Source organism: Kitasatospora sp. NPDC032121 (assembly GCF_055580145.1).
In genome coordinates, this window is sequence record NZ_JBVILX010000011.1 from 146,969 (window position 1) to 203,020 (window position 56,052).

General features: G+C 72.7%; 51 protein-coding genes, 2 tRNA genes and 1 pseudogene (1 of these 54 running past the window's edge). 27 read left to right on the plus strand and 27 right to left on the minus strand.

Annotation, left to right across the window (positions count from 1 at the left end):
- Positions 1-381: 381 nt before the first annotated feature.
- From ACZ5OX_RS25685 to ACZ5OX_RS25695, 3 genes are read right to left on the minus strand one after another with little or no spacing between them, the layout of a single operon-like run.
- A complete protein-coding gene (locus ACZ5OX_RS25685) occupies positions 382-567 on the minus strand; it encodes a DUF397 domain-containing protein (RefSeq protein ID WP_465633290.1) in 186 nt (61 codons plus the stop codon).
- A gap of 24 nt (positions 568-591) precedes the next feature.
- Positions 592-777 carry a DUF397 domain-containing protein gene (locus tag ACZ5OX_RS25690; protein WP_465633292.1) on the minus strand — a complete coding sequence of 62 codons (186 nt, stop codon included), beginning with the start codon at positions 775-777 and terminating at the stop codon, positions 592-594.
- Positions 778-788: 11 nt separating this feature from the next.
- Positions 789-1,634 carry a helix-turn-helix domain-containing protein gene (locus ACZ5OX_RS25695; protein ID WP_465633294.1) on the minus strand — a complete coding sequence of 282 codons (846 nt, stop codon included), beginning with the start codon at positions 1,632-1,634 and terminating at the stop codon, positions 789-791.
- 227 nt (positions 1,635-1,861) lie between these two features.
- Between ACZ5OX_RS25695 and ACZ5OX_RS25700 the strand changes: the two genes are divergently transcribed.
- Both ACZ5OX_RS25700 and ACZ5OX_RS25705 read left to right on the plus strand, forming a co-directional pair.
- On the plus strand, positions 1,862-2,230 hold the full coding sequence (locus ACZ5OX_RS25700) for an ATP-binding protein (protein ID WP_449789695.1): 369 nt from the start codon (positions 1,862-1,864) through the stop codon (positions 2,228-2,230).
- Positions 2,227-2,496 (plus strand): hypothetical protein, encoded by a 270-nt coding sequence (locus ACZ5OX_RS25705; protein ID WP_465633296.1) that lies wholly within the window; start codon positions 2,227-2,229, stop codon positions 2,494-2,496. The genes ACZ5OX_RS25700 and ACZ5OX_RS25705 overlap by 4 nt, the downstream gene beginning before the upstream one ends.
- 96 nt (positions 2,497-2,592) lie before the next feature.
- Here the strand turns inward: ACZ5OX_RS25705 and ACZ5OX_RS25710 are convergent, their stop codons facing one another.
- A complete protein-coding gene (locus ACZ5OX_RS25710) occupies positions 2,593-3,720 on the minus strand; it encodes a tryptophan dimethylallyltransferase family protein (protein WP_465633298.1) in 1,128 nt (375 codons plus the stop codon).
- Entirely contained in the window at positions 3,717-3,839 is a 123-nt protein-coding gene (locus ACZ5OX_RS25715) for a hypothetical protein (RefSeq protein WP_465633300.1), read from the minus strand. The genes ACZ5OX_RS25710 and ACZ5OX_RS25715 overlap by 4 nt, the downstream gene beginning before the upstream one ends.
- 128 nt (positions 3,840-3,967) lie before the next feature.
- Between ACZ5OX_RS25715 and ACZ5OX_RS25720 the strand changes: the two genes are divergently transcribed.
- The 3 genes from ACZ5OX_RS25720 to ACZ5OX_RS25730 all read left to right on the plus strand — a co-directional run bounded on the left by ACZ5OX_RS25720 (position 3,968) and on the right by ACZ5OX_RS25730 (position 6,395).
- On the plus strand, positions 3,968-4,789 hold the full coding sequence (locus ACZ5OX_RS25720) for a class II aldolase/adducin family protein (RefSeq protein WP_465633301.1): 822 nt from the start codon (positions 3,968-3,970) through the stop codon (positions 4,787-4,789).
- A gap of 62 nt (positions 4,790-4,851) precedes the next feature.
- Positions 4,852-5,886, plus strand: coding sequence for a 2-dehydropantoate 2-reductase (locus ACZ5OX_RS25725; protein WP_465633303.1), 1,035 nt, complete (start codon positions 4,852-4,854; stop codon positions 5,884-5,886).
- 173 nt (positions 5,887-6,059) lie between these two features.
- On the plus strand, positions 6,060-6,395 hold the full coding sequence (locus tag ACZ5OX_RS25730; protein WP_449789689.1) for an NIPSNAP family protein: 336 nt from the start codon (positions 6,060-6,062) through the stop codon (positions 6,393-6,395).
- A gap of 112 nt (positions 6,396-6,507) precedes the next feature.
- Here ACZ5OX_RS25730 and ACZ5OX_RS25735 read toward each other — a convergent pair whose 3' ends face one another.
- The gene (locus ACZ5OX_RS25735; protein ID WP_449789688.1) at positions 6,508-6,966 is read right to left on the minus strand and encodes a MarR family winged helix-turn-helix transcriptional regulator; all 459 of its coding nucleotides are present in this window, start codon (positions 6,964-6,966) and stop codon (positions 6,508-6,510) included.
- Between the two features lie 188 nt (positions 6,967-7,154).
- On the opposite strand from ACZ5OX_RS25735, the gene ACZ5OX_RS25740 reads away from it, so the two are divergent.
- Together ACZ5OX_RS25740 and ACZ5OX_RS25745 are read left to right on the plus strand one after the other, a co-directional pair.
- The gene (locus ACZ5OX_RS25740) at positions 7,155-8,690 is read left to right on the plus strand and encodes an MFS transporter (protein WP_465633446.1); all 1,536 of its coding nucleotides are present in this window, start codon (positions 7,155-7,157) and stop codon (positions 8,688-8,690) included.
- A 329-nt stretch (positions 8,691-9,019) separates the two neighbouring features.
- Positions 9,020-9,604 carry a hypothetical protein gene (locus tag ACZ5OX_RS25745; RefSeq protein WP_449789687.1) on the plus strand — a complete coding sequence of 195 codons (585 nt, stop codon included), beginning with the start codon at positions 9,020-9,022 and terminating at the stop codon, positions 9,602-9,604.
- An 808-nt stretch (positions 9,605-10,412) separates the two neighbouring features.
- Here ACZ5OX_RS25745 and ACZ5OX_RS25750 read toward each other — a convergent pair.
- Positions 10,413-11,180, minus strand: a complete 768-nt coding sequence (locus ACZ5OX_RS25750; RefSeq protein WP_465633305.1) for a CDP-alcohol phosphatidyltransferase family protein — start codon at positions 11,178-11,180, stop codon at positions 10,413-10,415.
- 409 nt (positions 11,181-11,589) lie between these two features.
- Between ACZ5OX_RS25750 and ACZ5OX_RS25755 the strand changes: the two genes are divergently transcribed.
- Together ACZ5OX_RS25755 and ACZ5OX_RS25760 are read left to right on the plus strand one after the other, a co-directional pair.
- Complete coding sequence (locus ACZ5OX_RS25755; RefSeq protein ID WP_465633307.1) at positions 11,590-12,165, plus strand: NUDIX hydrolase; 576 nt, start codon at positions 11,590-11,592, stop codon at positions 12,163-12,165.
- Positions 12,166-12,232: 67 nt separating this feature from the next.
- A complete protein-coding gene (locus ACZ5OX_RS25760) occupies positions 12,233-12,916 on the plus strand; it encodes an HAD family hydrolase (RefSeq protein WP_465633309.1) in 684 nt (227 codons plus the stop codon).
- Between the two features lie 7 nt (positions 12,917-12,923).
- Here the strand turns inward: ACZ5OX_RS25760 and ACZ5OX_RS25765 are convergent, their stop codons facing one another.
- The gene (locus tag ACZ5OX_RS25765; protein ID WP_465633311.1) at positions 12,924-13,655 is read right to left on the minus strand and encodes a YidC/Oxa1 family membrane protein insertase; all 732 of its coding nucleotides are present in this window, start codon (positions 13,653-13,655) and stop codon (positions 12,924-12,926) included.
- Between the two features lie 134 nt (positions 13,656-13,789).
- Positions 13,790-14,095, minus strand: a complete 306-nt coding sequence (locus tag ACZ5OX_RS25770) for a DUF6412 domain-containing protein (RefSeq protein ID WP_465633313.1) — start codon at positions 14,093-14,095, stop codon at positions 13,790-13,792.
- 228 nt (positions 14,096-14,323) lie between these two features.
- Between ACZ5OX_RS25770 and ACZ5OX_RS25775 the strand changes: the two genes are divergently transcribed.
- Both ACZ5OX_RS25775 and ACZ5OX_RS25780 read left to right on the plus strand, forming a co-directional pair.
- The gene (locus ACZ5OX_RS25775) at positions 14,324-14,608 is read left to right on the plus strand and encodes a type II toxin-antitoxin system Phd/YefM family antitoxin (RefSeq protein WP_063349249.1); all 285 of its coding nucleotides are present in this window, start codon (positions 14,324-14,326) and stop codon (positions 14,606-14,608) included.
- Between the two features lie 34 nt (positions 14,609-14,642).
- Positions 14,643-15,023, plus strand: coding sequence for a type II toxin-antitoxin system VapC family toxin (locus ACZ5OX_RS25780; RefSeq protein WP_107086361.1), 381 nt, complete (start codon positions 14,643-14,645; stop codon positions 15,021-15,023).
- Here ACZ5OX_RS25780 and ACZ5OX_RS25785 read toward each other — a convergent pair.
- Positions 15,010-15,528: a hypothetical protein gene (locus ACZ5OX_RS25785; protein WP_465633315.1), complete on the minus strand. Its 519-nt coding sequence runs from the start codon at positions 15,526-15,528 to the stop codon at positions 15,010-15,012. The genes ACZ5OX_RS25780 and ACZ5OX_RS25785 overlap by 14 nt on opposite strands.
- Before the next feature lie 62 nt (positions 15,529-15,590).
- On the minus strand, positions 15,591-16,667 hold the full coding sequence (locus ACZ5OX_RS25790; RefSeq protein ID WP_465633317.1) for a Gfo/Idh/MocA family oxidoreductase: 1,077 nt from the start codon (positions 16,665-16,667) through the stop codon (positions 15,591-15,593).
- Positions 16,668-16,872: 205 nt separating this feature from the next.
- Here ACZ5OX_RS25790 and ACZ5OX_RS25795 point away from each other — a divergent pair, with 205 nt between their 5' ends.
- From ACZ5OX_RS25795 to ACZ5OX_RS25805, 3 genes are all read left to right on the plus strand, one after another.
- A complete protein-coding gene (locus ACZ5OX_RS25795; protein WP_465633319.1) occupies positions 16,873-17,652 on the plus strand; it encodes an HAD-IIA family hydrolase in 780 nt (259 codons plus the stop codon).
- A 228-nt stretch (positions 17,653-17,880) separates the two neighbouring features.
- Positions 17,881-18,609 carry a uracil-DNA glycosylase gene (locus tag ACZ5OX_RS25800; protein ID WP_465633321.1) on the plus strand — a complete coding sequence of 243 codons (729 nt, stop codon included), beginning with the start codon at positions 17,881-17,883 and terminating at the stop codon, positions 18,607-18,609.
- 226 nt (positions 18,610-18,835) lie between these two features.
- Positions 18,836-19,900 (plus strand): glycoside hydrolase family 6 protein, encoded by a 1,065-nt coding sequence (locus ACZ5OX_RS25805; protein ID WP_465633323.1) that lies wholly within the window; start codon positions 18,836-18,838, stop codon positions 19,898-19,900.
- 106 nt (positions 19,901-20,006) lie between these two features.
- Here ACZ5OX_RS25805 and glxA read toward each other — a convergent pair whose 3' ends face one another.
- The 4 genes from glxA to ACZ5OX_RS25825 all read right to left on the minus strand — a co-directional run bounded on the left by glxA (position 20,007) and on the right by ACZ5OX_RS25825 (position 26,179).
- The gene (glxA, locus tag ACZ5OX_RS25810) at positions 20,007-21,938 is read right to left on the minus strand and encodes a radical copper oxidase GlxA (protein WP_465633325.1); all 1,932 of its coding nucleotides are present in this window, start codon (positions 21,936-21,938) and stop codon (positions 20,007-20,009) included.
- Positions 21,939-21,962: 24 nt separating this feature from the next.
- A complete protein-coding gene (locus ACZ5OX_RS25815; protein ID WP_465633327.1) occupies positions 21,963-24,185 on the minus strand; it encodes a glycosyltransferase family 2 protein in 2,223 nt (740 codons plus the stop codon).
- 538 nt (positions 24,186-24,723) lie between these two features.
- The gene (locus ACZ5OX_RS25820; protein ID WP_449789672.1) at positions 24,724-25,413 is read right to left on the minus strand and encodes a 3-oxoacid CoA-transferase subunit B; all 690 of its coding nucleotides are present in this window, start codon (positions 25,411-25,413) and stop codon (positions 24,724-24,726) included.
- 4 nt (positions 25,414-25,417) lie between these two features.
- Positions 25,418-26,179 (minus strand): CoA transferase subunit A, encoded by a 762-nt coding sequence (locus ACZ5OX_RS25825; protein WP_392881183.1) that lies wholly within the window; start codon positions 26,177-26,179, stop codon positions 25,418-25,420.
- Positions 26,180-26,691: 512 nt separating this feature from the next.
- Between ACZ5OX_RS25825 and ACZ5OX_RS25830 the strand changes: the two genes are divergently transcribed.
- The 6 genes from ACZ5OX_RS25830 (at position 26,692) to ACZ5OX_RS25855 (ending at position 32,767) form a co-directional block, all read left to right on the plus strand.
- Positions 26,692-27,963, plus strand: coding sequence for a substrate-binding domain-containing protein (locus ACZ5OX_RS25830; protein WP_465633329.1), 1,272 nt, complete (start codon positions 26,692-26,694; stop codon positions 27,961-27,963).
- Between the two features lie 71 nt (positions 27,964-28,034).
- Positions 28,035-28,802: an ABC transporter ATP-binding protein gene (locus ACZ5OX_RS25835; protein ID WP_465633331.1), complete on the plus strand. Its 768-nt coding sequence runs from the start codon at positions 28,035-28,037 to the stop codon at positions 28,800-28,802.
- Positions 28,803-28,903: 101 nt separating this feature from the next.
- Complete coding sequence (locus tag ACZ5OX_RS25840) at positions 28,904-29,662, plus strand: ABC transporter ATP-binding protein (RefSeq protein ID WP_465633333.1); 759 nt, start codon at positions 28,904-28,906, stop codon at positions 29,660-29,662.
- Positions 29,662-30,528: a branched-chain amino acid ABC transporter permease gene (locus ACZ5OX_RS25845; RefSeq protein ID WP_402407295.1), complete on the plus strand. Its 867-nt coding sequence runs from the start codon at positions 29,662-29,664 to the stop codon at positions 30,526-30,528. Before ACZ5OX_RS25840 ends, ACZ5OX_RS25845 begins: the two co-directional genes overlap by 1 nt.
- A 236-nt stretch (positions 30,529-30,764) precedes the next feature.
- Positions 30,765-31,865 carry a branched-chain amino acid ABC transporter permease gene (locus ACZ5OX_RS25850; RefSeq protein WP_465633448.1) on the plus strand — a complete coding sequence of 367 codons (1,101 nt, stop codon included), beginning with the start codon at positions 30,765-30,767 and terminating at the stop codon, positions 31,863-31,865.
- Positions 31,862-32,767 (plus strand): alpha/beta fold hydrolase, encoded by a 906-nt coding sequence (locus ACZ5OX_RS25855; RefSeq protein ID WP_465633335.1) that lies wholly within the window; start codon positions 31,862-31,864, stop codon positions 32,765-32,767. Before ACZ5OX_RS25850 ends, ACZ5OX_RS25855 begins: the two co-directional genes overlap by 4 nt.
- A 138-nt stretch (positions 32,768-32,905) precedes the next feature.
- On the opposite strand, the gene ACZ5OX_RS25860 is transcribed toward ACZ5OX_RS25855, so the two are convergent.
- Complete coding sequence (locus tag ACZ5OX_RS25860) at positions 32,906-34,192, minus strand: polysaccharide deacetylase family protein (RefSeq protein ID WP_449789667.1); 1,287 nt, start codon at positions 34,190-34,192, stop codon at positions 32,906-32,908.
- 488 nt (positions 34,193-34,680) lie between these two features.
- Positions 34,681-35,268 (minus strand): DedA family protein, encoded by a 588-nt coding sequence (locus ACZ5OX_RS25865; RefSeq protein ID WP_465633450.1) that lies wholly within the window; start codon positions 35,266-35,268, stop codon positions 34,681-34,683.
- Positions 35,269-35,910: 642 nt separating this feature from the next.
- Between ACZ5OX_RS25865 and ACZ5OX_RS25870 the strand changes: the two genes are divergently transcribed.
- Positions 35,911-37,002: an LLM class flavin-dependent oxidoreductase gene (locus ACZ5OX_RS25870; RefSeq protein ID WP_465633338.1), complete on the plus strand. Its 1,092-nt coding sequence runs from the start codon at positions 35,911-35,913 to the stop codon at positions 37,000-37,002.
- A gap of 163 nt (positions 37,003-37,165) precedes the next feature.
- On the opposite strand, the gene ACZ5OX_RS25875 is transcribed toward ACZ5OX_RS25870, so the two are convergent.
- Both ACZ5OX_RS25875 and ACZ5OX_RS25880 read right to left on the minus strand, forming a co-directional pair.
- Positions 37,166-39,253, minus strand: coding sequence for a putative bifunctional diguanylate cyclase/phosphodiesterase (locus ACZ5OX_RS25875; RefSeq protein WP_465633340.1), 2,088 nt, complete (start codon positions 39,251-39,253; stop codon positions 37,166-37,168).
- Positions 39,254-39,769: 516 nt separating this feature from the next.
- Positions 39,770-40,195 carry an OsmC family protein gene (locus ACZ5OX_RS25880; protein ID WP_449789664.1) on the minus strand — a complete coding sequence of 142 codons (426 nt, stop codon included), beginning with the start codon at positions 40,193-40,195 and terminating at the stop codon, positions 39,770-39,772.
- Between the two features lie 326 nt (positions 40,196-40,521).
- Between ACZ5OX_RS25880 and ACZ5OX_RS25885 the strand changes: the two genes are divergently transcribed.
- Positions 40,522-40,857, plus strand: a complete 336-nt coding sequence (locus tag ACZ5OX_RS25885) for a chorismate mutase (RefSeq protein ID WP_465633341.1) — start codon at positions 40,522-40,524, stop codon at positions 40,855-40,857.
- 125 nt (positions 40,858-40,982) lie between these two features.
- Positions 40,983-41,771, plus strand: coding sequence for a signal peptidase I (gene lepB, locus ACZ5OX_RS25890; protein WP_465633343.1), 789 nt, complete (start codon positions 40,983-40,985; stop codon positions 41,769-41,771).
- Here the strand turns inward: lepB and ACZ5OX_RS25895 are convergent.
- The 3 genes from ACZ5OX_RS25895 to ACZ5OX_RS25905 all read right to left on the minus strand — a co-directional run bounded on the left by ACZ5OX_RS25895 (position 41,734) and on the right by ACZ5OX_RS25905 (position 45,752).
- Positions 41,734-42,819, minus strand: coding sequence for an EamA family transporter (locus tag ACZ5OX_RS25895; protein ID WP_465633345.1), 1,086 nt, complete (start codon positions 42,817-42,819; stop codon positions 41,734-41,736). The genes lepB and ACZ5OX_RS25895 overlap by 38 nt on opposite strands.
- Positions 42,820-43,033: 214 nt before the next feature.
- Complete coding sequence (locus tag ACZ5OX_RS25900) at positions 43,034-45,454, minus strand: transglycosylase domain-containing protein (protein ID WP_465633347.1); 2,421 nt, start codon at positions 45,452-45,454, stop codon at positions 43,034-43,036.
- A gap of 224 nt (positions 45,455-45,678) precedes the next feature.
- Positions 45,679-45,752: transfer RNA gene (locus ACZ5OX_RS25905), tRNA-Lys, on the minus strand.
- A gap of 122 nt (positions 45,753-45,874) precedes the next feature.
- Here ACZ5OX_RS25905 and ACZ5OX_RS25910 point away from each other — a divergent pair.
- Both ACZ5OX_RS25910 and ACZ5OX_RS25915 read left to right on the plus strand, forming a co-directional pair.
- Positions 45,875-46,585 (plus strand): annotated as a pseudogene (locus ACZ5OX_RS25910) (DUF998 domain-containing protein); the annotation flags it as partial.
- Positions 46,586-46,734: 149 nt separating this feature from the next.
- Positions 46,735-47,619, plus strand: a complete 885-nt coding sequence (locus tag ACZ5OX_RS25915; RefSeq protein WP_465633349.1) for an alpha/beta fold hydrolase — start codon at positions 46,735-46,737, stop codon at positions 47,617-47,619.
- A 136-nt stretch (positions 47,620-47,755) separates the two neighbouring features.
- On the opposite strand, the gene ACZ5OX_RS25920 is transcribed toward ACZ5OX_RS25915, so the two are convergent.
- The 4 genes from ACZ5OX_RS25920 to ACZ5OX_RS25935 all read right to left on the minus strand — a co-directional run bounded on the left by ACZ5OX_RS25920 (position 47,756) and on the right by ACZ5OX_RS25935 (position 52,005).
- Positions 47,756-47,829: transfer RNA gene (locus ACZ5OX_RS25920), tRNA-Lys, on the minus strand.
- Positions 47,830-47,889: 60 nt separating this feature from the next.
- Positions 47,890-49,971, minus strand: a complete 2,082-nt coding sequence (locus tag ACZ5OX_RS25925) for an ABC transporter ATP-binding protein (protein WP_465633351.1) — start codon at positions 49,969-49,971, stop codon at positions 47,890-47,892.
- Positions 49,968-51,008 (minus strand): ABC transporter permease, encoded by a 1,041-nt coding sequence (locus tag ACZ5OX_RS25930; RefSeq protein WP_465633353.1) that lies wholly within the window; start codon positions 51,006-51,008, stop codon positions 49,968-49,970. Before ACZ5OX_RS25930 ends, ACZ5OX_RS25925 begins: the two co-directional genes overlap by 4 nt.
- A 16-nt stretch (positions 51,009-51,024) precedes the next feature.
- Positions 51,025-52,005 (minus strand): ABC transporter permease, encoded by a 981-nt coding sequence (locus tag ACZ5OX_RS25935; RefSeq protein ID WP_449808803.1) that lies wholly within the window; start codon positions 52,003-52,005, stop codon positions 51,025-51,027.
- Between the two features lie 332 nt (positions 52,006-52,337).
- On the opposite strand from ACZ5OX_RS25935, the gene ACZ5OX_RS25940 reads away from it, so the two are divergent.
- Both ACZ5OX_RS25940 and ACZ5OX_RS25945 read left to right on the plus strand, forming a co-directional pair.
- Entirely contained in the window at positions 52,338-54,044 is a 1,707-nt protein-coding gene (locus ACZ5OX_RS25940) for an ABC transporter family substrate-binding protein (protein WP_465633355.1), read from the plus strand.
- Between the two features lie 497 nt (positions 54,045-54,541).
- Positions 54,542-55,783: a low temperature requirement protein A gene (locus ACZ5OX_RS25945; protein ID WP_465633357.1), complete on the plus strand. Its 1,242-nt coding sequence runs from the start codon at positions 54,542-54,544 to the stop codon at positions 55,781-55,783.
- Here ACZ5OX_RS25945 and ACZ5OX_RS25950 read toward each other — a convergent pair.
- Positions 55,780-56,052, minus strand: the final stretch of a protein-coding gene (locus ACZ5OX_RS25950; RefSeq protein ID WP_465633359.1) for a LysR family transcriptional regulator. 705 nt of this gene lie beyond the right edge of the window; the window shows 273 of its 978 coding nt (coding positions 706-978); its start codon lies beyond the right edge, outside the window; it ends in the stop codon at positions 55,780-55,782. The two genes, ACZ5OX_RS25945 and ACZ5OX_RS25950, sit on opposite strands and share 4 nt — an antisense overlap.

Genomic DNA, 56,052 nt, shown 5'->3' on the forward strand with positions numbered 1-56,052 from the left:
GTGCTCTGGTAGCACCGCTGACGCCTGACGAGAGATCATCTCTTTCGCGACGTCAGGAACATTAGCAGGTCAGCGCCCGTGTGCCGAATCGGGGGATCAGTCAGCGAACTCGCCGGCGCGGATGGCGGCCACGAGGTCCCGCCACTCGCTGTACGGGCTGGTGACCGGCCGCCGGCCTCGGAGCGAACGCGGAAGGGGTCCGGCACCTGGGTAGGTGCCGGACCCCTTCCGACTGTGGAGCGCCAGGCCCGGGTTGCACGGACTCTTCCTACTGAAAGTAGGACGTGCTCTGGTAGCACCGCTGACGCCTGACGAGAGATCATCTCTTTCGCGACGTCAGGAACATTAGCAGGTCAGCGCCCGTGTGCCGAATCGGGGGAGTCAGGCGTCGAACTCGCCGGCGCGGATGGCGGCCACGAGGTCGCGCCACTCGCTGACATCGAGTTGGGCGATGGCCTCGGGTCGGAGGCTGCTGCGGACGTAGACGGCGTCGGAGGCGATGGCCACCTCCGGGCAGTTATTCGCATTGGCACACGCCGCGGGGCGTGTCCAGGCGAGGTTCTTCATTGAAGGGCCTCCGTTGACCAGGTGCTACAGGTCGAACTCGCCGGCGCGGATGGCGGCAGCGAGGTCGCGCCACTCGTCAGGGGTGAGTTGGGCGATGGCGTCGGGCAGCAGACTGCTGCGAACGAAGACGGCGTCGGGAGTGACCGCCACCTCAGGGCAGTTGTTCCCATCTCCGCATGCGGTAGGCCTTTGCCAGGCGAGCTCATCCATGCCGATTCCTCTCACAGGGTCTTCGCTACGCGGGAGATGAGGTCACGCGACTCGTCGGGGCCGAGCGCCCGCTCTCTCATCGCCGCAATGACGTCCTGATAGTTCTTGAGCTGGTTCACATCGGTCAGGAAGGCCGGTGTGCCGATGGAGTCGAGCTGCACGGTGTCCAAGCGGGAGACCGGACCTCGGGCGTACATGACTGCCTGACCTGCTCCCTTGAAGCCGCCGGCCCGGAACTCCACCACGCGTAGAGTCACGTTGGGGAGTTCTGACAGCGTCAGCAGATGGTCGAGCTGGGCGCGGGCCACGGCTGCCCCGCCGAACATCATCCGGAGCGCGGCCTCGTGGACGATCGCCTCGTAGGGCATGGGGTTGTTGCGAGTGAGGAGCTGTGCTCGGCGCATGCGGTTCTCCACCCGCGCTTCGATGTTCAGCGGCCTCAATGGTGGATAGACCTCGCGGAATATCTCCCGAGCTGTGTCTTCGGTCTGCATCAAGCCAGGCACGTGACAGATCTGATAGGTCGCGAGGCCGTGTGCGTGATGTTCGACCTCTGAGATGTCAAGCAGGCCGGTGGAGACGAGTCCGCGGTGGTCCTCCCACCAGCCTCTGGACTTGTCTCCCGCCATCGCTGCAAGAGCGTCGACGTATGCGGAGTCGCCTTCCTCGTACTCGGATGCAAGGGCGATCACCCGAGCGGGGGTGACGGCGTACATCCCCTGTTCGATGAGCGTGATCTTCGTGCGATTCAACCCAAGGACGGCGGCGGCCTCAGCGGTCGTCTTGCCGGCAGCATCGCGCATCTTCCGTAGCTCAATGCCGATCCGCTGCTTGCGGGCGCTCGGGGTATGGGGCATGGGATCAAGCATCTAACGCAGCGGTGGTGCGAGTCCAGCCACTCTTTTTGGGGACATGTTCCTAACCGTATGGCACATGTCCCTAGTCTGTCCTACAGTCTGTGATGCACCGATCACCGAACGGATCGTCAGTAACGCCGCTCGTGCACCGCAGAACACCCATGTCCAGTGGGTTCGTTCACGGCGACGCATCCGCCGGTCTCACCCATCCCCCTCCGGGAGACGCTGTGCGCAACCTCAACTCCCCCTCCCTCACCCTCTCCCGCGACGCCCTCCGCGACGGGATGGCCAGCGCCGGCTGGCCGCCCTCCCTCATCGCGGATGCCGAACTCGCGATGGTCGAACTCATCGTCAACGCCTGGCGCCACGGCGAGACGACCTCCCCGGTCATCCTGATCCACCACCGCGCCAACACCCTCCGCGTCGCGGTCTCCGACCGCAGTCCGCTCCCCCCGGAGAAGGGCCCCCTCTCGCTCCTCTCCGAGACCGGTCGGGGCCTCCAGCTCGTCGCCGGCCTCACCCACCGCTGGGGCGTCGACCCCCAACACCTCGGCAAAACCGTCTGGTTCGAGCTCCACCAGGACGGTGCTCTGTGAGCGCCCACCACCCCATCCACCCCGCCGACCCGGCGCTCCTCCACCTCACCTCGCGCCAGGTGACCGAGCTCATCGTCGAACTCCGTACCGAGGGTCGGGAATTCGGCCTCCTCTGGCCCTCGGCGACCCCGGGCGGAACCAACCTCCACGGCCGTCCGCTGGTCGACATCGGCAACGTCCCGGCCAGCACTCTGATCAACCTCCTCGCGCTCATCCGCGAGTTCAGGCGCAACCGCGACGTCCACCACGGGGCGGAGGCTACGTAGAGCCAGCGCCTATGCCCGGGCCTGCGACCTCGGAAGGCCCCGGTCCCGGAAGGGCGCTTGCATGGAATTCGGGCGATCCGGACCCCGACGGCGTGCTCAGTTCACCGACCTGGCATAGGTGTTGAACCGCAGGTACAGCCCGATGTGCGCGGGAGCACCCGGCGCGATGGTGCGGTAGCTGCACAGCTCCTGCACACCGGTGTCGCCTTCCTCGATCCCGGCCGTCAGCCGCCTCAGCACCTCGGCGTGCGGGCGCGGGTCGACCCCCTCGATCCGCATCAGCTCCGCGATCCGCGCGGCCGCCTCGGCATCGCTCCGGGCGTTCCCCGGCAGCCGCAGGTAGACGTTGGCCTCCTCGGGCCCCGTCGCACCCTCGCGGAACGCCAGGCAGGTCATCGGCTCGTTGTCCACCGTGCCACCGTCTCGCCCGTAGATCACGGCACGCGCCCGCGCCGCCCGCGCCGAGTCGTGGCGGTGGGACAGTGCGGCGACCGTGTCCAACTCGTCCATCGCCATCGGGAGATGGCGGAAGTAGACCTTCACCCGGGAGGCGCTTCCGCCGTCCAGATCAAGCGCGAAGAACTCCACCTCGTGCCCGCGCAGCGCGAGTTCCTCGCACCGCCGACCCACCGGCTCCCAGGCCTTCTCCAGGCCCAGTCGGTGCATGGCCTCGGCCATGACCTCGTGCGTCCGGTCCAGGCCGTGCGCCTGGGGGTTGAGGTAGACCTTGTAGTGCGGCCGCTCGCCGGGCTGCCAGGCCAGGGAGTGCCAGATGGTGGGCCGGTTGTGGTCGGGAGCGGCCGTGACGAACAGGTCCTCGACGTCGAGGTACCGCTCGATGCTCACCCCCGGCCGTTCGGCGAGCCGGAGCGTCAACTCCCGTCCCGCTTCTTGATATCCGAGTGGCGTGCGATCGCTGCTCAGCGACTCGAACAGGATGCGGACCTCCGGCTTCCCCGCCTTCCAGCTGACGGAGAGCTCGGCGGGGAAGCCGTCGGACGACACGAAGGACGGAGGATCGCACCTGGTCCCGATGGCGCGGGCGCCCCAAGGGCTGAGCACGTCCCGCAGCTCCCGCAGGACGCGCGCCGTCTCCAACTCGCCTGTGCCCAGGCCTCGGCAGACGGCTGTCCACTTCTCTTCCAGGAACTGCCCGAACGTCTTCTCCGGGTCCCGGAAGGGAGCCGGGGCGGTTGACGCGTCGCGAAGCAGCGGGCTGGTCACTGGCCCGACTGGTTGGGCTCGTTCCACTGGCCGGCGACGGTGGTGACCGAGGTGCCGCCGAGCAGGGCCGTACCGGCGGCGATCCCAACTGCCAGCGCTGCCAATGCCCTACGCATCATTGCCCCTCTCCATGATCGGTGATCAGATTGATCATAGGCACGAGATCATTGCCAAAGGTATGTATCTTTCGAACATGTCTTTGGCTTGATCCACCCCCTGCCCCACCGTCGCAGCCCCGGGAGACGCCATGTCCGCACCGCAGCAGCCCGCCGACCCGTACGCGGCGACCGGCGTCGTGGGCCCGGCCCCGGAAGGGGTGACCCTGCCGCTGCCGCCGGTCTTCGACACCGTCGAGGAGGAGCGCCAGTACCGGAAGGAGCAACTGGCGGCTGGCTTCCGCCTGTTCGGCCGGTTCGGCTTCTCGGAGGGTGTCGCCGGGCACATCACCGTCCGTGACCCGGAGAACCCGAACTGGTTCTGGGTGAACCCGTTCGGCATGAGCTTCAACCAGATCAAGGCCTCCGACCTGGTCCTGGTCGACCACGACGGAGCCCTGCTGCGCGGCACCCGGCCCGTGAACCGGGCCGCGTTCGCGATCCACTCCCAGGTGCACGCGGCCCGCCCGGACGCCGTCGCCGCCGCGCACTCCCACTCGCTGTACGGCAAGGCCTTCTCCAGCCTCGGCATCCCGCTCGACCCGATCACCCAGGACGCCTGCGCCTTCTTCGAGGACCACGGGCTGTACAGCGACTACCGGGGCGTGGTGACCGAGACCGAGGAGGGCAAGCGGGTCGCCGCCGCGCTGGCCGACCACAAGGCCGTGATCCTGCAGAACCACGGCCTGCTGACGGTCGGCGGGACGGTGGCCGAGGCGGTCTGGTGGTTCATCACCATGGAGCGCTCCTGCCAGGCGCAGCTGCTCGCGATGGCGGCCGGCACGCCGAAGCTGATCGACCGGGAGACCGCGCTGAAGACCCGCGACCAGCTCGGGAGTCCGCTGGCCGGCTGGTTCCAGGCCCGCCCGCTGTGGGACCAGATCACCCTCTCCGACCCCGACCTGTTCGACTGACCGGCCCGGCCCCACGCCCCCGTTCCTCCTCCTCGTCCTCGCCCTCGTTCTGGAGCCGCACCGTGCCTACCACCCCCGCCCAGCGCAGGCTCCGGATCGCCGTGTTCGGCGCCGGGTCTATCGGCTGCCACCTCGGCGGCATGCTCGCCTCGACCGCCGAGGTCACCCTGGTCGGCCGCCCCGCCGCGATGGCGGCGATCGACGCGGACGGGCTGACCCTCACCGGCCCGGGCGAGGCCCGCCGCGAGGTACGGGCGCTGACCGCCGCCACCGGCCCGGAGGCCGTGGCCGGCGCCGACTACGTCCTGGTCACGGTGAAGTCCGCCGACACCGGGACCGCCGCCCGGGAACTCGCCCCGCACCTGGGCCCCGACACGGTGGTGGTCAGCTTCCAGAACGGGCTGCGCAACACCGAGGTGCTCGCGGCCGCGCTGCCGTCCCACCGGGTGCTGGCCGGCATGGTCCCGTACAACGTGGTGCGGACCGGCCCCGCCGCCTTCCACCAGGGCAGCGGCGGGTCGTTGATGCTGGCGGGAGAGGAGGGCGCGGACGCCCTCGCCGACGCGGCCAGGGAGAGCGGCCTGCTGCTGGAGCTGCGGTCGGACATGCCGGCCGTCCAGGCGGCGAAGCTGCTGATGAACCTGAACAACGCCGTCAACGCGCTCTCCGGGCTGCCACTGCGCGAGCAGGTCGGGCAGCTGGCGTACCGGCGGTGCGTGGCGCGCTGCCAGCTGGAGGCGCTGGCGGTGTTCCGGGCCGCCGGAGTGGAGCCGGCCCAGCTCGGCCCGGTGCCGCCGGACGCGATGCCGCAGGTGCTCGAACTGTCGGACGCGCAGTTCCACGAGCTGGCCGGGGCCAGCCTGCAGATCGACGCCACCGCCCGCTCCTCGATGTGGGAGGACCTCCAGCGCGGACGCCCCACCGAGATCGACTCGCTCCAGGGCGAGATCGTCGCCCTCGCCGAGCGTCACGGCCTCACCGCCCCGGCCAACGCCCGTCTGATCGCCCTCGTCCGCGAGGCCGAGGCGGCCGGCCCCGGCGCGGCGCCCGGCTGGGCCGGCCCCGCCCTGCTCGCCGAAGTCGCCCCGGTCGGCTGACGGTCGGGCCCCGGTGATCGCGCCGCCGTCGACGGTGCGTCCGGCTCGAGTGCAGGATTCGGTCAGGGCCGACTCCCGCGCGCGGCTCCGCGCTCCCGCGTAGGCTTCCGCCCGCCCCGGCCGGGGGACGGTCCTCCGGTGTCACGGGGCGTCAACCACTCGGAGGGGAAACCGTGATACTCGAGATCCGCACCTACCGCCTCAAGCCGGGCACGCGTGCCGACTTCGTCCGGGTGATGGGCGAGGAGGCCGTCCCGCTGCTGCGGGCGGCCGGCATCCGGGTCGTCGACCACGGGGCGTCGCTCGTGGACGAGGACGGGCACGAGGAGGCGTACCTGATCCGGGCGTTCGACTCGATCGAGCAGCACCGCGCGCAGGAGGACGCCTTCTACGGCAGCGAGGTCTGGCGACAGGGCCCGCGGGAGGCGATCGTCTCCCGCATCGAGAGCCTGCACTCGATCGTGGTCGAGGCCGCCGACGACGCGGTCGAGGTCTTCAAGCGCTCCTGAACCGCCCCTGACCGACCCTGGCCGCCCCTGACTGCCCCTGACCGCTCCCGCTCCACCCGTCCGGCTTCACCGTCCGAGCCCCCGGTGGGCCTCGGGCCCGAAGCCGGCACCCTCAACCCCGGGGCCAGGGGCGGCCGTCGATCCGTTCGATGCCGGTGTTGAAACGGCGCAGGTACGCCGCGAAGGTGGCGATGTCCTCCTCCGGCCAGTCCGCCATCACCAGGTCGAGCGCCCGGACGTGCGCCTCGCGCTCGTCGTCCAGCCGGCGCCGGCCCTCCTCGGTCAGGCGGAACTTGCGGGCGATGCCGCCGTCCGGATCCGGGATGCGGTCGAGGAGCCCGGCGGCGGTGAGCGCCGCGGTCTGGCGGTTGAGCGTGGAGACGTCCAGCCCGAAGGCGTCGCTGAGCTGCCCGATCGACATGGGCCCCTGGGCCGCGACGCGGCTGAGCAGGATGTAGGCGCTGCGTTCGAGCTGGCTGCCCTCGGGGCGGCGGTCGTCGACCTGGTTGAGGTCGCGGTGCCGGGCGAACACCAGGAACTCGAGGGCTACCTCGTGCGTGGGGCCGGCCATGTCGAAGTCCCTTCATCACCGCGTTGACCTGCGGGTTCTTCGTCGATCACGTCCAGTATGCCAGAGATGTGCGCATCCCACACGCTGTGCACAGCGCACATCATGTGTAGCCTGAGCAATCTGTGCTATCTGCACATGGTGTGCGAACTGCACACGCCTGCGCCCCCGAATGCCCGAGGAGGCCCGTCATCAACGGCCCCGCCCCCACCGCCCGTACCGGTCCGATCGTGGCGACGCTCGCCTTCACCGGCACCGTCGCCGCGATCATGCAGACCCTGGTCACCCCGCTGATCAGCGAACTCCCGCAACTCCTGCACACCACCGCGTCCAACGCCTCCTGGGTCATCACCGCGACCCTGCTCTCCGCCGCCGTCTTCGTCCCGATCAGCGGCCGCCTCGGCGACCTGCTGGGCAAGCGGACGATGCTCATCGCCTCCTGCGTCCCGCTGCTGCTCGGCTCGGTGCTGTGCGCGGTGGCCGACTCCGTGCTGCCGATGATCACCGGCCGGGCGCTGCAGGGCATGGGCATGGGCCTGGTGCCGATCGGCATCAGCCTGCTGCGCGACGTCCTGCCGCCCGAGCGGCTCGGCTCGGCGATCGCGCTGGTCAGCGCCTCCATGGGGATCGGCGGCGGCCTCGGCCTGCCGATCGCGGCCGGCGTCGCCGACTACGCCAGCTGGCGCGTGCTGTTCTGGGGCACCGCCGTGCTGACCGTCGTCATCATCGGCATGCTCTGGACCGTCATCCCGGCCTCGACGGACTCGACGGCCTCGTCCACCGTGGCCTCGCCCGCCGCGGGTGGCCGCTCCGCCGTGGGTGGCCGCTCCGCCGGCCGCCGGTTCGACTTCGTCGGCGCGATCGGCCTGAGCGTCGGTCTGGTCTGCCTGCTGCTGCCCGTCTCCAAGGGCGGCGACTGGGGCTGGGGCAGCACCCGCACCCTCGGCCTGTTCACCGCCTCCGCCGCGATCCTGATGCTCTGGGCCCGCTGGGAGCTGCGCGTGACCGAGCCGCTCGTCGACCTGCGGGTCACCGCGCGCCCGCGGGTGCTGCTGACCAACGCCGCCTCCGTGCTGGTCGGCTTCGGCATGTACGCCCAGGCGCTGATCATCCCGCAGCTGCTCCAGCTGCCGAAGGCCACCGGCTACGGGCTGGGGCAGTCGATGCTGGCGATGGGCCTGTGGATGGCGCCCGGCGGGCTGATGATGATGGTCGTCTCCCCGCTCGGCGGCAAGCTGTCGGCCGCCCGCGGACCCAAGTTCACCCTGGTCGCCGGGGCGCTGACGATCGCCGTCGGGTACGGGCTGGCGCTGCCGCTGATGGGCTCCACCTGGGGCGTGCTGGTCGTCACGATCGTCTGCAACAGCGGTGTGGGCCTCGCCTACGGCGCGATGCCCGCGCTGATCATGAGCGCGGTGCCGCTGACCGCGACGGCCTCGGCGAACAGCTTCAACACCCTGATGCGCTCGCTGGGCACCTCGGTGTCCGCCGCCGTGATGGGCGTGGTGCTGTCGCAGCTGACCGTCACCCTCGGCGGGCACACCCTGCCCTCGGAGGGCGGCTTCCGGGTCGGCCTGGTGATCGGCTGCGCCGTCGCGCTGATCGCGGCCGCCGTCGCCGCCGTCATCCCCGCGCCGCCGGGGCCGCAGCTGCGCGCCGTCCCGGCCCAGGAGACGGCGGGCGCCGACGCGGCGGCCGCCGATGCGGGGAAGCCGGCCACCGCCTGAGCCTCGCGCCCGGGGTCCCGTCCGGGCCCGAGCGGGTCCCGTCCGGGCCCGAGCGGGTCCCGTCCGGCTCCGGTCGGGCCGCCTCCGCGCGGGGCGGCCCACTCGGACGGGTCAGGAGCTGTCGCTGTGGAGCGGGATGTTGCCAAGCATGGGGACGTACGGGCCCCTCGGCCGCCGAACACCGACCAGGAGAGGGATCCTCGGTGCGTGAACTCCACAGTCCCCCCAGCCACGGCCGAACCGGCCACCGTCCGCCGCCCGGCCGTCGCGCGGGCGGTGACGGGCGCGCGGGCCGGAGCTGGACACCGCAGCGCACGGTCGCGCTGATCGTGGCGGCGTCCGGCGCCGTGGTGCTCGCGGCCTGCGGCAGCAGCCCGTCGGGCACGGCGGCCGGCTCGCCGACGGCCACCGCGCCCAACACGAGCGCCTTCTCCGGCGAGCCGCCCTCCGCCGTCGCCTCCGCCGCGCAGTCGCTGCTGGCCTCGGCGTCGGCCGCAGCCGCCTCGGCCTCGGCGGCCGCCTCCGAGGCCGCCGCCTCGCTCTCCGCGAGGGCGTCCGCCTTCGGGGCGTCCGTGTCGGCCCAGCAGTCCGCGACCCAGGAGAAGGCCGCCTCGGTGCTCAGCGGGGTGACGGACGGTGGCAACGCGCAGGGCGACATCACCATCACCGGAGTCCCGCGGCAGAACACCGGAGGTCTGCACGCCGTGGTCGTCACGATCCAGAACCCGGGGCCCAACGCGGCCTCCTACGCGGTCCAGGTCGACTTCACCGACGCCGGCGGCAAGGCCGTGGACAGCGCCGTCGTCGGAGCCGAGAACGTCCCGGCGAACGGCAAGGCCCAGCCCGTCGCCTTCAGCCGGCAGCCGGCCGACAAGACTCTGATCCCGGTGGTGGTCAAGGCCGTCCGCTACTGACGCGGGCCCGTTTGTCGTTCGCCGCGCGATCCCGCACCCGGCAGCGGGCGTCGCGCGGCGGGCGCCCGAGCACCCCCCCGCACGGTGCCGGTCACCCGCTCGGTTCTGAACGTCCTGCGGGCCTGCGCCGCGGTGAGGCCCCGCGCCGGTGAGGCCCTGCGCGTCCCCGGTGGCTCGGGGCCGCTCTGCCGGCGCCACGAGTCGGAGCGACCCGCGGCGGTGAGCCCGCGCTCGCGCCGACTCGCCGTGGACGCCCGCGGTCCCGCCGCCCACGCCCGGGTTACGTGACGCCGTCGCCGGGTTACGTGACGCCGGCGGCTCGCTGCTCAGGTGACGCCGTCCGCCTGTTCCCGCCGACGGGTCCGGTAGGCGCGGGAGCGGCAGCGGGGCGAGCAGTAGCGGGGCGGTCGGCCGCCCGGGTGCCGACAGGCGGGGGAGGGGGCGGGTGCCGGGAGTGGTCCGTCACAGGCGGGGCAGGCCGCCGTCGGTGCGGGCTCGGTCGGTGCGGGCTCGGTCGGTGCGGGGGTCTGCGGTGTGGGCGTCTCCGGCGCGGGTTCGTCGTGCACATGGCCTTGAAGCGTTCCGTCCGTACCGCCACCACCGCCACCGGCCGGGCCGGCTCGACTCCCTCGTCCTCTGCGCCCGCCGCCGGGTCCTCCGCGTCCGCGAGCCGCTCCGGCCGCTGAGCCTCCTCCCGGCGAAGTGGCGCGCCCTGCACGGGAAGTCGGCCGAGTAGACCTCCCGTGCAGGGCGCGTTGTCGATTCCGGCGGTCCGTCCGTTCGCCCGTTCGCCCGTTCGCCCGCGCGCTCAGCGCAGTCGGGAGGAGGACAGGATCGACGCCAGGTGCGCGACCACCATGCCCCAGGTGATCACCGTGATGCCCGCGAGCGTCCACCGCGTCGCGTCCAGGTTGCCGAGCCCCGCGTCCACCGCGGCCGCCGCCAGCAGCACCAGCGAGGCCTCGATGCCGTTCGTCACCCGGTGGATCTTGAACACCGAGGCGAGCCTGCGGGCCGTCGCGATGCCCTGGGAACGCGGCTGCGTCGACTCCTCGGTCGCCGGGAGCTGCCCGCTGCGGGCCCGGGCCACGTCCACCAGGTCGGTCGAGGCCTTGAGCAGCACCACGCCCAGCGCGGCCGCCAGCCCCGCCGACACCCACAACTCCGACCCGCCGCGCGCCGCCCGTACGCCCGCGCCGATCATCAGCGCGGCGTCCGCCAGATAGGCGCCGAGCCGGTCCACGTACACCCCGGCCATGCTGAACCGGCGCTTCCAGCGCGCCACTTCGCCGTCCACGCAGTCGAACAGCAGGAACAGCTGGAACAGTACGGCGGCCAGTACCGCGCCGGTCAGGCCCGGGATCAGCAGGGCCGCGCCGCCGCCGACCCCGCACACCACCATCACCCAGGTGAGGGTGTTCGGCGACACCGAGGTGCGCACCAGCTGCCGGGTCGTCCGCAGCGAGATCGCCCGCATGTACATCCGGCCCGCCCAGTGCTCGCCGTTGCGGCTCTGAAGCTTGGCCTGCGGCTGGCACACCTCGCGCAGCTCGGCGAGTGCCGGAGCAGCCACCATGACGACTTCCCTCCACCTGTCCTGAAACGATCACCACAGGCTACGGCCTCCGGGGGAACGCCCCGACCGGGTGGGGCGCCGGTGGTGGTACGGGAGGTGTCCACCGGTGGAACGTCTGTCGCGGACGGCTGCCGGACGGCTGCCGGAGGGGCGCGGGGCGGTGTGCGGGGCGGAGCGGGCGGCGGTCTGAACGGCGGCGTGTACGGCGGTGTGGGCGGTGGAGGGTGCGGCGGTGAAAACCGGTGGGCCGCCCGAGCGGGCCGGGCTAGGCTGCGCGGGTTCGCCGGAACCCGAAGCCCCGGGGCCGACCGCTCGCCCCCGACCGCCCGCGCCCGCACGCCCGCACGCCACCCGCGCACCGGTCGACGCGCTCCGCGCGGTCCCGGAGCAGAACGAGGAGCGCAGATCCATGGTGACCACGGGCAGTCCGTCCCAGAGCCCCGACCTGGCCCGACTGCTGGCGGACCACCGCCCGCACGGGCCGGTGGAGACCACCGACCACGAGCGGGCCCGCCGGCTCCTCGACGTCGCCGACGCCTGGAACAGGGGCACCTTCCCGCTCCACTTCACCGCCTCCGCGCTGATCGTCCACCCGCCCACCCGCCGCGTCCTGCTGCGCTGGCACGTCCGCCAGCAGGCCTGGCTGCACGTCGGCGGCCACGGCGACCCGGGGGAGACCCGGCCGCTGGACATCGCCCTGCGCGAGGGCCTGGAGGAGACCGGCCTGACCGACCTCACCCCCTGGCCCGGCCCGGCCCTCGTCCACCTCGCCGTGGTGCCCGTCCCCGCCTCGCCCGCCGAACCCGCGCACCAGCACGCAGACCTGCGCTTCCTGCTGGCCACCGGTACCCCGGAGTCGGCCCGGCCGGAGAACCCGGCGTCCCCGCTGGAGTGGCTCACCGTCGAGGAGGCCGGGCGACGGACCACCGAGGAGAACCTCCGTGAGACCCTCGACCGCGCCGCCCGCCTGCTGCCGCCCGCCTGACCCACTCCCGCCGCTGCCCGCCCGACTGCCCCCTGCCGCCCGACCGACGTCCCCTGGAGACCACCGGATGCACACCGACCAGACCCTGATCTTCGACGCCGACGACACCCTCTGGGAGAACAACGTCCTCTTCGAGCGGGTCATCGACGGCTTCCTGAACTGGGTCGCCGCCCCGGCCGAGCACGTGCGCACCAGGGCCCTGCTGAACGAGATCGAGGCCGCCAACTCCGCCACCCTCGGCTACGGCGCCACCGTCTTCCGGCAGAGCCTCGCCGACTGCCTGCAGCAGCTCAACAGCCGCACCCCCACGGCCGAGGAGCAGGCCCGCATCGACGACCTGCTCACCCCGCTGACCAGCCGCGACGTCGAACTGATCCCCGGCGTCGCCGACACCCTGGCCGCCCTCGCCGACCGCCACCACCTGCTCCTGCTCACCAAGGGCGACCAGGACGAACAGCGGCGCAAGGTGACCGAGTCCACCATCGACCACCACTTCCGGGGCATCCACATCGTCGCCGAGAAGTCGGTCGACACCTACCGGCAGCTCACCACCGACCTCGGCCTCGACCCGGGCCGGACCTGGATGATCGGCAACTCGCCCAAGTCCGACATCGCCCCCGCCCGCCGGGCCGGCCTGCGCACCGTCTTCATCCCGCACGAGCACACCTGGGTGCTGGAGCACACGGAACTCGGCCCCGACGAGGCGACGCTGCAGCTCGGGACCTTCCCCGAGCTGCTGCGCCACTTCTGATGGTCCGTCAGCCCATCAGCGAGGTCGCCGGGACGGGCGTCCCGTCCCGGTGCAGCCACGCCCGCTCGGCGGCCGACCAGATGCCGGTCGTCAGCAGGTAGAGCACGGCGGCCACCGGCACCAGCGCCGCGAACAGCACCGACCCGAACGACAGGTACGGCAGCAGCGCCGCCCCCGGCTGGGCCGGAGCCTTCGCCGTCGTTGCCGCTGCCGTCGTTGCCGCTGCCGCCGCCGTCGCGGCCGCGCGCCGGGCCCGGCGGAAGTTGACGACCCCGACCGCCGCCAGCCCGGCGAACAGCACCCCGAACACCACCCACTGCCCGGCGCCGTGCGCACCCGTGACGTGCAGGCCCAGCGGTACGCCGAACAGGGTGTGGTCCAGCAGGTCGTTCGGGGTGGTGAACAGGCGGTACATCACCGAGAAGAACGGGATCTGCACCAGCAGCGGCAGGCACCCCGCGAACGGCGACACCTGCTCCTTGCGGTACATCTCGGCCATCGCCTCCCGCAGCTTCTCCGGCCGGTCCCGGTGCTTGCGCTGCAGCGCGGCGACCTTCGGCGCCAGCCGCGCCCTGGCCTTCTCCCCGCGCGCCGCCGCCCGCGCCAGCGGGTGCAGCGCCAGCCGGACGGCGACGGTGAACAGGATGATGGCCGGCGCGGTCGGCACCAGGTGGGCGACGGCGGCGACGACGGCGTGCGCGACGGCGACGGCCGGGTCGAGAACGGCGAGTACGGACATGGTGAAGCGAGCCCTCCGGGGTCTCAGGACATGAGTGATCGGCGGAGGACGGCCACAGAGAACGTCTTACGGTCCTACTGCCTTACGGTCTTACGGTCGTGCGGAAGACTCGCGGAAGACCGGCGGAAGAGGGTTCACGCGGCCGCCGGGGCCGCTCCCGGCGCCCTGGGGCGTCGCCTGCCCCGGGCGTCCGGATCACGCTGCGGAAGGAACGCCGTACCGAACGCCCGACGCCGCAGCACCCCGCTGCGCACCGCCGCCGGTGCCCGAGCCCCCAGCAGCCGCGCCCCGGCCAGTGCCCCGGCCAGTGCCCCGGCGACCGCCCCGGCCACCAGCACCACGGCCGCCACGGCGGCAACCGACGCCAGCGTCCCGCTGTCGGCCACCGACTCCCCGGTCAACACCCGGAGCAGGCCCAGCAGCATCGCGACCACGGCCACGGCGCCCTCCCCCTCCCGGTGTCCTCGGCTCCCTGACGTACCAGCACGACGATCCTCCGAGCCGCAGGGTTCCCGCCCGTCGGGGATTTCCCCGGCGGTGCGTCCCCACCCGCGCCCGCGCCCGTCGTCGCCCCGTTTCCGTTCGTGCTCGAAGGTGTCGTTCCCGGCCCGGGGTCGGGACGTGCAGGAGGTGTAGCCGGCGGGGCTACGCGGGGCTACCGTGGAAGGGTGAAGACGATTACCCAGCGGGAGTTCCGGAACAACTCCGCCGCGGTGATGGACGCGGTGGAGGCGGGGGAGACCTTCCACATCACCAGGAACGGGGTCGAGGTCGCCGAGCTGCGGCCGGTGTCCGGGCGCCGGCGGCTCACGGCGGAGGAGCTGGTGGCGCGGCACGTGAAGCTGCCGCGGGTGGACTACCAGCAGATGCGCAAGGAGGCCGAGGAGTACTTCGGGCCCGAGGAACTGGTGGGGGACGAGGGCGACGACCCGTTCGAGCGGCGGCGTGGCTGAGCGCCGCAGGGCGCCCCGGCGAAGGCCGGCCGGGGTGCTGGACACCTGCGTGTACATCGACCTGGCGCTGCTCAGCCCGTCCGACCTGCCGGCCGTACCGGAGCTGACCGCGATCACCTTCGCCGAGTTGCAGCAGGGCGTGTCGATGGCCAGGGACCCGGCCAGCCGGGCGGCCCGGCTGGAGGTGCTGGGCGCGGCGATGGCGGACTTCGACCCACTGCCCTTCGACGCGGCCGCCGCCGCCCGCTACGGGACGCTGGTCACCCTCACCATCGCCGCGGGGCGGCAGCCGCGCCCGCGCCGGATAGACCTGATGATCGCCGCGGTGGCCTCGGCCCACGGGCTGCCGCTGTACACCCGCAACGTGGCGGACTTCCGGGGGCTGGGCTCGGCGGTGGAGGTCATCGGGGTGTGAGGGCGGCGGTCCCGCTGCGATCCACCTCGTCCGCCAGGGCCGTCGCGGCCTTGATCGCGGCAGGGCGCCGCCGGGTCCTGGTGACCACCTGCTCGTCACCGCCCCCCTCAGGGCAGGCGGTGACCACGAAGTGCGGGCGGCCGGTCAGCTCGATGAACAGCCAGCGGAACGTCAGGAACAGCACGACGACCGCAGCGACGACGATCTCGATGAAGGGGATGACGGCGAGGACGTTCAGCAGCTTCTCGACGAAGCCGCCCTGCGCGGGCTCCCGGTACCCGTACGGCCGCTCGATCACGATCAGGACCGGTCGGCCGTCCGGCCCGGTCGCCTTCACGCACCCGCCGAAGTCGGTCCGGTCCCCGCGGGCCCAGGCCTTCCGCTGCAGCGCCAACGCTCCGGCGCTCTCGCGCGCCCTGAACCACCGGTCCCGCTCCTGGTCCTGGCGGATCCGTTCCTCGTCCGCGGCCTTGCGTGCGGCCCGCCGCTCCCCCCGGGTGCTCATGGCGATCATCGTAGGAACTCGGTTCAAGGGAGGGTGCAGCGGGCCGGAGGAGCGGCCGTCCGTCAGCCCAGGCGGACCGCCGTCCCGGTCGCGGCGGAGGCGCGGGCGGCCTCCAGGACGGCCAGGGCGGCCACCGCGTCGCGCGGGTCGACCGGGGGCGGGGTGCCCGGGGTGGCCAGGGTGGCGGCGACGCCCCGGTAGAAGGCGGGGTAGTCGCCCGGGTCGGTCGGCAGCGAGATCGCGGACTCGTCGGTGCCGAGGGTGCCGTAGTGCGCGGGCTGGTCGGCGCCCCACGGGCGGGTGCCGTCCGGCCGCAGCCCCGCCCGCAGGTCGGCCTCCTGCGGGTCCATGCCGGGCTTCACGTAGCCGGCGGTGTCGCCGAGCACCCGCAGCCGCGGGCCGATCAGCGGGGTGATGGCGCTGGTCCACAGGTGGGAGCGGGTGCCGGAGGCGTGGGTGAGGGCCAGGAACGCGTCGTCGTCCACCACCGCGCCGTCACGCCGCACGTCGATCTCCGCGTACACCGTCTCGACCGGCCCGAACAGGGTGAGCGCCTGGTCGACCAGGTGGCTGCCCAGGTCGTACAGGGTGCCGCCGACCTCGGCCGGATCGGCCAGCTCCCGCCAGCCCGGCTTGGGCTTGGGACGGAAGCGCTCGAACCGGGACTCGAAGCGGTGCACCCGGCCGAGCGCGCCGCCGCGCACCAGGCGGCTCGCGGTGAGGAAGTCGCCGTCCCAGCGCCGGTTGTGGAAGACGGAGAGCAGGACGCCCCGCTCCTCGGCGAGCCGGCACAGCTCCAGCGCCTCGGCGGCGGTGCCCGCCAGCGGCTTGTCCACCACGGTGGCCAGGCCGGCCCGCAGGGCGGCGCGGGCGAGCGGCGCGTGGGTGCGGTTGGGCGAGGCGATGACGACCAGGTCGAGCGCGTCCGGGTCGGCGAGCAGCTGCTCAGGCGTGTCCACGGCACGGGCGCCCGGGTGCTCACGCGCCAGCTGGGCACGCCGCTCGGGATTGGCGGTGACCACGGCGTCCAGCCGCAGGCCCGGCGTGGTGGCGATCAGAGGCGCGTGGAACGCGGAACCGGCCAGGCCGTAGCCGACCAGGCCGACGCGGAACGGACCGGAGCTCGTCTTCGGGGTCATGCGCCTACTCAATCACGGGGCGCCCGCTTGCTCCCGGTTTGGTGCACGGGGGCCGGGGTGCGCGGGTGGGGTGCGTGGGCGGGGAGTGCCGGGGAGGTTCCGGTGGGCGGGACGTTCTGTCCCCGGACACCCGGGCGGATTAGGCTGTGCCGCGTCAGGGCCCTCGTACTACGCACGACGTTGCAACACTTCGGGAGACACGCACGTGGCAGACCGCAAGCCCATCGAGTCCTGGCTGACCGACATGGACGGGGTCCTCATCCACGAGGGCACTCCGATCCCCGGGGCGGAGGAGTTCCTGCGCAAGCTGCGGGAGTCCGGCAAGCCCTTCCTGGTCCTCACCAACAACTCCATCTACACCCCGCGCGACCTCAGCGCCCGGCTCGCGGGAATGGGGCTGGAGGTGCCCGAGGAGTGCATCTGGACCTCCGCCCTGGCCACCGCCAAGTTCCTCAAGAGCCAGCGGCCGAACGGGACCGCGTACGTGATCGGCGAGGCGGGGCTGACCACCGCGCTGTACCAGGCCGGTTACGTGCTCACCGACAACAACCCCGACTACGTGGTGCTCGGCGAGACCCGCACCTACTCCTTCGAGGCGCTCACCAAGGCGATCCGTCTGATCAACCAGGGCGCCCGGTTCATCTGCACCAACCCGGACGAGACCGGCCCCTCCCCCGAGGGCGTGCTGCCGGCCACCGGCTCGGTCGCGGCCCTGATCACCAAGGCGACCGGGGTCGATCCGTACTTCGTCGGCAAGCCCAACCCGCTGATGATGCGCGAGGCGCTGAACACCGCCGGGGCCCACTCCGAGACGGCGGTGATGATCGGCGACCGGATGGACACCGACATCGTCGCGGGCATGGAGGCCGGCATGGAGACCGTCCTGGTGCTCACCGGGCTGACCTCCGCCGCCGACGTGGAGCGCTTCCCGTACCGTCCGGGCCGTGTGGTCCAGTCGATCGCCGACCTGATCGAGCTGATCTAGGGACGTCCCCGCGCCGGCAGCCCTCCGGCCGCCGCGGTTCTGTCGTGGGCCCCGTTCCGGCCGGTCGCCGGGGCGGGGCCGTTTCGTACCCGCGGGTAGGGGCGGCTGGCGGCCGCCCATCCGGGTTCGCGACCGGCTCCGGGGACGCGAGTTGTCGGTGGGGCTGTGTAGCGTTCGGGGTGAAAGAGGGCGTGCGGCGCAGCAGCCGCGGTGTGGGAGGTAGATGTCGTGACGGACACGGTCGAGGCGGGCGTGGTCGAGGCCGGCGCGGGCGGCGGGCTGGAGCTGCCCGAGTCCTGGCGCGAGGTGCTCGGCGCCGAGACGGAGAAGCCGTACTTCGCCGAGCTGGCGGCCTTCGTGGCGGCCCAGCGCGCGGAGCACGAGGTGTTCCCGCCGAGCGGCCAGGAGTTCGCCGCGCTGGAGGCCACCCCGTACGACAAGGTCCGGGTGCTCGTGCTCGGCCAGGACCCGTACCACGACAACGGCCAGGCCCACGGCATGAGCTTCTCGGTGCTGCCGGGCACCAAGACGCCGCCGTCGCTGCGCAACATCTTCAAGGAGCTGGACGCCGACCTGGGCATCCCCGCCCCGGACAACGGCTACCTGATGCACTGGGCCCAGCAGGGCGTGCTGCTGCTCAACGCGGTGCTCACGGTCCGCGCGCACGAGGCCAACTCGCACAAGGCGAAGGGCTGGGAGAAGTTCACCGATGCCGTGATCAAGGCGGTGAGCGACCGCGAGGAGCCGGTCGTCTTCGTGCTGTGGGGCAACTACGCGAAGAAGAAGCTGCCGCTGATCGACACCACCAAGCACGTGGTGGTGCAGGGGGCGCACCCGTCGCCGCTGTCGGCCAAGCTGTTCTTCGGCAGCCGCCCGTTCTCCCAGATCAACACCGCGCTGGACTCCTTCGGCGCCGGGGCGATCGACTGGCAGGTGCCGAACCTCAAGGAGGCGTGAGCCTCGGCTCGAGCACCTCGGTGTGAGCACTCTGGTTCGAACACCCTGGTTCGAGCATCTCGGTTCGAGCACCTCGGTTCGAGTGTCGGTGGCCGTGGGCCGGACGGGTTCGATGTCCCGTTCGTCCGCGGCCACTTGGCGTTCAGCGACGGTGGCCGTCGGCCGGTACCGGGTGTGCTTAGCTGGTGCCGACCGGTCGCCGGACCGGTCCGGGGAGGGGCGTCACGTGCACGGGCTGGGGCGGACGGGGACGTTGCGGTGGGCCGTGGGGGCGCTGCTGGCCGGGGTGATGGCCGTCGTTTCCGGTTGTAGCGGGTCGGACGGCGGCACGCCGGGCGCCGTCGCGAGTTCGGGTCCGGGCGGGGGCGGGGGCGGGGGCGTCGGCGCGGGGCGGGTCGGGGAGCTCGCCCAGCCCCCCGGGCAGGCCTTCTACGTCTCCGACCGGACCAACGCCGCCCGCCAGGTGACCGCGCTGCGCGGCCAGGGCCGGACGGCGGAGGCCGACGAGCTGCTGCGGATCGCCACCCAGCCGTCCTCGCAGTGGCTCGGCGAACAGGGCGCCCGGGAGATCGCCGAGCAGGTGAGCCGGCAGGCCACCGAGGCGGGCCGGACGGCGGTCTTCGTCGCGTACGACATCCCGCACCGCGACTGCGGCCAGTACTCGGCCGGAGGCGCCCCCGACGCGGCCGCCTACCGGGCCTGGATCACCGGCGTCGCGCAGGCCCTCGGGGACCGCAGGGCCTGGGTGGTGCTGGAGCCGGACGCCGTCGCGCACACCCTGGACGACTGCGGGATCAAGGGCGACCTCGCCGCCGAGCGGTACGGCCTGCTGGCCTTCGCCGTCCAGGAGTTGAAGAAGAACCCGAACGCGCGGGTCTACCTGGACGCCGGCAACCCGGGCTGGGCGCAGGACCCGGCGGAACTGGCCACCGCCCTGCGCAAGTCGGGCATCGCGGCGGCGGACGGCTTCGCCGTGAACGTCGCCAACTTCTACGACACCGACCGGAACGCGGCGTACGGCGCCAGTCTCTCCGCGGCCCTCGGCGGGAAGAACTTCGTCATCGACACCAGCCGCAGCGGCAACGGGGCGCTCGGCGGCGCCTCCTGGTGCAACCCGCCCGGGCGCGCGCTCGGCGAGCGGCCGACCACCGAGACCGGCCGGCCCGGGGTGGACGCCTACCTGTGGATCAAGAACCCGGGGGAGTCGGACGGCGACTGCGGCCGGGGCGAGCCCAGGGCGGGCGAGTTCTGGCTGCCGTACGCGCTCGGGCTGGCGCGGGCGGTGCGCTGAGGGCGCTCGCTCCGCCGGGGCCGCCGGGGCCGCCCGGGCCGCCCGCTCCGCCCAGGCTGCCCGGGTCGCCCGCTCCGCCCGGGCCGCCCGCGCCGTTTCTCGGGCGTCAGCCGGTGACCTGGATCCAGCGGGCGACCGACGGGGTGCCGGCGGCGTCCGTCAGGAACAGCATGTACCAGCCCGGCGGCAGCAGGTCGGCGTTGCCGGGCAGGGCGAGCGAGACGCCGTCCGCCGTCCGCCCGGTGACGTCCAGGGCCACCGAGCGCTGCTCGACGTCCGTCACGTGGGTCACCGAACTCGGCCGGATCAGCTTGGCGGTGGCGACCGCCTCCGGCCGGGCGGTGCCGACCGTGACGGACCCGCCGAGCCTGGCCGTCCGCGGAACGGCACCGACCTGCGGGCGGTCGCCGTGGTACAGGTACGGCGGGGTGTAGATCTCGATGCGCTGCTCGAAGCCGCCCGGCTGCGTCTCGGCCTTGTCCGCGAAGAGCGGGTTGGAGCCGAGCACGGCGACCCGGCCGTCCGGCAGCAGCAGCGCCTCGGAGTGGTAGTTGCGGCCGACGGTCGGCTCGGCGGCGGTGCTGAAGCTGTTCGAATCCGGGTGGTACACCTGCGCCTTGAGCAGGTCGCTGTCACCGCGGCCGCGGTAGCCACTGGATCCGCCGGTGGTGAAGACGGTGTCGTCCGGGAGGATCACGCTGTTGAGGTAGCGGGTGCCGCCGGCCGGCAGGTCCGGCCCCGGGGTGAAGGCCGGTTTGGCGGAGGAGAGGTCCGCGATGTCGGTGCGGGCCGTGGACAGCGGGGACTCGCCGACGCCACCGCCGCCGAGCACCATCACCCGCTGCGCCTGCGCGGGCGGCAGCAGCACCGAGGAGGAGGTCTCGGTCAGGCCGGGGTCGCGCAGACCGGGGACGGGCTGGAAGGCCCCGTTCGAGAGGTCCCACAGGCCGGGCTCGCGGCCCTTGTCGCCGGGGCCGTAGCCGCCGTTGGAGCCGGAGTAGAAGAGCCGGCCGGAGGCGGTGAGGAAGATCGCCGGATAGGTCGGGAAGTAGTGGTCGGGGCCCTTGGACCAGGACTTGGTCTTCGGGTCGTAGATCTCGTTGTCGTTGCCGTTGAGGATCTCCCCGGTGTCGTCCAGCCCGGAGACGGTGACCACCCGGCCGTCGCCCAGCCCGGTCAGCGTCGGGTACCAGCGGGCGTGGGCCATGTCGGTGACCGGCTCGTACAGCTCGGTGTCCGGGTTGAACTCGAAGGCGGAGCGGATGCCCTGGTACTCCTGCTTGTCCAGGGTCAGCTTCTCGTTCTGCCCGTACAGGTTGTGGGCGTCCGTGCCGCTCAGGCCCTTGATCCGGTACTGGGCGGGGGAGTCGGAGGCGTAGTCCGGGCCCGGGCCGACCGCCTCCACGTACACGTGCTGCTCGCCGGCGGTCACCACGGTCTGCTTGCCGGAGCCGGTCTTGGTCGCGGCCGGGACGGTCACCGCGACGGTGCTGGCGTACTCGTGGCCGTTCGGGGAGACGAAGACGGTGCCCTTGGGGAAGGTCCGGTCGTGCTCCGGGCTCTCGTTGCGCACCCGCATGACGCCCGCCGCCTTCTTCACGGCGCCGGCCAGCTTCTCGTAGCGCTGGGTGCCGCCGGCCACCAGGACGCGGCCGTCCGGCAGCGAGGTGTGGCCGCCGCAGAACATGTCGGCCGGGGTGGGGACCAGCTTGTAGGTGTTCTCGGCCGGGTCCCAGAGCAAGCTCTTGAAGGTGCCGGCGTTGAACTGCTTCTCGTCGTTGCCGGAGCCGGCCACGATCAGGACCTTGCCGGTGCGCAGCAGGGTCGCGTGCACGGCGTTGACCCGGAACTCGGCGGGCAGCGACAGGGTCTGCCAGTGGCCGTACTGCGCCTTGTACTCGGGGCGGTTGATCACGTAGTGGTGGTACTGCTCGGAGGCGAAGCCGAGGACGGCCGGCGCGTTCATCCCGGCCACGGTCAGTGCGACGGTGCTGCCGAGGGCGAGGCGCTTGGTGCGGCCGGCCTTGTGGATCTTCACGTGGGTGCTCCCCTCGGGAGGTCGTCAGTGGGTGGGTGTCAGGGGGTGTCCGGGCGGTACGGGAGCTCCGGGGGGTGGGGCAGTTCCGGGGGGTGGGGGAGCTCCGGGTGGTACGGGGGGTGGGGGAGCTCCGGGTGCTACGGGGGCTGTGGAGGCTCGGGGAGTTCGGGGATCGCGGGCGTGGCGCGGGCGGCGCTTCTCCAGGAGGACGCCAGGGGTCGAGGCCGGGCCGCCGGTGACGGTGAGGGTGGCGGTGGGGCGGCTCCGTCGGCGACGGACAGCGTCGCCGACGGTGATCAGGACCGGCAGGAGGGTGAGCAGGAGGGCGATCCAGGCCCAGGTGCGCATCGCGGCGTGGTCGTAGCCGGTGAAGTAGGAGGCGGTGATCGCGCCGCCGAACACCAGCGTCCAGAACAGGTGGAAGCGGAAGGCGCCGAGCCGGTCGGTACTGGCCGAGCGGCCCTTGGGCGTCACCACGAAGCGGCTGCGGCGGCGGACGAGTGCCTGGAGCAGCGAGGCCGCGTAGACCGGGCCGCAGAGCGCCGACATCACCATGCCGGCGACCCCGGAGGAGCCGGCCGGCTCGTGCGGGCTCACGTTGTGCTTGCGGTTCCAGGTGTAGAGCAGGAGTTGGAGCGCGGCGGCGTCGCTGTAGAGCATCATCCAGATCTCCGAGGAGACGTGCACGCCGGAGGCGCCGAAGCCCAGGTAGAGCACGCTGGACAGGCCACCGAGCAGCCAGGTGAGGGCCGCCATCGGGTAGAAGCCCACCATCAGCGAGTAGTTGAGCAGCCGGCCGGGCGACAGCTTCCACAGCACCCGCCAGTACTGGGTGAGCAGGGTCTCGTAGGTGCCACGGCTCCAGCGCAGTTGCTGGGAGAAGAAGTCGGTCCAGGAGGAAGGCCCTTCGCCGACCGCCAGCACGTCCGGGGTGTACACGGACTTCCAGCGCTCCCCGGTCTCCGGGTTCCGGCTGCGGTGGAACTCCAGGCCGGTCGCCATGTCCTCGGTGATGGAGTCGTACAATCCGCCGATCGACTGGAGCGCCCGGATTCTGACGGCGTTGTTGGTGCCCACGAACATCGGTGCGCCGTAACGGTTTCCGGCGCGCTGGATGAGGGCGTGGAAGAGGTACTGCTGGCTCTCGGAGAACCTGGTGACGGCCGAGCCCGAGGTGCGGTAGTTCCCGTACACCTGGGGGCCGACCACGAATGCCACGTCCGGGTCGCGGAAGTAGCCGAGCATCCGCTCGCAGAAGTCCGGCAGCGGGACGTGGTCGGTGTCCACGGACACCCAGAACTCGTAGTCGTCGCCGTGGGCCTGGAGCCAGGCGTTGTAGTTGCCGTGCTTGGTCCCGGCGCGGAACCGGCCCTTCGGCCGGTTCCAGCGCGGGCTGCCGGCACGGCTGAAGTGGCGCACGCCCAGTTCGGTGCAGAGCGCCTGCATTGCAGGATCGTTTCCCTCGTCCAACAACCAGACGTCGTACGGTCCGTTGTGCCGCACGGCCCGGGCCGCGGTCAGCGTGGCCCGGACCATCTCGGGCGGTTCCTTGCCCGGCACGCAGGTGGTGAGGAAGGCGACCCGGGTCCCGGCCTCCGGTGTCACCGGGACCGGGTCGCGGGCGACCAGCGTGGCGTGGGTGTTGGAGACGACGTTGACCAGCCGGAACACCTCGACGACGGCGATGATGCCGATCATCACCTTGTCGCCCAGGAGCACCAGGGCGTTCGTCTCGTCCAGCCGCTCGGGCCAGTGCTCCGGCAGCAGCAGCCAGACCAGCAGCACCGCCTCCACCACGGGGGCCGCCATCATCAGCAGGGCGGCGCGGATCCGGTGCGGCTCGCGGTGCAGCAGGCTGCGGTACCGGACGCGGTAGGGGGGTGCGGGGGGCGGGTCGTAGTCGTACGGGGCGGTCGTCGGGGCGGGGCCGTACGGGGAGGTTGTCGAGGCGGGGCCGTACGGGACGCCGGGGGGTGGGTCGTACGGGGCGCCGGCAGGTGGGTCGTACGGGGCGGCTGCGGGGGCGGGGCCGGAGCGGGCGGCCGGTTCGGGCCAGTAGACGCCGCCGCCGAGGTCGTCGTCCTCGTCCGGGTCGTACGCCGGGCCGGCGAGACGGCTGAAGTGACCGTAGTCGTAAGGGGCTTCGGGAGCGGGAACGGCGCTCAGGGCGGCCTCGTCCAGCTGCCCGGGACCTCGCCCGTGGGCCGTTCCGACGCCCTTTCGTCGTGAGAACGGCGGCGTGGTCATAGCTGCTCCCCCCCGGAGTTCGCGCCTCGCTCGGCTCGCTAGGCTCGCTCGGCTTCTGCGTGGGCTTGCCTCGACTCGGAGCCGTCCGGGTGGAAGTGGAACAGGGCGGAACGGGGCGGAACCGGTCGGCGACAGCTCGAATCGGCTGGGCCGTCCAGCGCATTCGGCGTGTGCGATCGGTCCCGTGGAGCGGCGGTGCGGCGGTGCGGCGGCTTCGAATTCGGGATCCCGATGCACTTTCCCGTTTCCCCTCCGGGCACGTCGGGATCCTTGGTCTCCTCAACTCTCCCTGAGCGCAACGGTGATCGCAACCAGTCCGGGAGATCGCCGCCGCCGAGGCATGAAGATGCCACGGTTCCCGGCCGCAATGGCCGGGGTTGATGCTATTGCGGGGGAATCGGGTTCCGGGGTGGCTTGTGGGTGCTCAGCGGGTGGTTCGCGGGTGCTCCGCGAGCGGTCTGCTGGTGGTTCGCGGGGCAGCGGAACGGCCGGACCGTCCCTCAGGGGCGAACCGGCCGTCCGTACGGGGGCGGACTGCTCAGAGCGGGGGCAGCAGGGTGGCACCGGTCGCCGACCGGACCTCCGCGAAGTCCACGCCCGGAGCCGTCTCCACCAACCGCAGGCCCTCCGGGGTCACGTCGATCACGGCGAGATCGGTGACGATCCGGTCCACAACTCCCCGACCGGTGGCCGGAAGTGACAGTTCCTCGACGATCTTCGGCGATCCGTCCCGGGCGGTGTGCTCCATCACCACGATCAGCCGACGGGCCCCGTGCACCAGGTCCATCGCGCCGCCCATGCCCTTGACCATCTTGCCGGGGATCATCCAGTTGGCGAGGTCCCCGGCGGCCGACACCTGCATCGCGCCGAGCACCGAGACGTCGATCCGCCCGGCCCGGATCATGCCGAAGGAGAACGCGGAGTCGAAGTACGAGGCGCCGGGGGCGACCGTCACCGTCTCCTTGCCGGCGTTGATCAGGTCGGCGTGCTCGGTGCCCTCCTCCGGGAACGGGCCGACGCCGAGGATGCCGTTCTCCGAGTGCAGCACCACCTCGACGCCCGGCGGGAGGTGGTTGGGGATCAGGGTCGGCAGGCCGATGCCCAGGTTCACGTACTGGCCGTCGCGCAACTCGCGGGCGGCGCGGGCGGCCAGGGCGTTGCGCGGGTCGAGGGCGGGGGCGGCCGGGGTGCCCGTGACGGGGGCGGGGTCGGCAGTCTCGATGGGCATCGGGTCAGGCCTCCTGGAGTGCGGGGCGGACGGTCCGGCGCTCGATGCGGCGGTCCTCGGGGTCGGCGGCCACCACCCGGTCGACGTACACCCCGGGCAGGTGCACCGCGTCCGGCGGGAGCTCGCCCGGTTCGACGATCCGGTCCGCCTCGACCAGGGTGATCCGGCCCGCCATCGCGCAGAGCGGGTTGAAGTTCCGGGCGGCGGCGTGGAAGACGCAGTTGCCGTGCCGGTCCGCCACCTCGGCCCGGACCAGCGCGAAGTCCGCCGTGATCGCCTCCTCCATCAGGTACCGACGGCCGCCGAACTCCCGGACCTCCTTCGGCGGGGAGGCCAGGGCCACCGAGCCGTCGGCCGCGTAGCGCCAGGGCAGCCCACCCTCCTCGATCTGGGTGCCGACCCCGGCCGGGGTGAAGAACGCCGGGATGCCGGATCCGCCCGCCCGCAGCCGCTCGGCCAGCGTGCCCTGCGGGGTCAGCTCCACCTCCAGCTCGCCGGAGAGGTACTGCCGGGCGAACTCCTTGTTCTCCCCGACGTACGAGGAGGTCATCCGGGCGATCCGGCCCGCCCGCAGCAGCAGGCCCAGCCCCCAGTCGTCCACCCCGCAGTTGTTCGAGACCACCCGCAGCCCGGTGGCACCGGAGTCCACCAGGGCGCCGATCAGCGTGCTCGGGATGCCGCAGAGGCCGAAGCCGCCGACGGCCAGGACCGCACCGTCGGGGATGTCCCCGACCGCGTCGGCGGGGGAGTCCAGGACCTTGTCCAAGGGGTCACCTCGTGAGGGAGTGGGAGGAGGGGAGGAACGGAGGGCGGAGGGGTGGAGGGAGGAGAGCAGGCGGGGGATGGAAGGAAGGAGGCGGCGGGGGCGGGCGGCGGACGGACGGGCAGGGCGGCGGGACGGAGGGGCAGGCGGGGAAGGGGGGCCGGCGGGCTCGGGAACCGCGCGGAGCCCACGGCCGTGCCAGGCCGGGCTGAGGTCCTGCCTGGGCCGGATCGGGTCGGACGCGCCGCTGGGGTGGCTGCCGCCGGACGGGCTCCGCGCCCCTCCACCGTCACCGGGCGGGGGCCGCCGTAGCCATGGCGGCCACCCCCATGGGTGGGTGCGGATCCGTGTTGGTGGGCCACACCCGCGAGCCCGGGGGACGGCGACCGGCCGACGGTATGTCGGTTGCCACCACATCCTGGTGGGCTGATGCGTCGACCAGGCACATGTCGCTGCTCTCACCGCACACCTACGGTTCCCGCATCCACCCCGCCGCACCTCAGGAGTCGGTCACCATGCGCAGCTCGACAGCCCCCTCCAGGACCGCCTCCGGCGCCCGCCTGGGCGACTCCCTGACCGGCGGCCCGACCCGGAAGCTCGCCGCCCTCGCGGCCTGCGTCCTGCTCGCCTCGGGCTGCGCCAAGGCCGGCACGGCCGGGACGAGCGCGGCGGACGGTGGATCGAAGGGCCCGATCAAGGTCGGCCTGGTGTACTCCAAGACCGGACCGCTGGCCGCCTACGGCAAGCAGTACCTGGAGGGCTTCAAGGCCGGCCTGAGCTACGCGACCAAGGGCACCGGCGCGGTCGACGGACACAAGATCGAGTTCGAGGAGCAGGACGACGCCGGCGACCCGGCCAAGGCGGTGTCCGCCGCCAAGGACCTGATCGGCAAGGGCTACAAGGTGCTGGCCGGCTCCACCGCCTCCGGCGTGGCCCTCCAGGTCGGCCCGATCGCCGCCCAGAACAAGGTGCTCTTCATCAGCGGCCCGGCCGCGGCCGACAAGGCCACCGGGCTCAACAAGTACACCTTCCGTTCCGGCCGCCAGTCCTACCAGGACATCAAGACCGCGGCCTCGTTCGTCGGTGACGCCAAGGGCAAGAAGGTCACCGTGCTCGCTCAGGACAACGCCTTCGGCCAGGCCAACGTGGCCGCCGTGAAGGCGGTGCTCGGCGCCGAGGGCGCGACGGTCGACCAGGTGCTCGCCCCGCCGAGCGCCACCGACCTCACCCCCTTCGCCACCCAGGCCAAGACCGCCAAGCCCGACCTGCTGTTCGTCGCCTGGGCCGGCGACACCGCCTCGGCCCTGTGGACGGCGCTCAACCAGCAGGACGTGTTCGCCGACACCAAGGTCGTCACCGGCCTCGACCTGGCCGCCTCCTACCCGCTGTTCGGCCCGGCCGGCGAGAAGATCTCCTTCCTGAACCACTACTTCGACGGCGCCGCCGGCACCCCGGTGGAGAAGGCCATGACCGACGCCGTCACCGCCGCCGGGGGGAAGACGGACATCTTCACCCCGGACGGCTTCACCGCCGCCCAGATGATCGTGCACGCCGTCGCGTCCAACCACGGCTCCGCCGACGACACTTCGGCCCTGGTCAAGGCCCTTGAGGGCTGGAGCTTCGACGGGGTGAAGGGGAAGACCACGGTCCGCGCCGAGGACCACGCCCTGCTGCAGCCGATGTTCCAGGCGCGGCTGACCGGCAATGGCGCCGCCGCCAAGCCCTCGGTGGAGAAGACCCTGACCGCGGACGAGGCGGCACCCCCGGTCACCCCGATGGCGGGCTGATCCCGATGTCCGCCCGTACCACCTCCACTCCTTCCGGCTCCTCCGTCGCGTCCACCGCGTCCAGTTCGTCCGTGCGTTCCTCCGCGTCCTCCTCTCCGGTGCTGCGACTGGACGGGCTCGGCTGGGCCGTCCGCGGCGTGCCGATCGTCGAGGATGTCTCCTTCTCGGTCGACGAAGGCGAGTTCATCGCCTTCATCGGGCCCAACGGCGCCGGCAAGACCTCCCTGTTCAACCTGATCTCGGGCATCTACCCGGCGACCCACGGCAGCCTCCACCTCGACGGTGCGGACATCACCGCCGAGGCGGTGCACGCCCGGGCCCGCCGCGGGCTCGGCCGCACCTTCCAGACCTCCTCCCTCTGGCCGGGGATGACCGTCGCCGACCATGTCCGACTGGCCGCCCAGGCGGCGGCCGGGCCGCGTGCCTCGTACCGGCTCTGGCGCCGCGCCGACCGCTACGAGCAGCAGTTGGCCGACACCTTGGAACGCACCGATCTCACCCACCGTGCGGACACCCTGGCCAGTGCGCTCTCGCACGGGGAGAAGCGCAAGCTGGAGCTGGCCGTCCTGCTGGTCTCCGAGCCCCGGCTGATCCTGCTGGACGAGCCGATGGCCGGTGTCAGCGCGGAGGAGGTGCCCGCTCTCACCGAGCTGATCCGCTCCGTGCACCGCGACCTGGGCCGGACCGTCCTGATGGTCGAGCACCACATGGACGTCCTGCTCGGCCTGGCCGACCGGCTCGCGGTGATGCACCACGGCACCCTGCTCGCCCTGGACACCCCCGAGGCCGTGATGGCCGACCCGACCGTGCAACAGGCCTACCTGGGTGAGGCGTTGTGACCTCCTCTCCGTTCTCCGCTCAGCGCACCTCTCCTTCGGCGCGCTCCGTCTCCTCATCGTCGGCCGCTGCCGATCCCCTCCTCTCCGTTCGCGATCTGCGGGTGGTCATCGACGGGCTGCACATCCTGCACGGCGTCGACTTCGACGTGGCCCCCGTCGGGGTGACCGCACTCCTGGGCCGCAACGGCGCCGGCAAGACCACCACCGTCAAGGCCGTCATGGGCCTGGTGCCGCGCACCGGAAGCATCCGGCTCTCCGGTGCCGAACTCTCCTCCCTTCCGACGCATCTGGTCGTTCGGCATGGCATCGGGTACGCACCCGAGGATCGGGGGATCTTCGCCGGCCTGACGGTCGCCGAGAACCTCCGCCTCGCCGAGCGCGCCGCCGGGAGCGGGGGCGAGGCCGGTGAGCCGAACTACGCGCTCGTCCACGAACTCTTCCCCGAACTCAAGCAGCGGTCCGGCCAGTTGGCCGGGACGCTCTCCGGTGGCCAGCAGCAGATGGTGGCGATCGGCCGGACGCTGCTCAACCGCAACCGGTTGATCATCGCCGACGAGCCCACCAAGGGCCTGGCCCCGAAGATCGTCGCCGAGGTGGCCGAGGTGCTGGCGCGTGCGGCCGAGGCCGTGCCCGTCCTGCTGGTCGAGCAGAACCTCGCCCTCGTCCGCCGACTGGCCGGCACCTGTGCCGTCCTGGCCGACGGTCGCACCGCCCACCGCGGTGACACCGCCGAGCTGTTGGCTGACGAGGAAGCCGCCCGCCGCCTGCTCGGCGTCGGCTCCCGCCACCCGCTCGCCGGCGGGCCCCGGCCCGCCTCCTCCCCAGCCGCCCCTGTCGTCACCGCCGAGGTGAAGCCCTGATGGACACCGTCGTCCTCCTTTTCTGTACCGGGCTCGGTCTCGGTGCGCTGTACTTCCTGGTCGCCTCCGGTCTGTCGCTGATCTTCGGTCTGATGGACGTGCTCAACTTCGCGCACGGCGCCCTGCTCTCCATCGGCGCCTATGCCACCTGGTGGGCCGGCACCGAGGCCGGCTTCTCCTTCTGGCTCGCGGTGCCGTTCGGCACCCTGGTCGGAACGGCCGCCGCCGTCCTGCTGGAGCTCTTCCTGATACGGCCCCTCTACAGCCGCCCACGCGACCAGATCCTCGCCACCGTCGGGGTCGGGCTCGCCGTACCCGCCCTGCTGATGGGGATCTGGGGGGCGGACTCCCGCCCCTTCCCCCAGCCGGAGCTGCTGTCCGGCACCTGGCACGTGCTCGGTGCGACCGTCCCGGTCAACCGCTTCGTGCTGGTGGCCGCCGCCGCCCTGCTGCTGCTCGCTCTTCGGTTGTTCCTCGCCCGCACCCGCTACGGGCTGATCGTCCGAGCCGGCGTCGAGGACCGGGCGATGGTCACCGCGCTCGGCATCGACGTCCGGAAGGCGTTCACCCTCGTCTTCGCCCTCGGCGGGGCTGCCGCCGCCCTCGGTGGCGCCCTCGGGGGCCTCTACTTCGGGTCGGTCAACCCCGGCCAGGGGACCGGCCTGCTCATCTTCGCCTTCGTCGTCGTGGTCATGGGCGGCATGGGCTCCGTGACCGGAGCCGCCGTCGCCTCGGTGGGCGTCGGCCTCGTCCAGCAGTTCGCCAACTACTACACCGGCGCCGGGCTCGGCGACCTCTCGGTCGTCGTCCTGCTCGCCGTGCTGCTTCTCGTCCGACCCCGTGGACTCACCGGGAGGCTCGCGTGAGCGCCGAAACACCGATCACGAGCACCGGTGGTCCTGCGGCCGGCCGCAGCGCCACCCGTCCGACAGGGGGGACTGACACCAGCCCTGCCGTGACCACCATGCCAGCAGAGGGGACTGACACCAGCTCCGCCGACACCGCCACTGTGACAAGGGGGACTGACACCGGCCTTGTCGAGACCCATTGTGAACACAAGGCCGAGTCCGGCGCCATCCCTCGAACAGGTGATTCGGTCACTATTCGTTGGACAGGAGTGCACAGAGCGCTACGCTGGTGGCCGATCGCTCTGCTGATCACGCTCCTTGTCGCCCCATATAGTGCGCTTCCCGTCCCGGGATTGCTCGACGGCCCGCTCGGCAGCCCCGGAAGCCTCCAACTGATAGCCCTGTGCCTGCTCTACGGGGGCCTCGCCACCGGTTACGACCTCCTGCTCGGTCGGACCGGACTGCTCTCCTTCGGCCACGCGCTCTACTTCGCGACCGGCCTCTACGCCACCGACCTCGGCATGCTGGAGCTGCAACTGCCGTTCGCCGCCGCCGCGGTGTTCGGCGTCGCCTGCTCCGTTCTGCTGGCCCTGCTGCTCGGCTCGGTCAGCCTGCGCGTCACCGGCATCGGCTTCTCCATGGTCACCCTCGCCTTCGCCCAGGCCGGCTCGATCCTCGTCCAGCGCAACCCCGGTGGCGCCACCGGTGGCGAGGAGGGCCGCTCCGCCCCGGCCGAGCTGCTGCCCCCCGGTCTGCTCGGGATCGAGAACACCGCCAACCTCTACTGGATCGCCGTCGGTTACCTGGTGCTGACGGTCGCCGCGGTCCACTGGGCCGTCAAGTCGCCCATGGGCCGGGTCTGGGAGGGCATCAAGGAGAACGAGCGCCGGGTCGAGGTGCTCGGACTGCGGCCCTACGGCTACAAGTTGGTCGCCTTCGTGCTGTCCGGCGGACTCGCCGGCCTGGGCGGGGTGGTCTACCTGCTGCTGACCGGTGGCGCCACCCCGCAGGCCGCCACCTCGGACGCCACGCTCGCGCTCCTGGTCATGGTCGTCCTCGGCGGCTCCGGCACCCGCTGGGGGCCCCTGCTCGGTGGTGTGCTGTACACCTGGGCGAGCCACCGGCTCGGCGACCTCGCCAACTCGTCGACCGTGGCCGACCTGCCGGCGGTGCTGAAGGTGCCGCTCTCCCAACCCCTGTTCCTGCTGGGCGCCCTGTTCGTCGCCGTGGTCTACTTGCTGCCCGGCGGCCTGGCCAGACTGCCTGCCCGCATCCGGTCCGCCCGGTCCGCGCGCTCAGCTCAGGCGCCGACCGGCCTCGGAACCGCCCGTCCCACCGGAGGTACCACCGCGTGAGCCAGTCGCCGTTGAAGCCCGAGGAGTTGACCGTCCCCGTGCCCGGCGGGGACCTCGCCGTCCTGCGCTGGCCCGCCGACGACCCGCAGGCCCCGACGATCGTGGCGGTGCACGGCATCACCGCCAACGGCCTCGCCTGGTACGAGGTCGCCCGCCGGCTCGCCGGTCGGGTCACACTGCTCGCGCCCGACCTGCGGGGCCGCGGCGCGAGCCGCTCGGTCGCCGGACCGTACGGGCTGGCCCGGCACGCCGACGACGTGGCCGCGCTGATCGGCGCCCTGGGCTCGGGGCCCGTCACGGTGGTCGGCCACTCGATGGGGGCCTGGGTCACCGCGCTGGCCGCCGTCCGGCACCCCGAGCTGGTCCGTCGCGTCCTGCTGGTCGACGGAGCGGTCACCTTCCCGCTGCCGCAGGGCGTTCGCGAGGAGGACGCCCTGGCCGCCGTGCTCGGCCCCGCGCTGGCCCGGCTGTCCACGACCTTTCCGGACCGGGACGCCTACCGGGAGTTCTGGCGCGGCCACCCTGCCTTCGCCGGCGAGTGGACCGAGGGGATCGACGCCTACACCCAGCGAGACCTCGTCGGCACGGAGCCCGAACTGCGCTCCTCCTGCGTGCTGGAGGCGGTGCAGACCGACGGCGCCCAGGTCCTGCTGGACGAGGACGCGGCAGCCGCCGTGCACCGGCTGCCCTGCCCGGCCGACCTGCTCTGGGCCGAGCGCGGCCTGCTCGACGAGCCGCAGGGCCTCTACGACCACGAGCGGATCGGGCTGGCCCGGCTGGACCAGGAGCGGGTGTCCGCCGTGCCGGTGCCGGACACCAACCACTACTCGATCCTCTGGGGTGAGGCCGGGGCGGACCGCATCGTCCGCATCCTGCTCGCGGACGCCCCCGCCGCCGGCTAGCGCTGGCCGCCCGCCGCCGGGTAGCCGCCCGGCCCAGGGAACCGGCCGGGACGACAACGGCCGGCGGGGGCCGAACCCCCGCCGGCCGCCGGCGGCCGGCCGGCGGTGCCAAGGGCGTCCGCCCCTCGGCGCGGTGCGTCAGCCCGCCGTGCCGAGGAAGCTCTCCCAGCCGCCGGCCGGCGCCTGGCCGACGTTGAGCGAGCGCAGCTTGCGCAGGGTGGACTGGTCCTGCACCTCCAGCCACTCGACCAGCTGCTTGAAGGAGACCAGCCGGACGTCGGGCTTGCCCGCGATGGCCTTGAGGGCCTCCTCGACGGCGTCCATGTAGATGCCGCCGTTCCACTGCTCGAAGTGGTTGCCGACGAAGAACGGCGCGCGGTTGCTGTTGTACGCCCGCTCGAAGCCCGCCAGGTAGGAGTTGGTGGCCTGGGTGCGCCACTCGCCGTACATGGCCGGGTCGCCCTTGGTGCTGCCCTTGGACTGGTTGGCCAGGATGTTGTAGTCCATCGACAGGACCTGGAAGTTGTGTCCGGGGAACGGGATGGACTGCAGCGGGAAGTCCCAGATCTTGCCGTCCTGCACCTTCTGCGGCCATATCTGGAGGCCGCCCGAGGAGCTGGCGTCGTACTTCCAGCCCAGGTTGGCGATGGTCGGCAGCAGCGCCTTCTGGCCCTCCAGGCACGGGGTGCGGCCGCCGATGAGCTCCTTCTTGTAGTCGAAGGGGAGCGGGTCGACGTCGGTGAAGCCGGTGTTGGTCCGCCACTGGGTGACGAAGCCGATCGCCTGGTCGATCTCGCTCTGCCAGTCCTCGGGGGTCCACACGTTGACCCCGTTCTTGTCCGGACGGCTGGAGCAGAAGTGCCCGTTGAAGTGGGTGCCTATCTCGTGCCCGGCCAGCCAGGCCTGGCTGATGAGCTTGAGCGTGCTCTTCACCGCGCCGTCCGACAGGTACGGGATGTCGGAGGCGCCGACCGAGTGCTTCGGCGGGTGGTACAGGTCGGCCTTGCCCTTGGGCAGGGCGTAGATGCCCGAGAGGAAGAAGGTCATCGTGGCCTTGTACTGCTCCGCCAGCTTCAGGAAGCGGGGGAACTGGCCGTCCTCGGTGCCGCCCGCGCCGTCCCAGGAGAAGACCACGAACTGCGGCGGCCGCTCGCCCGGCTTGAGCTTCTCGGGCTTGGGCTGGTTCGGCTGCGGGCCGGTGTCCGCGTTGGAGCCGTCGCCGATCGGGGTGCCCTTGGGCACCACCGCCCGGGTGGGGTCGGCGGTGCCGCCCTGGGTCGTGCTCGCGCCGCCGGAATCCTGGGAGGTGGCGGGGGAACCCTTTCCGCCCGAACCGGATCCGCCGCTGGAACAGGCTGTGACCGCGCCGAGGGCTGCGGTCGCCGCGGTCGCACTGAGCACCGTCCTGCGCGAGATGCTGGTCATGGTCTCCCCTGGGTGCCGACGCCGGTGGTGAGGGCGGCCCGCAGCCGCACCGGTCAAATCGGGCGATTGATGATTATTTCGCCGTTAGCTTGTCATGTCGCCACAGCGGTCACCAAGGTCGCCGAGCGCTGACGACTCTCAACACGCCGGGCGTGACCGGCTGGGCTGCGGGGATGCGTCGACTGTTGCCGTCCTGTGACGCTTCCCACCCCTTGCGGCCCGGTCAGTACGGTACCGCCGGTCGGTCCGCACTCCGGTGGAGTTCGTCTGCGTTCGGCCCGCTTGGTCGCCCTTTTGGGAAAACTTTTGCCCCTTGCTGGGCTGGGGCGGCCCGAGGCCCGTCAAGGGGCACTGCCGGACGGACCGGGCGGAGCGGCGGAGCGGCGGAGCGGATCGGCCGGAAAGGAGCAGGGCCGGCCGGACGTTGATGGGCCGGCCGGCCGGACGTGGACGGGCCGGTCGGTCGGCGACGGCTGCCGGGCGGACCGTCAGAGCGCGGCGAGCCGGCGGGTGCGGCGCACCATGCGCGCGATCGCGGTGCTGATGGCGGTGGCCGCCGCGCAGGAGACCACGAGGCTCAGCCAGGCGGTGTTGAACCAGTGGCTGTTCAGCCAGCCCAGCGTCACGATGTAGGCGGCCCAGACCATCGCCGCCAGCGCCGACCAGTGCAGGAACCGGTGCGGATGGGCGGGGGAGTGGCCGATGGCCAGGTCGAGGACGGTCCGCCCGGCCGGGACGAACCGCGCGATCACCACCATCGCGGCGGCCGCTCCGTGGGGGCGTTCGACCAGGGCCTCTTGGACCCGGGTCACGCTGGCCGCCAGTTTCGGGCGCCGGGCGAGCCGACGGTTCAGCACCGGGGCGCCGCGCCGGGCCAGGTTGAGCAGCAGGAGGTCGCCCAGGAAGGAGGCCAGCGCCACGCCCAGTCCGAGCATCAGGGGCGCGCCGTTGACCTGGGAGGTCTTGAGCACGGCCAGGATGACCAGCGTCCCGCTGGGGATGAACGGAAGGAGGGCGTCGCCGAGCACGGCGACGAGCGCCAGCGCGCAGATCCACGAGGATCCGATCGCCGCCACGAAGTTCAAGGCCCTTTACTCCCTCCACGCCTCCCGGAGGAGCAGGTGGCTGCAGGGGTCAACGCTAGCGCCTCGACCTTTCATGGCATGAAGCACCCCGGTATGGGATGGATCACGGCTGTTGATTCCGGCCGCGCCGCGAGGTGGCGAACCGTCCGTCCGAGCCGTCCGGGGCGTGCGGCACCCGGGCGGCGGAAGGGGCCGGAACCCGAACGAGCCCCCGGGGCGGGGTGCCGCGCCGAGGGCTCGCAGTGATCGTCCGGTGCTGGTCCAGCCCGACGATCTTGCTGGTGGAGTGCGGATCCCGCTCCGGCGATCCGCTCCTGGTCCCCAGCCTGCCGGACATCGGCCCCCGCCGCGAGCGCCGGCACTGGCGACTTCCGGCGCTGGCGGGAAGTCGCCAGCCGTGTTCGCCCGCTGGCTCTGCGTCAGTCGAAGGGTCGGTCGGACTTCGCGCGAAATGGCCGAAATCCACCTGGACCCTGGCCGGACGGCACCCCGGGGGCGGGAACAGCGGGCCGCCTGCCGTGGTTGACCCCGGTCGGCGACAGCGACCGGCGGGCCCACCCGGGCCGCGCGGTCACCACGACGGCCGGCTCAAGGACGGCCGGCTCAAGGACGGCAGCCAGGAGGGCGGACGGGATGACCACCGAGGACCAGCAGGAGCACGGGACCGGGCCGGCGGCCGGTGCTGCGATCCGGGGCACCGCCCGCGGAACGGCACCCGCTCCGCTCTCGATCCTCGACCTGGCCACCGTCGGCGTCGGCCACACGCCCGCCGAGGCCCTCGCCGCCACCACCGAACTGGCCCGCCGGGCCGAGCAGTGGGGCTACCACCGCTTCTGGGTGGCCGAGCACCACGGCATGCCCGGGGTGGCCAGTTCCACCCCGGCCGTCCTGCTCGCCCACCTCGGGGCCAACACCACGACGCTGCGGCTCGGCTCCGGCGGCGTCATGCTCCCCAACCACGCCCCGCTGGCCATCGCCGAGCAGTTCGGACTGCTGGAGGCCCTGCACCCCGGGCGGATCGACCTCGGACTCGGCCGCGCCCCGGGCACCGATCCGGCCACCGCCCGGGCGCTGCGCCGAGGCCTCACCGAAGGCGCGGACGACTTCCCCCAGCAGCTCGCCGAGCTGACCCACTTCCTCGACGGCGACTTCCCGGACGGCCACCCGTACGCCCGGCTGACCGCCGTCCCCAAGGGCGAGGGCCGCCCGCCGGTCTGGCTGCTCGGTTCCTCCGGCTTCAGCGCCCAGCTGGCGGGCCGTCTGGGCCTCCCGTTCGCCTTCGCCCACCACTTCAGCAGCGCCAACACCATCCCGGCGCTGGACCTCTACCGGTCGTCCTTCCGCCCCTCCGCCGTGCTCGCCGAGCCGTACGCGCTGATCGGCGTGAGCGCGGTGGCCGCCGACGACGAACCCTCGGCCCGGCGCCTCGCCCGCTCCGCGGCCCTCGGCATGCTCCGCCTGCGGCGCGGCAACCCCGGCCCGATCCCCACCCCGGAGGAGGCCGAGGAGTACCCGTACAGCCCGGTCGAGGCGGACTTCATCGACAGTTGGCTCGACAACGTCGTGCTCGGTGACCCGGGCCGGGTCGCCGACGGACTGGAGGCACTGCGCAAGCGGACCGGCGTGAACGAGCTGATGGTCACCTCGCACATCCACGGCCACGAGGCCCGCCTGCGCTCCTACGGCCTGATCGCCGAGGCGTACGGCCTGACGGCGACGGCCTGATCGCCGAGGCGTACCGAGTGACGGCGACGGCCTGATCGGCCGGCGGGGCACGGTCCACACGGTGGCGGTCCGCGCCACTCGGTCCGTCCAGCCCCAGCCCTCAGCCCCCCGGCTCCCGGCTCCCAGTCCCTGGGCCGCCGGGCCCCCGCAGCTACCCGGCGGGCTACCGGCGGCCCAGGGCGGGGCGGCCCTCGCGGAGTATGGCCGCGACCAGTTCGGCCTCGCCGGGACGGGCGAAGTACCAGCCCTGGGCGGTGTCGCAGCCGGTCAGCCGCAGGCGCTCGGCCTGGGCGGCACTCTCGATGCCCTCGGCGGTGACGGTCAGGCCGAGGGTGTGGGCGAGCTGCACCATCGCGCCGACGATCTGCTCGTCCGCGTCGCTGCGGCGGGCGCCGAGTTCCGGGCGGCCGGGGCGGTCCGTCGGGGCGGGCTCGCGGAAGCCCTCGATGAAGCTGCCGTCGAGCTTGAGCACGTGCACCGGCAGCCGGGAGAGGTAGGCCAGGTTGGAGTAGCCGGTGCCGAAATCGTCGATCGCGATCCGCACGCCCATGTCGGCGAGCGCCTGGAGGGCCTGGAGCGGGCGGCCGCCGGGGCCGAGCAGGGCGCTCTCGGTGATCTCCAGCTGGAGGAGCCGGGCCGGCAGGCCGGTGCGTTCGAGGGCCCGGGCGACGTCGGCGACGATGTCGGAGTCCCAGATCTGGCGGGCGGCCAGGTTGACGCTCACGAAGGTTTCGGTCTCGGGGAACTCGGCGAGCCACCGCCGGGCCTGGCGGCAGGACTCCTCCAGCACCCAGGTCCCGAGCGGCACGATCGCGCCGGTCTCCTCGGCGAGCGGGATGAAGCGGTCCGGGGAGAGCGTCCCGTAACGGGGGTGGCGCCAGCGGACCAGCGCCTCGGCGCCGTGCACCGCGCCGTCGGCCAGGCCGACCAGCGGCTGGTACTCGATGGTGAACTCGCCGCGCTCCAGGGCCGGGCGCAGCGAGGTGGCGAGCAGTTGCCGGGTGAGCTGGTGGGCGCCGCGGTCCGGGTCGTAGAGGGTCCAGCGGGCGCGGCCGTCGGCCTTGGACCAGTAGAGCGTGGCGTCGGCGTCCTTGACCAGGTCGGTCGGGGTGGTCTCGTGCACGGACCGCTCGACCACGCCCACGCTGGCGGTGATCACCAACCGGTGCCCGGCGACGTCGAAGGGACGTTCCAGCGCCTCCAGGATCCGGGCGGCCAGCTCGGTCAGCTGCTCGCTGCCCAGGCTGTCGGTGACCAGGACGGCGAACTCGTCGCCGCCCATCCGGGCCACCAGGTGGGTGTCGCGCCCGTCGAACTCGCGCCGCAGCCGGGTGGCGACGGCGATCAGCAGCTGGTCGCCGATGTGGTGGCCGAGCGCCTCGTTGATCGCCGCGAAGCCGTCGATGTCCAGGTAGCAGACCCCGACCCGTCGTTCGTCCGCGGCGGCTGCGGCGGCTGCGGCGACCGGGCCGGGCTGGTCGGTCGGTGCGAGGCAGGCGGCGTCGAGCCGCTCGAAGAAGTACGCCCGGTTGGGCAGCCGGGTCAGGGGGTCGTGCAGGGCCTGGTACTCCAGCCGGTCGCCGAGCCGGCGCTGTTCGGTGATGTCCTCCACCAGCGCGAGGGTGTAGAGCGGATCACCGGCGCCGTCCCGGATCAGCGAGACGGTGACCTTGCTCCAGACGGTGTGGCCCTCGCGGTGCTTGAGCAGCTTCTCCACGCGGAACCGTTCCCGCTCCCCGCGGACGAGTTCGGCGAAGAGCCGGTCCGGCATGCCCTCCGGGTCGATGATCTCGTGCAGGTGGGTGCGGACCAGGTCGCCGACGCCCCGTCCGATCAGGGCGGCGAAGGCGGGGTTGACCTCGATGATGCGGTCCTCGGCGTCGATCAGGGCCATGCCGATGACGGCGTCGCAGAAGGCGGCCCGGAACCGGGACTCGCTGGCCCGCAGTGCGGCCAGCAGCTGGTCGGCGCCGATGCCCTCCAGGCCGGTGCCGTCGCCCTCTCGGTCCGTACGGCCGTCGGCCCGGCCGGTGCCGCCGGTGAGCCACCGGTCCCGGTGGGTGTCGCCGGTGAGCGGGGCCGAGCAGGTGGGGCAGAGCAGCAGGTCGGGTTCCGCGAGGGTCCCGCAGACGGTGCCGGCTCCCGATGGGGCACCCGCGGCTCCGGGGACGGGCCCGCCAGGGGATCCGGCGGCCGGTTCCAGGACCGGTGAGGCGAGGTGGCGGTGGCGCGGTGATTCCGTGTGCCGCACGCCGGGGTGGTGTGCGTCGGCCCCCTCGTTCTGGCCCGGCACGGCATGCTCCCGTCCGCTGCTGACGCTTGACGATGGTCCGGCCGGCCAGTCGGGGACCCGGCGGCCGGCTCCGCACTCTGTCGTGGTCCTCGGAGTCGGCCCGCTGCGGGGGCCGCCCGTCGTGGGGTGGCGGCGCGCGGGGACCCGCCTGAGGGACAGGGCGCTGCGGCCGATCATAGGCCGGGATGGCAACGCGCGGTGACCGCCGCCAGGGTGATTCGCCCGCTTTGTGATCATGAATGGCGGTACGTGCAGACGCCCCTGGTGTACATCACATGATGTGCACCAGGGGCGTGTGCGCCGAAGCCGCGCCCCTGGGCGCCGGTCGCGCGCCGGAAGCGGTCCGGAGCGGGACGGGAGCCGAGGGACAGGGGCCGAGGGGCGGGAGGGAAGAGAACGGGAGAGAGGAGGGGAGAGAGGAGGGGAGAGGAGAAGAGGAGAAGAGGAGAAGAGGAGAGTAGAGGAGGGCGCGGCTCAGGCCAGGGAGGCCGAGAGGGTGATGGTCGTGCCGGTCAGGGCCTGGCTGACCGGGCAGTTGGCCTTGGCGTCCTCGGCGGCCTTCGCGAAGCCGGCTTCGTCCAGTCCGGGGACGTCGCCGACGACGGTCAGGTGGATGCCGGTGATGCCCGTGCCGGGCTGGAAGGTGACGTCGGCCCGGGTGTCCAGCTTGGTGGGCGGGGTGCCGGCGCCGGTCAGGCCGTGCGAGAGGGCCATCGAGAAGCAGGCGGAGTGGGCGGCCGCGATCAGCTCCTCGGGGCTGGTCTTGCCGTTGGGTGCCTCGGCGCGGGACGGCCAGGAGACGGGGTACTCGCCGATCCCGGACGAGGCGAAGGTCACCAGCCCCTTGCCGTCGAGGAGGTTGCCCTCCCACGCGGTGGTGGCGGTGCGGGTGGTTGCCACGATCGGTTCCTCCAGTGCTGAGGGAGTGTTTGAACGGTCACTTCCGGTCATGCGTGCCCCAGCCTACGGCCAGAGCCCGCCCCGGTCCCGGTGCGTCACGCCGCAGCAGTCGGCCGCAGCAGTCGGCCGTAGCGGTCGGTCGGGGTGGTCGGTCAGGGCAGTCGGTCGGGCACGGCGCCGGCGGGCGGTCCCGGCCCGCTGTCCGGATCGTGGACGGTTCCGTCCGACGGTGCGGGGCCCGGGCGGGGGCCCTGTTAGATTTGCCCGGGCCCGAGCCCGGCCGCCGTACGGCCGGGCGCCCACTCCAGACACCGGGAGCCGCCCCGATGACGGACCACTCCACGACCCCCGACGCCGGCTCGTCCGAGGGGATCGACGACGCCGTACGGGCCGAGCTGGCCAGCCTGCGCGAGAGCATCGACAACATCGACGCCGCGGTGGTCCACATGCTGGCCGAGCGCTTCAAGGCGACCCAGAAGGTCGGCCGGCTCAAGGCCGAGCACAAGCTGCCGCCGGCCGACCCGGCGCGCGAGCGGGACCAGATCAAGCGGCTGCGGGAGCTGGCGGCGGGTGCGAAGCTGGACCCGGTCTTCGCGGAGAAGTTCCTGAACTTCATCATCGCCGAGGTCATCCGCCACCACGAGGCCATCGCCCGCTCCTGAAACCCGGGCCCGAGCGGCTCCGGGACACCCGGAGATGTCGGCGGCGGCTAAATGACCGATTTCGTCAGGCTCCACGGTTGGCGTAGCGTGCAGGTTTCCCCAGCCGGAGAGGTGGAGCAGCGACGATGGCGGTGAACCTGCCCGAAACGCCCAGCGGAGCCGGAGCGCCCAGCGGTACCGCGTCGGACGCCTACGGGGCGTCCGTCGGCCGCGCCGAGGCCCGCCGTCGGGCGCGCGGTTCGCGTGGCGGTACGGCCCGCCGCCCGGGCCGGCGGCCGCGGCCGTGGTGGATCGAGCTTCCGGTGATGGCGGCGGTCGGCCTGGTGGTCGCGCTGCTGATCAAGACCTGTCTGTTCCAGGTGTTCACCATCCCGTCCGGCTCGATGGAGAACACCCTGCGGATCGGCGACCGGGTCGGAGTGAACAAGCTGGCGCCGCTGACCGGCTGGGAGCCGGAGCCGGGGCAGCCGGTGGTGTTCAAGGACCCGGGGGGCTGGCTGCCGCCGCAGCCGTCCGACCCCAACCCGTTCACCAACACCATGAGCTCGGTGCTCAGCTTCGTCGGCCTGGTGCCGCCGAAGGACGACAACTACCTGGTCAAGCGGGTCATCGCGACCGGTGGTCAGACCGTGCAGTGCCAGGGCACCACGCTGACCGTCGACGGGCGGAAGCTCGACGAGCCGTACCTGCACCCCGGGGACGACTCCTGCGCCGGGATGGACTTCGGGCCGGTGAAGGTGCCCGCGGGCTACGTCTGGGTCGAGGGCGACCACCGCAGCGACTCCGCGGACTCCCGCTTCCACCAGCACGGCCCGGGTGGCGGCGCCGTGCCGGTGGACAACGTGGTCGGCCCGGTGTCGGCCGTCGTGTGGCCGCTCAATCACCTCGACTGGTTCGGCTGGACCGGCCGCTGACCCCGCGCTCGGCGGTCACCCGGTCGCGGGCCCCGGGCCCGGCGGTTCCGGGGCCGGCAGCCCCGGCGGCGTCGATCCCGGAGTCCGCCCCCGGGTCAGCCCCACTGTCCGCCCCCGCCTCCGCGGGCTTGCTCGCCTGCGCCGCGAAGGCGCCGGTCAGCACCAGCAGGCCGCCCGCGATCTGCGGCAGTCCGAGGTGCTCGCCGAGCAGCACCCAGGCCGTCACGGTGGCGACCACCGCCTCCAGGTTGGCGACCACCCCGGCGATCGGCGGCGACAGGTAGCCGACCGAGATCACCCCGGTGAGGTAGGCGAGCACGGTCGCGATCAGGACCATCCACACGGCCGGGAGGAACGCGGGCAGGGTGTGCCCGTTCATCACCACCGACCCGCCGAGCTTGCTCCAGTCGGCCTGCCAGGGCCGGGTGAGGGCGGTGAGCAGCACGGCGCCGACGAGCAGCCCGAACGCGCTGACGGCGAGCGGGTCGACCGGCCGGTCGCCGTGCCGGCCGGCGTCGGCGAGCACGAAGTAGCCGACCTGGCAGAAGGCCGCGCCGAGGGCGAACAGCACGCCCAGCGCGTCGAAGCTCAGACCGTTCCATACCTCGACCACACAGGCCAGCCCGGCCACCGCGACGCCGGCGCCGATGGCCGCGCCGCGGGTGATCGGCTTGCGCTGGACGAACTTGACGTAGCCGATCAGCAGCGGCGGCCCGAGGTACTCGATGAGCAGGGCGACGCCGACCGGGATGCGGGAGATCGCCGCGAAGTAGCAGGCCTGGACGCCGGCCACGGCGAGCAGGCCGAAGCCGAGCAGCAGGCCGGGGCGGCGCAGTACGGCGTCCCGGTGCCGGTAGGCGACCGGGAGGAGCGCCACCGCCGCGCCGGTGACCCGGAGCCACACCACGTGCAGCGGGGAGAGTCCGGCCTCTATCAGAGGCTTGGCCGCGGTGCCGGATCCGCCGAAGGCGATGGCGGAGACCAGGGCGAGGCCGAGGCCGAGGGTTCTGCCCGAAGGGAGGGTGGGCGAGGCCGTTGATCTGTGCACGGCCGCATTCTGACAGTCATACCGATGATCGGGTAAGGCGCCATTCCGTCATTCGGTCCTGCCCGCGCCTGTGCGTCATGGCGCGATCACCCGATCCGGAAAGACCCGGGGCTCCGAGGGGCCCGAAGCTCCCACGGCCCCGGAACGCCCCGGGGCCCCGAGAGCCTCAAGGCTCCCAGGGCCCCCAGGGCTCCGATGTGTCCGGACCCGTCCGTCAGCCCCTGGACCCGCCCGACGCCCCAGCCCCCGTCCCCGCGAGCGCGTCCGTCCCGCCGCTGGTCGGGGCGGTCGGCTGCGTGGTCGGGGCCGTGGTCGGCTGGGTGGTCGGCGTCGGCCGCGAGGTGGGCCGGGGCGGCCTGGTCGGCTGGGTGGTGGGCTCGGTCGGGGGAGGCGTCGGGGCGGTGGTCGCGCCGCCGTCCGTGCCGCCCGACGGGGTCGAGCCGTCGCCCGGCGCCGTGGTGGGGCCGGTGCTCGGAGTGCCGGTGGGGGCGCTCGTGGTCGGGGCGCTGCTCGGCGTGCTCGGGGCGCTCGGCAGGTCGGTGGCGCCCGTGGAGGCGCCGGCGGCCGGGGTCGGGAAGTCGCTGACCGGCTGGCCCTTGAGCGCGGCCTTCATGTAGCTGGTCCAGATCTGGGCCGGGTACTGGCCGCCGGCCGCGCCGTCGATGCCGCCGACGCCGCTCAGGCTGACCTGGGAGCCGTTGCCCGGGTCCTGCCCGAACAGGGCGACCGAGGTGACCAGTTCGGGGGTGTAACCCACGAACCAGACCGACTTCTGGTCGTCGGTGGTGCCGGTCTTGCCCGCCACCGGTCGGCCGAGCGCCTTCGCCCGCCAGCCGGTGCCGCCCGGGTCGCTCACCACGCCCTGGAGCATCGAGGTGACCTCGTTGGCGGTGTCCTCGCTGATCGCCTGGGTGGTCTTGTGCGCGGGCAGCGCGACGTTCTCGCCCTCGCGGTCCACCGCCTGGACCAGCCACGGGGTGATCTGCCTGCCGCCGTTGTCCAGGGTGGCGTACACGCCCGCCATGTCGAGCACGCTCGGGGTGGCCGCGCCCAGCGGAATGGACGGCACCGGGTCGAGCCCCGGGGTGTTGCCGGGCAGGCCCAGCGCGACGGCGGTGTCCTTGACCTTCTGCAGCCCGGTGTCCTGCGCGAGCTGCGCGAAGGCCGAGTTGACCGACCAGTCGGTGGCCTGCTGGAGAGTGATCTGGCCGTAGCTCTTGTCGCCCTCGTTCGGCGGCGCGTACGGGGTGCCCTTGCCGCCGCGGACCTTCCGGCCGCTGGTGCCGTCGTAGACCGTGTTCGGGGTGATGGTGCGGCCGTCCTGGGTCTTGGCGTCGTTCTCGAGGGCGGCGGCCAGCGCGATCGCCTTGAAGGTCGAGCCGGCCTGGTAGTCGCGCCGGGTGGCGTTGTCCACGTAGTGCTTCACGTAGTCGACGCCGCCGTACAGGGCGACGACCGCACCGGTCTTCGGGTCGACGGAGGCGGCGCCGGCCTGGGCGGCCGCGTCCTTCTTCCGCTTGTCCGGGTTCAGGGTGTCGTGCAGCTGGGCCTGGACGGAGTCCTGGAGGGCCTGCTGGCGGGCCGGGTCGATGCTCAGCTTGATCGTGTAGCCGCCCTTGGCCAGCTCGGTCTCGCTGATCACCCCGTTGGAGGTGAGGTACTGGGTGGCCGCGTCGACCAGGTAGCCGGCCTGGCCGGACAGACCCGGGTTGGGCTGCGGGTCCCGGACCTCCGGGAAGGTGGTCCCGGCACGCTCCTCCGCGGAGAGCCAGCCCTCCTTGACCATGCCGTCGAGCACGTAGTTCCAGCGGTTGACGGCGTTCTGCTTGCCCGCCGCGGTCGCGGTGGCGACGTCGTAGGCGCTCGGGGCGTTCAGCAGGGTGGCCAGGTAGGCGCCCTGGGCGGCGTTGAGGGCGGACGCGTCGACGCCGAAGTACGCCTGGGCGGCGGCCTGGATGCCGTAGGCACCGCGGCCGTAGTAGGAGGTGTTCAGGTAGCCGGAGAGGATGTCGTCCTTGCTCTCGGTGGCGTCCACCTTGATGGCGATGAACAGTTCCTTCACCTTGCGGGTGATCGACTGCTTCTGGTTCAGGTACGTGTTCTTCACGTACTGCTGGGTGATGGTGGAGCCGCCCTGGGTGCCCTCGCCCTTGGCGGTGTTGATCGCGGCCCGGGCCAGGCCCTGGACGTTGACCGCGCCCTCGTCGTAGAAGTTCCGGTCCTCGGCGGCCAGCGCCGCGTGCTGGGCGGCGGGGGAGACCTTGTCCAGGCCGACGTTCTGCCGGTTGGTCTGGCCGGTGCGGGTGAGCACCGAACCGTCCGAGTAGAGCCAGGTGTTGCTCTGGGCGGTCGCGGCCGCGTGCGCGTCCGGCACCTTCACCAGGGCGATCCCCAACGCGAACAGGCCGATGCCGAGCAGCAGCGCCGAGCCGAAACCGAGCAGGGTCATCCGCCAGGTGGGTATCAGCCGGCGCCAGCCGGTGCGCCTGGGACGGCGCGCCTTCTTGCCGCCGGACCCGCCGGACCCGCCGGACCCACCGGACCCGCCGACCGGGCCGGTGGAACGCTTGAACCGCTTGACCGGGCGGAGGTTGATCGACGGCGTGCGACGGCCGCTCTGGGCGTTTCTGGACAAAGCGCGGCCTTTCCTGCGGGTGCGTCGACGCAGCCGGCACGGACGGTGACATCGGCGGTTGGGGACCTTTGTCCCGATTCCGGTTCTACTGCCCTGGACGAGCAGACCGGGCCGGATGGCTCCGGCGGATCGCCAATCGAGACCGACATCACACGCAAATCGGACGTCGGAGGCCAAAAAATCGGGGAGCCCCTCGCTGTTGCGAGAGGCTCCCCAACTGTCTGTGCGCCGCCAGGGACTCGAACCCCGGACCCGCTGATTAAGAGTCAGCTGCTCTAACCAACTGAGCTAGCGGCGCCTGCTGACCTGGAAAACAATACACGCTTCCGAGGGGTGCCTCGAACCACCCCGGCGATCGGCGCCCGATCCGCACCTTTCCTTCCGGTTGGGGTGGAGTTCACCGCTGGTTAGGGTGGAACGGTGCCCAGCCTCCAGCCAGGACACCGCGCCGCGCGGACGACGGCCGCCACCCTGCTGCTGCTCAGCGCCGTGGCGTACACCGCCTGGGTGCTGGAGGTCGTGCTGAGCACCGGGCTCGACCCGGTGCAGGCGTACATCAGCGAACTCGCCGCCGAGGACCAGCCGCTGGGCGGCCTGTTCCGGGCCACCGACCTCGCCGCCGGGCTCTGCCTGCTCGCCGCCGCCGGCACCGCCCTCGCCACCGGGCAGGCCGGGGCCTCCCGACGGCACCGCTGGGCGCTGGCCGGCTGGTCCGCGCTGGCCCTGTTCGGCGCCGCGACCGCCGCCGACTCCCGGCTGCCGCTCAGCTGCGCCCCCACCAGCGACGAGATGTGCACCGCCCGGGAGACCGCCGGGCTCGTCCCCGCCACCCACACCGCGCACGCCGTCACCAGTAGCCTCGCCATGGCCGGGGCGCTCACCGCGCTCGTCTCGCTCACCGTGGCCGCCCGGCGCTACCGCTGGTGGCCGCCGGTGCGCCGGTTCGGACCCTGGCTGCTGGGCGCCGAGCTGCTCGCCACCGGTTGGAGCCTCGCCTCGATCGCCGCCTTCCAGGCCGGGCGCGGCACCTGGGCGCTCGGGGCCGGGCAGCGGCTGCAGGTGCTGCTGGTGGCGATCTGGCTCGGTCTGCTGGCCCTGGGCATCGCCCGCTCCGCCCGTACGGACGCCCCGGATGCGCCGGGCACGTCGGACGCCCCGGGCACGTCGGACACGTCGGACACGTCGGACGTGTCGGATACGTCGGACCCCTCCGACGGGACGCACGAGGGCGCCATGCCGCGGCACCACCCTGCCGGGCCGTCCCGGGATCGGAGGCCGACATGAGCGCCCCCGAAGCGCGGACCGGCGACCGGGCGTGCTTCCTGCGCATCGACGGCGTCCCGCTGCACGTCCGCACCGAGGGCAGCGGCCCGGTCTGCCTGCTCTCCGGCGGCCTCGGCAGCAGCTGGTTCGACTGGGACCTGGTCGTCCCCTTCCTCACGCCCTACCGCACCGTGGTCCGCTTCGACCGGCCCGGTTACGGGCTGAGCGCCGCCGAACCCGCCACCGGGCGGCCCGCCCCGACGGCGGCCGGCGAGGCCGGGCGAATACGGGCGGTGCTGGACGGCCTCGGGCTGCGGGAGCCCTGCACGGTGGTCGGGCACTCGCTCGCGGGCCTCCACGCCGAGGCCTTCGCCCGGCTGCACCCCGAGCGCACCGCGGGACTCGTGCTGGTGGACGGCAGCATGGAGGCGCGGCCCCGGCCGCACCCGGCGCCCGGCGCGCGCGACCTGGCGGCCCGGGCGGTGGCCGGCGCCGCCACCGCCCTCGCCCTGCCCTACCTGCTGGGCCCGACCGTCCGACGGGCCACGGCCCGGCTGTCCACCGTCCGCCGCGAGGACCTCGCCCCGGCGCCGCTGGTCCGGCACTGCTACCGCACCGGGCGGGCCCTGCGCGCGATGCTGCGGGAGAACGTCCGCTACCTCGACACGGCCGCCGAACTGGACGGGCTGCGGCGCACCAGGCCGCTGGCCGAGGACCTGCCGATCACCGTGCTGGCCGCCGACGACGGCTGCCGGACCCGCCGCACCGAGGACTGGCTGGCCCGGCAGCGGGAGCTGGCGGCCCTGCTGGGGGCGGACTTCCGCATCACCGCCCCGGCCGGGCACCTGGTGATGTTCGACCGCCCGGACGCGGTCGCCTCGGCGGTGCTCGACACCCGCTGAGGCGCCGTCGAAGTGCCGTCGAAGCGCCGTCGAAGCGCCGTCGAAGTGTCACCTCAGGGGGCGCGGGGCCGGCCCACCCGGGCCGGAAAACGCCTCAGGCCGCCCACCGGAGTGGACGGCCTGAGACCTTGCCATGTGCGCCGCCAGGGACTCGAACCCCGGACCCGCTGATTAAGAGTCAGCTGCTCTAACCAACTGAGCTAGCGGCGCTTGCTGACGTCGAAGACATTACACGGCGCCGACCGGATCCGCCGAATCGTGTTCGAGCGATCACTCCATGTGGCCGTTTCCGGGTTCCGGGAAGTGGCAGGCCGCCTGCTGGTCCGCGCCCGGGGTGCCGCCGACCAGGGCGGGGCGCTCCCGCTCGCAGCGGGCCCGGTCCGCCGGGGCCGTGAGCGCGGCGTAGCGCGGGCACCGGCTGCGGAAGACGCAGCCGGTGCGGCGCTCGGTGGGCGGGGGAGGGTCGCCGGCCAGCAGGATGCGGTCGCGGGCGCGCTCGGCGGCGGGGTCGGGGAGCGGGACGGCGGAGAGCAGGGCGCGGGTGTACGGGTGGCGGGGGTGGTCGAAGACGGCGGAGACCTCGCCCTGCTCGACCGTCCGGCCGAGGTACATCACGCTGACCCGGTCGGCGAGGTGCCGGATCACCGAGAGGTCGTGCGAGACGAACAGGTAGGACAGGCCCAGCTCGGCCTTGAGGCTCTGCAGCAGGTTGAGCACCCCGGCCTGGATGGAGACGTCCAGCGCGGAGACCGGTTCGTCCAGCACCAGCAGCCTGGGCCGTACGGCGAGCGCCCGGGCGATCGAGACGCGCTGGCGCTGGCCGCCGGAGAACTGGTGCGGGTAGCGGACGGCGTGCTCCGGGTCGAGGCCGACCTGGCGCAGCAGCTCGGGCACTCTGCGGGCGATCTCCTCGCGCGGGGCGCGCTGGGCCAGCAGCGGTTCGGCGACGATGTCGCCGATCGGCATCCGGGGGTCGAGGCTGGCCATCGGGTCCTGGAAGACGATCTGCAGCTGGGCGCGGAGCCGGTGGGTCTCGGCCCGGGTGAGGGCGGCGGTGTCCCGGCCGAGCAGTTCGATCCGGCCGGTCTCGGGGGCGCCGAGCCGCAGCAGTTCGAACAGCGTGGTGGACTTGCCGGAGCCGGACTCCCCGACCAGGCCGAGGGTCTCGCCCTCCCGCAGGTCCAGGTCGACGCCGTCCACCGCGTACACCTCGCCGACCTTGCGCTTGAACACCGTGCCCTTGAGGAGAGGGAACGTTTTTCCGAGGCCGCTCACCGACAGCACCGGGGTACGGGCGGAACGGTCGCCGGGGCCGGCGGCGCCGGCGGGCACCTCCGGTACGGGGTAGACCTCGGCGGGTGCGGGCCGCCGCTCGGCGAGTTCCGCCGAGCGCACGCACGCCGACAGGTGGCCGTCGGCCCCTTCCAGGGCGGGCTCGGCCGTGGTGCAGCGCTCCTGCGCCAGCGGGCAGCGCGCCGCGAACGGGCAGCCCTGGGGCAGTTCGGCCATCGGCGCCGGGGTGCCGGGGATCGGCACGAGCGGACCGCCGCGTCCGTCCAGCCGGGGCAGCGCGCCGATCAGACCGAGCGAGTAGGGGTGGCGCGGGGCCGCGAACAGCTCGTCCACCGCGGCCGTCTCGACCACCCGTCCGGCGTACATCACCGCGACCCGGTCGGCCGTTCCGGCGATCACCCCGAGGTCGTGGCTGACCAGGACGAGTGCCGCGCCGGTCTCCCGCTGGGCGGTGCGCAGCACGTCCAGCACCTGGGCCTGGATGGTGACGTCGAGCGCGGTGGTGGGCTCGTCGGCGAGCAGGATGTCGGGCTCGTTGGCGACCGCCATGGCGATCATGGCGCGCTGGCGCATGCCGCCGGAGAACTCGTGGGGGAAGCTGTCCAGGGCCCGGTCGGGCGCCGGGATGCCGACCAGGTCGAGGAGTTCGGCGGCCCGGCGGCGCGCGGCGGCCTTGTCCACCCGCTGGTGGATGCGGACCGCCTCGGCGATCTGGTCGCCGATCCGGTAGACCGGGGTGAAGGCGGAGAGCGGGTCCTGGAAGACCATGGCGATCCGGCGGCCGCGGATCGCGGCGAGCTCCCGGCCGGGCAGTCCGACCAGTTCTCGTCCGTCCAGGCGCACCGAGCCGCTGACGCGCGCCGTGCCGGGCAGCAGTCCGAGCACGGACAGCGCGGTGACGGACTTCCCGGAGCCGGATTCGCCGACGATGCCGAGGGTCTCGCCGCGCCGCAGGGTGAGGTCCACCCCGCGGACGGCGGGGACCGGGCCGTCGGGCCCGGCGAAGTCCACCCGCAGGTCCCGGACGGCGAGCAGCGGGGTTTCGACGGTGGTGGTCACGGGTGCTTCCTACGGCCGGCGGAGTGACGGGTACGGCGGGAACGACCGGTACGGCGTGAACGGCCGGTACGGCGGGAACGACCGGTGCGGCGTGAACGGCGGGGCGCGGCCCCGGAGGTGGGGTCGAGGGCGTCGCGCAGCCCGTCCCCGATCAGGTTGACGGCGAGGACGAACAGCACCAGCAGCGCGGCGGCGAAGTAGAACAGCCAGGGGAACACCGGGGCCTCGCCGGTCCCGGCGGCGAGCAGGGTGCCGAGCGAGACGTCCGGTGGCTTGACCCCGAAGCCGAAGTAGGAGAGCGCGGTCTCGCTCATCACGGCGCCGCCGACCGCGATGGTGGCGTCGATGATGAGGAAGGAGGCGACGTTGGGCAGGATGTGCCGGCTGATGATCCGCAGCGGACGCACCCCCATGAACCGTGCGGCGCGGACGAACTCGCGCTCGCGCAGGGAGATGGTCATCGAGCGGACCACCCGGGCGGTGATCATCCAGTTGAACAGCGCGAGCAGCAGGACGAAGGCGATCCAGCCGGCGCCCTTCAGCCGGGCCGAGACGATGGTGATGATCAGGAAGGCCGGGAAGACCAGCAGCAGGTCCACCAGGAACATCAGCGCCCGGTCCGTCCAGCCGCCGAAGTAGCCGGCGCAGGCGCCGACCACCGAGGCCAGCACGGTGGAGAACAGCGCCACCAGCAGGCCGATGACCAGCGACTTCTGCAGGCCGCGGACAGTCTGCGCGAAGACGTCCTGGCCGACCCCGTTGGTGCCGAACAGGTGCTCGGCGGACGGGGGTTGGTGCAGCGCGGAGAAGTCGGGGGTGGCGTAGTCCCAGGGCGTCAGGTACGGCCCGCCGAAGGCGAGCGCGAACAGCAGCAGCACCACCACGGCGCCGACCACGGCCCCGCGGGCGGCGAGCAGCCGGGACAGGACGAGCCGGCCGCGGCCGGCGGCCCGGGGCGGTCCGGCGGGTGGGCCGGCCTCGACGGGCCCGATAGGCCCGGACGGTTCGGCCGGCTCGGCGGTGGTGACGGTCGTCATCTCGGCTCTCCTCCGGTCAGGACCGCACGCGCGGGTCGAGGGCGGCGTGCAGGGTGTCGGCGAGGAAGCCGGAGGCGAGCACGACGACGGCGGTGAACAGGTTGATCGCGACCACCGAGTTGACGTCCTGTTCGTTGATGGACTTGATCAGCCACTCGCCCATGCCGTGCCAGCCGAAGATCGTCTCGGTGAAGATCGCGCCGGTGAAGATGCCCAGGAAGCTGTAGGCGAACATGGTCGACATGGGGATCACCGCGGTCCGCAGTCCGTGCCTGAGCAGCGCCCGGCCGCGGGTCAGGCCCTTGGCCTCGGCGGTGCGCAGGTAGTCGGAGCCGAGCACGTCGAGCATGGTGCCGCGCTGGTAGCGGCTGTAGGTGGCGAGGCCGCCGAGGGCCAGCGAGACGGTGGGCAGCAGCAGGTGCAGCGCCCAGTCGGCGAGGTGGGTGCCGAGGCCGCCGGTGAGCCCGGGGGTCTCGTAGCCGGTGAACGGGATCACCTCGTGGCCGGCCGCGTCCTTGGCGGCGATGGCGCCGTTCTTGAGGAACAGCGCGACCAGGAAGACGGGGGTGGAGAGCAGCACGAAGGACAGCACGGTGAGCAGCCGGTCGGAGATCCGGTACTGGCGCACCGCGCTCCACGCCCCGACGGCGACGCCGAGGACCATGCCGAGCAGACTGCCGAGCAGCAGCAGCCGCAGCGAGACCCAGACCCGGCGGCCGAAGTCGTCGGTGACCGGGGTGTCGTGGATGGTCCGGCCGAGGTCGCCGTCGAGCAGCCCGCCGGCCCAGTGGCCGAAGCGCTCGACCACCGGGGTGCGGTCGTTCAGGTTGAGCGCGGTGAGCTGGCGCTCCACCGACTCGACGGACGGCCGGGGGACCTTGGCCTCGAAGTAGGTGCGCGGCTGCAGCGCGGTCGCGGAGATCGCGTACGCCAGGAAGACGGCGGCGATCAGCAGCACCGCGTAGTAGCTCAACCGCTTCGCCAGGTAGCGGAGCATCAACGGCCGCCCGTCGCCGTGCGGGTGGGGCCGACGCGTCTGGTGGGCATCGGGTGTGGCCTTCGGTCCGGGCCCCGGTCGGGGCGTCAGTTGGCTGGACTCGCAAGCGGGTTGGGTAAGCGCAGGTCAGAGTGAAGCACCGGCGCACTGAGGCGGTGTTGCGGCCGTGTTGCCGCCCGTGACTTCTGGATCAGGTGTGCGCTCCTCCCCCTGGTGGCGGATCTGATCGGCTGTTACGTTCTGCTCGCTCGGTGCCGAATTGGCTGCCCACGCTCAAGCCCCGTCACACCTCGCGCGCTCCAACTCCCGTCATCGATCCCAGGGGGACCCTCATGGACGCTTCCCGTACGGCCCGCCGTCTCGGCCGGGCGGCCGCCCTCGCCGTCGCCGTCGCGCTCGCGGTCACCGCGTGCACCTCGGGCGGAGGAGGGTCGGCCGACGGCGTGGCCAAGAGCGAGCCGCCGAGACAGGACTCCCAGGACATCAACGTCAAGCCGCTGGACCAGATCAGGGACGGCGGGGAGGTGCGCTTCCAGCTGGACCAGTGGATCACCCAGTGGAACCCGCTCCAGGTGGACGGCGGCTCCTACACCGACACGGTGAACCTGATCCGGGCCGTGGAGCCCTCGCTCTTCCGCACCGACGCCTCCGGCGCCTTCCAGGCCGACCCGGACTACCTGGTGGAGGCCAAGGTCACCTCGGTCTCGCCGCAGGTGGTCACGTACAGGCTGAACCCCAGGGCCAAGTGGTCCGACGGCAAGCCGCTGAGCTACCTGGACTTCAAGGCCGACTGGCAGGCGGGCAACGGCAAGGATCCGGCGTACAACATCTACGACCCCTCCGGCTACGAGCTGATCTCCGCGGTCGAGCAGGGCGCCGACCCGAGCGAGGTCAAGGTCACCTTCTCGGAGCCGTACGCGGACTGGCAGAACCTGTTCCGCCCGCTGATCCCGGCGGCCGGCATCGCCACCCCGGACGACTTCAACAAGGGCTGGGTGGAGAAGGTCCCGATCACCGCGGGTCCGCTGAAGATCGGTGTGGCGGACAAGACCGCGCAGACCATCAGCCTGGTGCCGGACCCGGCCTGGTGGGGCACCCGGCCCAAGCTCGACAAGATCACCTTCCGGGTGATGGACAAGGCCGCGAGCATCCAGGCGTACCTCAACAACGAGATCGACTTCGCCTCGGCCGGCACCGCCACCGCGTACGGGCAGCTCAAGAACGCCAAGGACACCGTGATCCGGGCCGCCAGTCCGTGGGACGAGGTGCACATCTCCTTCGGCGGCACCGGCGCGCTCGCCGACCGGAAGGTCCGGCAGGCGCTCGGCAGGGCGCTCGACCGCTCGGCGCTGATCAAGATCGCCAACAACGGGGTGCCGGTGGAGTTCAAGCCGCTCGGCAACCACATCATCATGCCCAACCAGGCCGGCTACCAGGACAACTCCGGCGAGTGGGCCAAGTTCGACCTGGCCGCGGCCAAGCAACTGCTGGACGAGGCCGGGTGGAAGGAGTCCGGCAGCGGCCAGCCGCGCACCAAGGACGGCAAGCCGCTGGAGCTGCACTGGGTGCTCAGCGACGGCACCCAGCAGGCCCAGGTCGACCTCGCCACCGCGGCGGCGGCGATGTGGCAGGCCGTGGGGGTCAAGGTCGACCTGGACAAGGTGGCGGCCAACGACTACTTCGCCAAGTACGTCACCCCGGGCAAGTTCGACATCGCGAGCTGGCGCAACACCGACTCGTTCCCGAACTCCAAGAGCCTGGCCAACTTCCGTCTGCCGGTGGGGGACAACACCTTCAGCAACCCCTCGCGACTGGGCACCCCGGAGATCGACGCCCTGCTGAAGAAGGCGGCCGGGACGGTCGACCCGACGGAGGCGGCGAAGCTCTACAACCAGGCGGACGCGAAGATCTGGGAGCTCGGCCACACCGTGGAGCTCTACCAGCGGCCCGCCGTGGTGGCGACCCGCAAGGGGCTGGCCAACTACGGTGCCTTCGGCCTCGCCCAGGAGGACTACAGCAAGGTCGGCTGGGAGAAGTAGCCGCCGCCCGAACGGGCCCGGCCGCCGCACGGCAGGCGCTGGCGAGCAGCGCGGTGATCACGAGGCCGGTGGAGCGGGCGCGGGGGGACCGGCTCTGCCGCCCCCGCTGCCCGACCACCCGCCTTGACCTTCCGCGTTGCCCGCAGACCGCCCGTGTCGTGGGGCCCGGCAGGGCCCGCGCTCTTCCAACCGGGGAAGAATCTAGCGGCGCTCCGGCCGCCCGCGAGGCAGCGCGCGGGGCACGCCCGGAAACCCGCCGAGCTGTCACCCGGTTCGCGCACCGGAGCGTCAACTACGGCTGACAGCAAGGAAAAAAGGGGCATTCTTGCCATTGCGGCCCTGGTGTGAGGGGGCTTCCCGCCCCTGGTCCGTGCGCGCACACCGCCGTGCCCGCGCGTGCACACCTGCCGCGCCGATGCGTGTGCCCGTCCAGGACCGCTGCCAGGATGCGCGGGACAGGCACTTCCGCCCCCCTTCCCGACTCCGGAGCAGCTCCGATGGCCAGTGACCCCGCTGCCGCGGCACCCCACAGCCACCCCGTCGATCCGCCGCCGGTGCGCCGGATGGTCCCGCGCGACCGGCACGAGCCGCACCGGGTCTCCACCCCGCTGGAGCTGTTCTTCGACCTCTGCTTCGTGGTCGCGGTCGGCCAGGCCGGGCGGGAACTGGCCCACGCCCTGGCGGCCGGGCACTACGGCGACGGGCTGCACGGCTACGCGCTGGCCTTCTTCGCGATCTGGTGGGCCTGGATGAACTTCACCTGGTTCGCCTCCGCGTACGACGTCGACGACGTGCCGTACCGGATCACCACGCTGGTGCAGATCGCCGGGGTGCTGATCCTCGCCGCCGGGGTGCCGCGGCTGTTCGCCACCCAGGACCTGACGCTGGCGATCGCCGGCTACGTGGTGATGCGGCTGGCGATGGTCACCCAGTGGCTGCGCGCGGCCGCCAGCGAGCAGGGCCTGGCACGAAGGGTCGCGCTGGGCTACGCGGCGGGGATCACGCTCTGCCAGGTCGGCTGGGTGGTGGTGCTGTTCCTGCCGCACGACGTCCGCCCGTACGCCGTCCCGCTCGGGGTGCTGTGCGAGCTGGCCGTGCCGGTGATCGCCGAGCTGCGGATGCGGACCTCCTGGCACCCGCACCACATCGCCGAGCGGTACGGGCTGTTCACCCTGATCGTGCTCGGCGAGACGGTGGCCGCGGCCACCGTCGCGGTGCAGTCGGCGGTGGACGAGCACGAGGACCTGGGCCGACTGGTGCCGGTGGCGGCCGGCGGGCTGCTGATCTGCTTCTCGGCCTGGTGGATCTACTTCGCCCGGTCCGTCCACGAGCACCTGCGCTCCAACCGGCAGGCACTGGTCTGGGGCTACGGGCACTACCTGGTGTTCGGCTCGGCGGCGGCGATCGGCACCGGGCTGGAGGTCGCGGTGGAGTCGGCGGTGCGCCAGGCGCACATCTCGGACACCGCCGCCACCGCGACCGTCACCGTGCCCACCGCGCTCTACCTGCTCACGGTCTGGCTCCTGCACTCCCGGCACACCAAGCGGGGTGCGGCGGCCCAGGCGGTCGCGCCGGTGGGGGCCGTGCTGGTGCTGGCCTGCACCGCGTTCGGCGGCTCCGGGGTGCTCGCGGCGGGCCTGGTCTGCACGCTGACGGTGGCGGTGGGCGTGCTGATCCACGGCAGGGAGAGCCGGCGGGCGGGCGTGTGGACGCGGGGCCGGCGGGCGGGCGCCGGCTAGCCGGCCCGTTCCAGCAGCACCGGTTCGTGCTCCGCCAGCCAGTCCAGGTAGGCCGGGTTGACCCTGGCCAGATCCAGGTAGGCGGCCCGCAGTTCGCCGTACAGCGCGTCCAGGGCGGGCGGGCTGAGCACCCGCGGACGCCAGGTGAACAGCAGCCGGACGGCCAGAGGGTCCCCGTGCACCGGGCGGACCACCGTGCCGGGGCCGGGTAACGAGGTCGGCTGGCACGGGCGGACGGCCTCGCCGGAGGCGACCAGCTCGGCGGCGGT

Excerpts from the sequence above, each read along its gene's own strand:
- ACZ5OX_RS25685 (WP_465633290.1), bottom strand. The coding sequence starts at position 567 with ATGAAGAACCTCGCCTGGACACGCCCCGCGGCGTGTGCCAATGCGAAT.
- ACZ5OX_RS25690 (WP_465633292.1), bottom strand. The coding sequence starts at position 777 with ATGGATGAGCTCGCCTGGCAAAGGCCTACCGCATGCGGAGATGGGAAC.
- ACZ5OX_RS25695 (WP_465633294.1), bottom strand. The coding sequence starts at position 1,634 with ATGCCCCATACCCCGAGCGCCCGCAAGCAGCGGATCGGCATTGAGCTA.
- ACZ5OX_RS25715 (WP_465633300.1), bottom strand. The coding sequence starts at position 3,839 with ATGATGCGTAGGGCATTGGCAGCGCTGGCAGTTGGGATCGCCGCCGGT.
- ACZ5OX_RS25720 (WP_465633301.1), top strand. The coding sequence starts at position 3,968 with ATGTCCGCACCGCAGCAGCCCGCCGACCCGTACGCGGCGACCGGCGTC.
- ACZ5OX_RS25735 (WP_449789688.1), bottom strand. The coding sequence starts at position 6,966 with ATGGCCGGCCCCACGCACGAGGTAGCCCTCGAGTTCCTGGTGTTCGCC.
- ACZ5OX_RS25750 (WP_465633305.1), bottom strand. The coding sequence starts at position 11,180 with ATGGTGGCTGCTCCGGCACTCGCCGAGCTGCGCGAGGTGTGCCAGCCG.
- ACZ5OX_RS25755 (WP_465633307.1), top strand. The coding sequence starts at position 11,590 with ATGGTGACCACGGGCAGTCCGTCCCAGAGCCCCGACCTGGCCCGACTG.
- ACZ5OX_RS25760 (WP_465633309.1), top strand. The coding sequence starts at position 12,233 with ATGCACACCGACCAGACCCTGATCTTCGACGCCGACGACACCCTCTGG.
- ACZ5OX_RS25765 (WP_465633311.1), bottom strand. The coding sequence starts at position 13,655 with ATGTCCGTACTCGCCGTTCTCGACCCGGCCGTCGCCGTCGCGCACGCC.
- ACZ5OX_RS25785 (WP_465633315.1), bottom strand. The coding sequence starts at position 15,528 with ATGAGCACCCGGGGGGAGCGGCGGGCCGCACGCAAGGCCGCGGACGAG.
- ACZ5OX_RS25790 (WP_465633317.1), bottom strand. The coding sequence starts at position 16,667 with ATGACCCCGAAGACGAGCTCCGGTCCGTTCCGCGTCGGCCTGGTCGGC.
- ACZ5OX_RS25815 (WP_465633327.1), bottom strand. The coding sequence starts at position 24,185 with ATGACCACGCCGCCGTTCTCACGACGAAAGGGCGTCGGAACGGCCCAC.
- ACZ5OX_RS25820 (WP_449789672.1), bottom strand. The coding sequence starts at position 25,413 with ATGCCCATCGAGACTGCCGACCCCGCCCCCGTCACGGGCACCCCGGCC.
- ACZ5OX_RS25830 (WP_465633329.1), top strand. The coding sequence starts at position 26,692 with ATGCGCAGCTCGACAGCCCCCTCCAGGACCGCCTCCGGCGCCCGCCTG.
- ACZ5OX_RS25845 (WP_402407295.1), top strand. The coding sequence starts at position 29,662 with ATGGACACCGTCGTCCTCCTTTTCTGTACCGGGCTCGGTCTCGGTGCG.
- ACZ5OX_RS25860 (WP_449789667.1), bottom strand. The coding sequence starts at position 34,192 with ATGACCAGCATCTCGCGCAGGACGGTGCTCAGTGCGACCGCGGCGACC.
- ACZ5OX_RS25870 (WP_465633338.1), top strand. The coding sequence starts at position 35,911 with ATGACCACCGAGGACCAGCAGGAGCACGGGACCGGGCCGGCGGCCGGT.
- ACZ5OX_RS25885 (WP_465633341.1), top strand. The coding sequence starts at position 40,522 with ATGACGGACCACTCCACGACCCCCGACGCCGGCTCGTCCGAGGGGATC.
- lepB (WP_465633343.1), top strand. The coding sequence starts at position 40,983 with ATGGCGGTGAACCTGCCCGAAACGCCCAGCGGAGCCGGAGCGCCCAGC.
- ACZ5OX_RS25915 (WP_465633349.1), top strand. The coding sequence starts at position 46,735 with ATGAGCGCCCCCGAAGCGCGGACCGGCGACCGGGCGTGCTTCCTGCGC.
- ACZ5OX_RS25930 (WP_465633353.1), bottom strand. The coding sequence starts at position 51,008 with ATGACGACCGTCACCACCGCCGAGCCGGCCGAACCGTCCGGGCCTATC.
- ACZ5OX_RS25935 (WP_449808803.1), bottom strand. The coding sequence starts at position 52,005 with ATGCTCCGCTACCTGGCGAAGCGGTTGAGCTACTACGCGGTGCTGCTG.
- ACZ5OX_RS25940 (WP_465633355.1), top strand. The coding sequence starts at position 52,338 with ATGGACGCTTCCCGTACGGCCCGCCGTCTCGGCCGGGCGGCCGCCCTC.
- ACZ5OX_RS25945 (WP_465633357.1), top strand. The coding sequence starts at position 54,542 with ATGGCCAGTGACCCCGCTGCCGCGGCACCCCACAGCCACCCCGTCGAT.